The 57,671-nt window shown below is 72.8% G+C and carries 48 protein-coding genes (2 of these 48 running past the window's edge); 20 read left to right on the top strand and 28 right to left on the bottom strand.

Going from position 1 to position 57,671, the window contains the following annotated elements:
- Positions 1-1,224, bottom strand: the 5' portion of a protein-coding gene (locus KF840_20420) for a cation-translocating P-type ATPase (protein ID MBX3027269.1). 1,350 nt of this gene lie to the left of the window's left edge; the window shows 1,224 of its 2,574 coding nt (coding positions 1-1,224); its start codon is at positions 1,222-1,224; its stop codon lies beyond the left edge, outside the window.
- A gap of 327 nt (positions 1,225-1,551) precedes the next feature.
- Positions 1,552-3,378, bottom strand: coding sequence for an AMP-binding protein (locus tag KF840_20425; protein ID MBX3027270.1), 1,827 nt, complete (start codon positions 3,376-3,378; stop codon positions 1,552-1,554).
- A gap of 126 nt (positions 3,379-3,504) precedes the next feature.
- Here KF840_20425 and KF840_20430 point away from each other — a divergent pair, with 126 nt between their 5' ends.
- Positions 3,505-4,176 (top strand): prolyl oligopeptidase family serine peptidase, encoded by a 672-nt coding sequence (locus KF840_20430; GenBank protein ID MBX3027271.1) that lies wholly within the window; start codon positions 3,505-3,507, stop codon positions 4,174-4,176.
- A gap of 32 nt (positions 4,177-4,208) precedes the next feature.
- On the opposite strand, the gene KF840_20435 is transcribed toward KF840_20430, so the two are convergent.
- Complete coding sequence (locus KF840_20435) at positions 4,209-7,088, bottom strand: PQQ-binding-like beta-propeller repeat protein (protein ID MBX3027272.1); 2,880 nt, start codon at positions 7,086-7,088, stop codon at positions 4,209-4,211.
- Positions 7,089-7,187: 99 nt separating this feature from the next.
- Positions 7,188-9,203 carry an NAD(+) synthase gene (locus KF840_20440; protein MBX3027273.1) on the bottom strand — a complete coding sequence of 672 codons (2,016 nt, stop codon included), beginning with the start codon at positions 9,201-9,203 and terminating at the stop codon, positions 7,188-7,190.
- Between the two features lie 122 nt (positions 9,204-9,325).
- On the opposite strand from KF840_20440, the gene KF840_20445 reads away from it, so the two are divergent.
- From KF840_20445 to KF840_20455, 3 genes are all read left to right on the top strand, one after another.
- A complete protein-coding gene (locus KF840_20445; GenBank protein ID MBX3027274.1) occupies positions 9,326-9,532 on the top strand; it encodes a hypothetical protein in 207 nt (68 codons plus the stop codon).
- 81 nt (positions 9,533-9,613) lie between these two features.
- Complete coding sequence (locus KF840_20450) at positions 9,614-10,321, top strand: SIMPL domain-containing protein (protein ID MBX3027275.1); 708 nt, start codon at positions 9,614-9,616, stop codon at positions 10,319-10,321.
- Positions 10,322-10,349: 28 nt separating this feature from the next.
- A complete protein-coding gene (locus tag KF840_20455; GenBank protein ID MBX3027276.1) occupies positions 10,350-11,060 on the top strand; it encodes an OmpA family protein in 711 nt (236 codons plus the stop codon).
- 57 nt (positions 11,061-11,117) lie between these two features.
- On the opposite strand, the gene KF840_20460 is transcribed toward KF840_20455, so the two are convergent.
- The 11 genes from KF840_20460 to KF840_20510 form a co-directional block, all read right to left on the bottom strand.
- Positions 11,118-14,480, bottom strand: coding sequence for a hypothetical protein (locus tag KF840_20460; protein MBX3027277.1), 3,363 nt, complete (start codon positions 14,478-14,480; stop codon positions 11,118-11,120).
- Between the two features lie 115 nt (positions 14,481-14,595).
- Positions 14,596-15,387 (bottom strand): 1-acyl-sn-glycerol-3-phosphate acyltransferase, encoded by a 792-nt coding sequence (locus KF840_20465; protein MBX3027278.1) that lies wholly within the window; start codon positions 15,385-15,387, stop codon positions 14,596-14,598.
- A 171-nt stretch (positions 15,388-15,558) separates the two neighbouring features.
- Positions 15,559-16,623, bottom strand: a complete 1,065-nt coding sequence (argC, locus tag KF840_20470) for an N-acetyl-gamma-glutamyl-phosphate reductase (protein ID MBX3027279.1) — start codon at positions 16,621-16,623, stop codon at positions 15,559-15,561.
- Positions 16,624-16,740: 117 nt separating this feature from the next.
- Positions 16,741-17,574 (bottom strand): hypothetical protein, encoded by an 834-nt coding sequence (locus KF840_20475; GenBank protein ID MBX3027280.1) that lies wholly within the window; start codon positions 17,572-17,574, stop codon positions 16,741-16,743.
- A gap of 7 nt (positions 17,575-17,581) precedes the next feature.
- Positions 17,582-19,492 carry a M1 family metallopeptidase gene (locus KF840_20480; GenBank protein ID MBX3027281.1) on the bottom strand — a complete coding sequence of 637 codons (1,911 nt, stop codon included), beginning with the start codon at positions 19,490-19,492 and terminating at the stop codon, positions 17,582-17,584.
- A 76-nt stretch (positions 19,493-19,568) separates the two neighbouring features.
- Entirely contained in the window at positions 19,569-20,060 is a 492-nt protein-coding gene (locus KF840_20485; protein ID MBX3027282.1) for a cytochrome c, read from the bottom strand.
- Positions 20,061-20,119: 59 nt separating this feature from the next.
- On the bottom strand, positions 20,120-21,001 hold the full coding sequence (locus KF840_20490) for a cytochrome c (GenBank protein ID MBX3027283.1): 882 nt from the start codon (positions 20,999-21,001) through the stop codon (positions 20,120-20,122).
- Between the two features lie 40 nt (positions 21,002-21,041).
- Complete coding sequence (locus tag KF840_20495) at positions 21,042-22,085, bottom strand: YchF family ATPase (protein ID MBX3027284.1); 1,044 nt, start codon at positions 22,083-22,085, stop codon at positions 21,042-21,044.
- 13 nt (positions 22,086-22,098) lie between these two features.
- The gene (locus tag KF840_20500; GenBank protein ID MBX3027285.1) at positions 22,099-22,548 is read right to left on the bottom strand and encodes a hypothetical protein; all 450 of its coding nucleotides are present in this window, start codon (positions 22,546-22,548) and stop codon (positions 22,099-22,101) included.
- 101 nt (positions 22,549-22,649) lie between these two features.
- The gene (locus KF840_20505; protein MBX3027286.1) at positions 22,650-23,480 is read right to left on the bottom strand and encodes an SDR family NAD(P)-dependent oxidoreductase; all 831 of its coding nucleotides are present in this window, start codon (positions 23,478-23,480) and stop codon (positions 22,650-22,652) included.
- 128 nt (positions 23,481-23,608) lie between these two features.
- Entirely contained in the window at positions 23,609-24,025 is a 417-nt protein-coding gene (locus KF840_20510) for a hypothetical protein (protein MBX3027287.1), read from the bottom strand.
- A 195-nt stretch (positions 24,026-24,220) separates the two neighbouring features.
- On the opposite strand from KF840_20510, the gene KF840_20515 reads away from it, so the two are divergent.
- The 10 genes from KF840_20515 to KF840_20560 all read left to right on the top strand — a co-directional run bounded on the left by KF840_20515 (position 24,221) and on the right by KF840_20560 (position 33,676).
- Positions 24,221-24,961, top strand: a complete 741-nt coding sequence (locus KF840_20515) for a hypothetical protein (protein MBX3027288.1) — start codon at positions 24,221-24,223, stop codon at positions 24,959-24,961.
- Positions 24,962-25,087: 126 nt separating this feature from the next.
- A complete protein-coding gene (locus KF840_20520) occupies positions 25,088-25,849 on the top strand; it encodes a 3-hydroxyacyl-CoA dehydrogenase (GenBank protein MBX3027289.1) in 762 nt (253 codons plus the stop codon).
- Between the two features lie 50 nt (positions 25,850-25,899).
- Positions 25,900-26,412 carry an archaeosortase/exosortase family protein gene (locus tag KF840_20525; GenBank protein MBX3027290.1) on the top strand — a complete coding sequence of 171 codons (513 nt, stop codon included), beginning with the start codon at positions 25,900-25,902 and terminating at the stop codon, positions 26,410-26,412.
- Complete coding sequence (locus KF840_20530; protein ID MBX3027291.1) at positions 26,409-26,942, top strand: hypothetical protein; 534 nt, start codon at positions 26,409-26,411, stop codon at positions 26,940-26,942. The genes KF840_20525 and KF840_20530 overlap by 4 nt, the downstream gene beginning before the upstream one ends.
- Before the next feature lie 23 nt (positions 26,943-26,965).
- Complete coding sequence (locus KF840_20535) at positions 26,966-27,343, top strand: DUF309 domain-containing protein (protein ID MBX3027292.1); 378 nt, start codon at positions 26,966-26,968, stop codon at positions 27,341-27,343.
- A 36-nt stretch (positions 27,344-27,379) separates the two neighbouring features.
- Positions 27,380-30,952 (top strand): pyruvate:ferredoxin (flavodoxin) oxidoreductase, encoded by a 3,573-nt coding sequence (nifJ, locus tag KF840_20540; GenBank protein MBX3027293.1) that lies wholly within the window; start codon positions 27,380-27,382, stop codon positions 30,950-30,952.
- Entirely contained in the window at positions 30,945-31,970 is a 1,026-nt protein-coding gene (locus tag KF840_20545; GenBank protein MBX3027294.1) for a dihydroorotate dehydrogenase-like protein, read from the top strand. Before nifJ ends, KF840_20545 begins: the two co-directional genes overlap by 8 nt.
- A 49-nt stretch (positions 31,971-32,019) precedes the next feature.
- Positions 32,020-32,916 carry a GGDEF domain-containing protein gene (locus tag KF840_20550; protein MBX3027295.1) on the top strand — a complete coding sequence of 299 codons (897 nt, stop codon included), beginning with the start codon at positions 32,020-32,022 and terminating at the stop codon, positions 32,914-32,916.
- 128 nt (positions 32,917-33,044) lie between these two features.
- Positions 33,045-33,293, top strand: a complete 249-nt coding sequence (locus KF840_20555; GenBank protein ID MBX3027296.1) for a type II toxin-antitoxin system prevent-host-death family antitoxin — start codon at positions 33,045-33,047, stop codon at positions 33,291-33,293.
- The gene (locus tag KF840_20560) at positions 33,290-33,676 is read left to right on the top strand and encodes a type II toxin-antitoxin system VapC family toxin (protein MBX3027297.1); all 387 of its coding nucleotides are present in this window, start codon (positions 33,290-33,292) and stop codon (positions 33,674-33,676) included. Before KF840_20555 ends, KF840_20560 begins: the two co-directional genes overlap by 4 nt.
- Positions 33,677-33,802: 126 nt before the next feature.
- On the opposite strand, the gene KF840_20565 is transcribed toward KF840_20560, so the two are convergent.
- The 7 genes from KF840_20565 to purH all read right to left on the bottom strand — a co-directional run bounded on the left by KF840_20565 (position 33,803) and on the right by purH (position 43,521).
- Complete coding sequence (locus KF840_20565; GenBank protein ID MBX3027298.1) at positions 33,803-35,176, bottom strand: metallophosphoesterase; 1,374 nt, start codon at positions 35,174-35,176, stop codon at positions 33,803-33,805.
- Positions 35,173-37,152, bottom strand: coding sequence for an ABC transporter ATP-binding protein (locus KF840_20570; protein ID MBX3027299.1), 1,980 nt, complete (start codon positions 37,150-37,152; stop codon positions 35,173-35,175). Before KF840_20570 ends, KF840_20565 begins: the two co-directional genes overlap by 4 nt.
- Before the next feature lie 28 nt (positions 37,153-37,180).
- Positions 37,181-38,767, bottom strand: a complete 1,587-nt coding sequence (locus tag KF840_20575) for an FAD-dependent thymidylate synthase (GenBank protein MBX3027300.1) — start codon at positions 38,765-38,767, stop codon at positions 37,181-37,183.
- Positions 38,760-40,028 carry a DUF1015 domain-containing protein gene (locus KF840_20580; protein ID MBX3027301.1) on the bottom strand — a complete coding sequence of 423 codons (1,269 nt, stop codon included), beginning with the start codon at positions 40,026-40,028 and terminating at the stop codon, positions 38,760-38,762. Before KF840_20580 ends, KF840_20575 begins: the two co-directional genes overlap by 8 nt.
- A gap of 91 nt (positions 40,029-40,119) precedes the next feature.
- Positions 40,120-40,620 carry a 5-(carboxyamino)imidazole ribonucleotide mutase gene (gene purE, locus KF840_20585; protein MBX3027302.1) on the bottom strand — a complete coding sequence of 167 codons (501 nt, stop codon included), beginning with the start codon at positions 40,618-40,620 and terminating at the stop codon, positions 40,120-40,122.
- Positions 40,617-41,894, bottom strand: coding sequence for a phosphoribosylamine--glycine ligase (gene purD / locus KF840_20590; protein MBX3027303.1), 1,278 nt, complete (start codon positions 41,892-41,894; stop codon positions 40,617-40,619). Before purD ends, purE begins: the two co-directional genes overlap by 4 nt.
- A gap of 76 nt (positions 41,895-41,970) precedes the next feature.
- Positions 41,971-43,521 carry a bifunctional phosphoribosylaminoimidazolecarboxamide formyltransferase/IMP cyclohydrolase gene (gene purH / locus KF840_20595; protein MBX3027304.1) on the bottom strand — a complete coding sequence of 517 codons (1,551 nt, stop codon included), beginning with the start codon at positions 43,519-43,521 and terminating at the stop codon, positions 41,971-41,973.
- Between the two features lie 135 nt (positions 43,522-43,656).
- On the opposite strand from purH, the gene thiS reads away from it, so the two are divergent.
- The 3 genes from thiS to thiE all read left to right on the top strand — a co-directional run bounded on the left by thiS (position 43,657) and on the right by thiE (position 45,384).
- Positions 43,657-43,857, top strand: a complete 201-nt coding sequence (gene thiS, locus KF840_20600) for a sulfur carrier protein ThiS (GenBank protein MBX3027305.1) — start codon at positions 43,657-43,659, stop codon at positions 43,855-43,857.
- A 5-nt stretch (positions 43,858-43,862) separates the two neighbouring features.
- Positions 43,863-44,657, top strand: a complete 795-nt coding sequence (locus tag KF840_20605) for a thiazole synthase (protein MBX3027306.1) — start codon at positions 43,863-43,865, stop codon at positions 44,655-44,657.
- A gap of 82 nt (positions 44,658-44,739) precedes the next feature.
- Entirely contained in the window at positions 44,740-45,384 is a 645-nt protein-coding gene (thiE, locus tag KF840_20610) for a thiamine phosphate synthase (protein ID MBX3027307.1), read from the top strand.
- 29 nt (positions 45,385-45,413) lie between these two features.
- Here thiE and KF840_20615 read toward each other — a convergent pair whose 3' ends face one another.
- From KF840_20615 to KF840_20630, 4 genes are all read right to left on the bottom strand, one after another.
- Positions 45,414-47,735 carry a plasma-membrane proton-efflux P-type ATPase gene (locus KF840_20615; GenBank protein ID MBX3027308.1) on the bottom strand — a complete coding sequence of 774 codons (2,322 nt, stop codon included), beginning with the start codon at positions 47,733-47,735 and terminating at the stop codon, positions 45,414-45,416.
- A 36-nt stretch (positions 47,736-47,771) separates the two neighbouring features.
- A complete protein-coding gene (locus KF840_20620; GenBank protein ID MBX3027309.1) occupies positions 47,772-48,212 on the bottom strand; it encodes a hypothetical protein in 441 nt (146 codons plus the stop codon).
- A 212-nt stretch (positions 48,213-48,424) separates the two neighbouring features.
- The gene (locus KF840_20625) at positions 48,425-49,081 is read right to left on the bottom strand and encodes a response regulator transcription factor (protein MBX3027310.1); all 657 of its coding nucleotides are present in this window, start codon (positions 49,079-49,081) and stop codon (positions 48,425-48,427) included.
- On the bottom strand, positions 49,078-50,820 hold the full coding sequence (locus KF840_20630) for a PAS domain-containing protein (protein MBX3027311.1): 1,743 nt from the start codon (positions 50,818-50,820) through the stop codon (positions 49,078-49,080). The genes KF840_20625 and KF840_20630 overlap by 4 nt, the downstream gene beginning before the upstream one ends.
- Before the next feature lie 381 nt (positions 50,821-51,201).
- Between KF840_20630 and KF840_20635 the strand changes: the two genes are divergently transcribed.
- On the top strand, positions 51,202-53,778 hold the full coding sequence (locus KF840_20635; protein ID MBX3027312.1) for a PAS domain S-box protein: 2,577 nt from the start codon (positions 51,202-51,204) through the stop codon (positions 53,776-53,778).
- 122 nt (positions 53,779-53,900) lie between these two features.
- Here KF840_20635 and KF840_20640 read toward each other — a convergent pair whose 3' ends face one another.
- Both KF840_20640 and moaA read right to left on the bottom strand, forming a co-directional pair.
- Positions 53,901-54,944, bottom strand: coding sequence for an SGNH/GDSL hydrolase family protein (locus KF840_20640; protein ID MBX3027313.1), 1,044 nt, complete (start codon positions 54,942-54,944; stop codon positions 53,901-53,903).
- A 76-nt stretch (positions 54,945-55,020) separates the two neighbouring features.
- Positions 55,021-56,046, bottom strand: coding sequence for a GTP 3',8-cyclase MoaA (gene moaA, locus KF840_20645; protein MBX3027314.1), 1,026 nt, complete (start codon positions 56,044-56,046; stop codon positions 55,021-55,023).
- Positions 56,047-56,125: 79 nt separating this feature from the next.
- Here moaA and KF840_20650 point away from each other — a divergent pair, with 79 nt between their 5' ends.
- Both KF840_20650 and KF840_20655 read left to right on the top strand, forming a co-directional pair.
- On the top strand, positions 56,126-57,130 hold the full coding sequence (locus tag KF840_20650; protein ID MBX3027315.1) for a prolyl oligopeptidase family serine peptidase: 1,005 nt from the start codon (positions 56,126-56,128) through the stop codon (positions 57,128-57,130).
- A 47-nt stretch (positions 57,131-57,177) separates the two neighbouring features.
- On the top strand, positions 57,178-57,671 hold the 5' portion of the coding sequence (locus KF840_20655; protein MBX3027316.1) for a cytochrome P450. It continues 841 nt past the right edge of the window; the window shows 494 of its 1,335 coding nt (coding positions 1-494); its start codon is at positions 57,178-57,180; its stop codon lies off the right edge, out of view.

Below are 57,671 nucleotides of genomic sequence, written 5' to 3' on the forward strand. Positions count from 1 at the left end.
GCGCCAGACCTCCGAGAGCGCCAGCCGGTCGCGCGCGAGCGGATACTCGCGCAGCCGCTCCCAGTCGTCGTGGACGTGCTCGGTGCCGGCGAGGGCGCGGGCGGTGAGCTCGTCGCAGGCGCGCTCCATCGGGTCCACCGGGTCGCGCTGGCTGGCCAGGCGCAGCGCCTCGGCGAGGTCGTGGAAACGCTCGGGGAGCGTCACCGGCCCTTCGGCGGCGACTGCCAGGCGCTCGCCGCCGACGTCGAGCTGCGCCACCGCCATGCGGTTGCGGGTGATGGTGCCGGTCTTGTCGGCGCAGAGCACGGTCGCCGCCCCCAGCGCCTCGATCGCCAGGGAACGACGGGTCAGCACGTTGCGGCGCGACAGGCGCCACGCGCCGAGGGCGAGGAAGACGGTGAGGACGACCGGGAACTCCTCCGGCGTCATCGAAATCGCCAATGCGACGCCGGCGAGCAGTCCCTGCAGCCAACTGCCGACCAGACCGGCATAGAGCACCGCGACGAGCAGGCAGACGGCGACGCCGAACACGGCCGCGACCAGCACCACGCGGCGGATCTCGCGGTGCAGCGGCGTGTCCTCGCCCTCGACCGCCGACAGCGAGGCGCCGATGCGGCCGATGGCCGAGTCGCGGCCGGTGGCGCGCACCAGCAGGCGCCCGCGGCCGCGGGTCACCAGCGTCCCCGAATAGACGAACGGCGTGGCGTCGCCGCCCGGCGGCGCCATGGCGAACGCCGCCGGATCGGCGCGCTTGTCGACGCCCAGCGCCTCGCCGGTGAGGAGCGACTCGTCGACCGCGAGGTGCTCGGCCTCGAGCAGGACGCCGTCGGCCGGCACGCGATCGCCCTCGGCGAGCAGGGCGACGTCGCCCACCACGACCTCCCGGCCGGCGATCCGCGTCGGTTCGCCGTCGCGCAGCACCAGCGCCCGCGGGCTCGACAACTGGCGCAACGCCGCCAGCGCGCGTTCGGCCCGCCACTCCTGGTAGAGTTCGATGGCGATGATCAGCAGGATGCCGACCCCGAGCACCACCGCCTCGCCGACCGAGCCGAGCGCGAGGTAGATCGCCCCCGCCGCCAGCAGCAGCCCGACCATCGGCTCGCGCACCACCTCCAAGGCGAGGTGCAGCAGGCCGCGCGCCTCGTCGGCGGGCAACTGGTTCGGGCCGTCGGCGGCCAGTCGCCGCGCCGCCTCCGCGGCGGTCAGTCCGCTCCCGTCGTCCACGCCGGACCTCTAGCGAACCCCGCGCCGCCGCCACAGAGGCCCCGCGGACGAACGACACCCGCGGACTCGGCCGCGGGTAGTGTCCTAATCTGAGCCTTAGCCCTGATGTGACGAAGGACTTTCACCACGGAGGCACGGAGACACGGAGAGCACTGATCTCGAAGCCCGCTCAGCGTTCATCCCAAAGTTCATCAGAAATGGAGTGAGAAGAGGCCCCGCGCCTTCGCTATGGCACCGAGCCCTCCGTGTCTCCGTGCCTCCGTGGTGAAGGGTTTTTGTCGTATCGAGATTAGGACAGTACCCGGCCGCGGCGCGGGCAGCGGCGGCTCAGCGGTCCAGCAGCTCGAGCTTCTCGCGCTCCCTGAACTCGTCGCGCAGCGCCGCGTAGTCGGCGGCGGTGAACGGTCTGAACGCGGTATCGCCGCGCTGCCGCCAATAGACCGGCTCGTTCGCCGGCAGGCGGCTCAGGTCGAAGTGCGTCTTCTTGTAGTTGCGCACCAGCACCTTCTGCGTCTGCGTGAACTCGAAGTCGCCGACCACGCGGACGAAGTCGGGGAACCACTTGCGGTCCATGCTGGCGCCGTTCACCTGCGCCTCGCACCAGTCGAAGAAGCCCTTGGGATCGAAGCGGGCGCCGTCGCGCAGCTTGATCGTCGCCATCACCAGCTCGTCCGACACCGAGCACGGCACGCCGTAGGCGACGGCGAGCTGCACGTCCGGGTGCTCGGAGAGGATGCGGCCGACCTGACCGGCGGAGAAGTTCTCGCCGTCCTTGCGGATCCAGTCGTCGGTGCGGCCGTCGAAGAAGAGGAAGCGGCGGCCGTCGACGACCAGGATGTGGCCGAGGTCGCCCGAGTGGTAGACGCCGTCGCGGAACTTCTCGCTGTTGGCCTTGGGATTGTCGAAGTAGCCCTGGAAGAGACCGGTGTCGGCGGCGACGCGGCAGATCTCGCCGACGCACTGCTCGTAATTCAGCAGCTTGCCGTCGGCGCCGAGCTCGGCCGGCGGGCACTCCGCGCCGTCCGGACCGAGGATCTTCACCGCGGCGTCCAGCACCTCGCCGACGCTGCCGCGCGGATCGCCCTTGCGGCGGAAGGTGCTGATCGCCGCCTCGGTCGAGCCGTAGAGCTCGAACATGTCCTCGAGCCCCATCCACTCCATGAACCGATCGATGTCCGGCGGCGCGGCGCCGTTGCCGACCGCGTAGCGGAAGTGGTTCTTCGGGTTGTCGGTGATCTCCGCCTTGATGCGCGCCTCGTCGCCGCCGTACTGCTTCTCGATCGCCGCCAGGACGTAGTGCACCGGCTCGCCGACGTAGTTCCAGAAGGTGACGCCGTAGCGGAGGACGTCGGGCACGAACTGGCTGGCGCTGAAGCGCTCGCGCAGCGCCATGCCGCCACCCACCCAGAAGGCCGGCATGAAGCCGACGAACATGGCGTTGGAGTGGAACAGCGGCATGCAGGCGTAGCCGATGTCGTCGGCGCCGAGCCCGAGGTTGGCGCTGACGCCGAAGCCGGTGGCGCACAGTTTGGTGTGGTTGTTGTTGATCCCCTTCGGCAGGCCGGTGGTGCCCGACGTGTAGATCACCATCAGGTTGGTGTCGCTGGTCACCGTCACCGGCGGCGCCTCGAGCGACCGCCCGGCGGGCGCGACCTCGCGCTCGACGCAGGCGACGAGGTCGGCCGCGGGGTCGACGTCGCCGGCCCCGGTCTTGAGGATGAGCACGTTTTCCGGCGCGAGATGGGTGAGGTCGCGCCGGATGCGCTCGACCTCGGGCCAGAAGCGCTCGTCCACCACCAGCAGGCGGGCGCGCGACTGGTTCAGCACCCCGGTCAGCACCTCGCCGCGCAGCCCGGTGTTGACGCCGAACAGCGTCAGGCCGCCGAAGGCGCAGCCGCCGTACAGCGCCAGCAGCTCGAGGTGGTTCTCCAGCACCATCGCCACGTGGCCGGGCCGCCGCTCATCGATGGAGCCGAGGCGGCGCAGGAGGAAGTGCGCCATGCGCACCGACTCGTCGCGGAATTGCGCGTATGTCCAGCGCCGGTCGCCCTGCATGAGCACCGTCTTCTTCGACGCCTCCGGGTGGACGGCGCGCGCCTCGATCTGCTCGCCAACGGTAAAGCCTGCCTCGAATGCCAGCGGTGGTGCTGCCACTGTGGGGTGCCTCCTCGACCTGTGTGGGGAATACGAGGGTCGGCTTAGCAGCGGCGGCGGCGCGTGTGAAGCGCGACGCGCCGGCGCGCTTGCCCGCCGCCAGGGCGCCGCCTATGAGTCCGCACCATGCCCAGTCCGTGGATCGACGCCGAGTTTCACGCCGAGGTGACGCTCGCGCTCGGCTATCGCTACCGGCTGTCGCTGCCGGAGGGCGAGCCCGCGGCCGGCGGGCGCTGGCCGCTGCTGGTCTTCCTGCACGGCTCGGGCGAGCGCGGCGACGATCTCGACGTCGTGGCGCGCAACGGCCCGCCGAAGCTGATCGCCGAGGGCCGCCGCTTCCCCGCCATCGTCGCCAGCCCGCAGGCGCCCGAGCACGCGGCGTGGGACCCGCACGCCGTGCAGGCGCTGGTCGACGCGCTGCGCCGCCGCCATCCGGTCGACGACGATCGCGTCTATCTCACCGGTCTCAGCATGGGCGGCTACGCGGTGTGGGACACGCTCGCCGCCTACCCCGACACCTTCGCGGCCGCGGTGCCGATCTGCGGCGGCATCGGCGCCGCGATCGTCGCCGCCGAGCGCTTCGCGCACGTGCCGGTGTGGATCTTCCACGGCGCCGACGACCCGATCGTCCCGGTCGAGAACGCGCAGCGCATCCACGACGCGCTGCTGGCCGCCGGCGGCGCGCCGGCGATGACGATCTACCCAGGCGTCGGCCACGACTCCTGGGTGCGCGCCTACGACGATCCGGCCCTGTGGGCCTGGCTCTTCGCCCAGCGCCGCGCCGCCGCGCTCCGCTGAGGGCCTGCGGCCGCTCGCCGCGCGACGGGCGGCTACCCCGCCGCCCCGACGACGCACACCCCCGCGGCGCACTGGCCGTTCTGCTCGCCGACCCGGCAGTCGAGGCCCTCGGCGCCGGGTTCGCTGCGGCAGGTGCCGCCGCGGTCGCGGTAGTCGTAGGTGCACGGATTGCCGTCGTTGCAGGTGTTCGGCACGCATCCGGGCGAGCCCTGGATGCAGAAGGCCGACAGCGGCGTGTCGCGCCGGGCTTCGCGGTCGGCATCCGCGCCCTCGTTGAACGCGCCGGTGCCGGCGCCGACGAACATCTGGCCGCCGACGATGGTGGCGCCGGCGGCGACGCCGCTCGGCACCGGGGCGGCGAGCACGGACTTGAGCAGCGAGCCGCCCTGGCGATCGAACACGTTGATGTTGGGGCGCGGCGTGCCGCCGCACAGCGCCAGCCCGGGCACGCCCATGCACGGCGCGTACGACGTGTCGGCGCTCGAGTCCTGCCAGCGGACGCTGCCGTCGCTGAGGTTCAGCGCGTGCACCGACGGCTTCTGCGGCCGGCTGATGCTGAAGCCGAAGCCGGTGCTGAACACCGCGATGCCCTCGCCCACCGAGGCCGAGCCGATGATGCCGCCGATCGGCCCGCCGGGAACGACGTTGGTCGCCCAGTATGGCTCGACGACGCCGCTGATCTGGTTCACGCCGCCGCGGTCGAGCGCGTAGTAGGTGCCGTCCTTGCCGCCGACGCCGACCAGGTCGCGCACCGCGCCGCCGATCTCCGCCTCGAAGAGATTCGGCACGGCGCCGAAGTCGAGATCGTCGGGATCCACCTCGCGGGGCCGCCAGCTCCAGGCCAGGTCGCCGTCGAGGGTCAGCGCGATGATCGCCTCCTCGAGCGGCGGCGTCACCGGCGGCTGCGGCGTGTTGGGATCGTCGTCGACGTCGCAGTTGCTCGATACCGTGTAGAGCTGGCGCCGCCGCATGTCGACCGCCATCGACGACCAGATGTTGCCGCAGCCGATGCTGGTGCGGTCGAAGTCGCAGCCCGGCCGGCTCTCCAGGAATCCCTCCGGCAGGCCGAGCGCCTCGGCGCTGTGGAAGCCGTCGAAGCGGCGGATGTTGTCCTCGGCGAAGGGCCGGCAGGTGGCGGTGGTGACGACGTCGAACCACCAGGCGAGGCGGCCGTCGTCGGCGCGCAACGCGAAGATGGCGCCCTTGCCGGGAACGCCGTCATTGGTGTCCATGCCGAGCAGCACCAGGCCGTCGACCACCGCCGGCGTCGATTCGATCTGGTTGCGCTCCTCGCGCGTCGTGCAGGTGGTGCAGCCGGTGCCGGCGTCGAACTGCCAGAGCTCGGCGCCGGTGGTGGCGTCGAGGCAGTAGAGCGTCTCGCCGCCCGGGACGTAGACGCGCTGCTGGCCGTCGATCCAGGCCACCGTCGGCGAGCCGGCGTACGGATAGTAGGTGCCCGGCTGCGGCTTCATGAGATAGCGCCACGCCAGGCTGCCGTTCTCGGCGCGCAGCGCGTACACGTAGCGATCCCACGAGGGGACGATGACGATCTGCGTCCGGCCCTCGCCCGGCAGGTCCACCCAGGTGACCGCGGCCTGGGCGCTGATCATGCCGCCGGTCATGTAGCGCCACTTGTTGACCAACTGCGGCGCCGTGCCGGCATTGAGCGCCCGTTCGCGCGGATTGAAGTAGGTGCGGCGGATGCTGCCGCCGAGGGTGAGCCACTCGTCGGCGCGCGACGGCAGCACGGCCAGGCCGTCGGGGAAGCTGATGCCGCGTCGCATCAGCTCCGGCTCGGACGGCCGGCCGGCGTCGTCGAAGGTGACGCGGCGCAGCGTGCCGGCGCCGGCGACGTCCTCGTTCTGCTCGTTCAGCCCGAGGTCGGCGTAGTAGAGCGTGCCCTGCGAGTCGAAGGCCATGCCGGCCGGGTTGCCCCAATCGCCCGGCGGCAGCACCTCGCGGAGGAAGGTGCCGTCGGCGGCGTGCTCGCGGATGCCGGCGTCCCGCCCGGCGAGGCCGACCACCTGCGAGACGAAGAAGTGGCCATCGCGACCGCGCGCCACGCCGAGGGATGCGACCGCGTCGCTGTAGGCGATGAACGGCGTCTTCACTGGCACCACCGTGTCGCACTCGTCGGCGTTGGCGGGGAACGGCGCCGCATAGCGCTGCACCCGACCCGGCGGCCCCGCCTCGGCGACGTAGAGGTTGCCGTCGTCGTCGCTGGTCATCAGACCGGGCGTCCGCAGGCCGCCGTCGAGCGTGCAACTGGTGGTGTAGTCCGGGGGGAAGAACACGACGAGATGGCCGTCGGCGCCGCCCTGGGAGCCGATGGCGCTGCCGAACAGCCGCCCGTCGGCGTCGACCACGCAGCCGATCGGATCGGGGTTGGTGGTCTCGTTGTCGAACGCCGGAAGGGGAATCTTCTGCAGGAAGGTGCCGTCGGCCGAGAAGATCGCCCACCCCGGACGGACCGCCGGCTGGCCGGTGTCCTCGCCGCCGACGTAGCTGCCGGCGCCGCCCGGCAGCAGGCAGATCTGGCCGTTGATGTTGGCGTGGGTGTTGGGGACGGTCGTCGTCACCGCCCCGCTCGCCAGATCGTACTCGTCGAGCTGGTTGTTCTGCGGGCTGAACAGCACCTCGCCGGCGGGGCCGCCGCCGCAGCCGGACAGCGCCTTGGTGACTCCGCGCACCAGCTCGTTGATCCCCACCACGCCGTCGCGATTGTTGTCGATGGCGTCGCAGACCCCGATGGCGTCGCCGCCGAGGGCGATGGTGACCGCCCGCACCAGCTCGTCGATCGTGACGCGCCGATCGTCGTTGCAGTCGCCGACGCACGCGCTGCCCGCGCGCGGCAGGAGGACGGGCGCGACCAGCGCGCAGATGGCAATCCAGCGACGGACCCTCGAACGCATTGCGACCCCCGTGGCGAAGCGTGTTGCGCTGGACGCACTCTGCCCGCTCGGGCGAAGAGTTGCCAACCCTGGCGCCCGCGCGGGCGACGCCAGGCGGGACTAGTCGACCGGCACCGACTCCGCCTCCGCCAGCCAGAGCGCCGGCGAGGCGTCGGACGGCATGCGCCAGTCGCCGCGCGGCGAGAGGCTGCCGCCGGAGCCGACCTTGGGGCCGTCGGGCAGCGCCTCGCGCTTGAACTGGTTGGCGAAGAAGCGCTGCACGAAGACCAGCAGCCAGCGGCGGATGGTCGCCAGGTCGTAGCGCCCGTCGAAGGCATGCAGCGCCAGGCGCGCCAGGCGGCGCGGCCCGGCGCCGAAGCGGAGCACGTGGTAGAGGAAGAAGTCGTGCAGCTCGTAGGGACCGACGACGTCCTCCGACACCTGCACGATCTCGCCGTCGCGCGGCCGCAGCAGCTCGGGGCTGATCGGCGTCGCCAGCACGTCGCGCAGCACCGCCTGCACCGCGGCGTCGCCGGCGAAGATGACGTCGGCGGCCCAGGCGATCAGGTAGCTGATCAGCGACTTCGGCACGCCGGCGTTGACGCCGTAGTGCGACAGATGATCGCCGCCGTAGGTGCACCAGCCGAGCGCGATCTCCGAGAGATCGCCGGTGCCGAGATTGATGCCGCGCTGCTGCGAGGCGGTGGCGAACAGGAGCAGCGTGCGCAGCCAGGCCTGCACGTTCTCGAACGTCAGGTCCTCCCGCTCCGGCGGATGGCCGATGGCGGCGTAGACCGCCTCGCCGATGCCGGTGATCGGGATCTCCTGGAAGCTGGCGTGCAGCGCCCGCGCCAGGCGCTCGGCGTTGCCGCGGGTGCGGGCGGTGGTGCCGAAGCCCGGCATGGTGATCGCCAGCAGCCGGCCGCGCTCCAGGTGGAGCAGATCGAGGGCGTGCGCGGCGACCAGCAGCGCGTGCGTCGAATCCTGGCCGCCCGAGACGCCGATGACGATGCGGCGCGCCGCCGGCGGCAGCGCGTGCAGCCGGCGGGCGAGCGCGCTCGCCTGGATCAGGAAGACCTCGCGGCAGCGGACGTCGCGCTCCGCCGCGTCGGCGGGGACGAACGGCCGGGCGTCGACGCGGCGCTCGAAGCGCTCCCAGGTGGCGCGCGGGCGCGCGTCCGCCGCCGGCCCGCAGTCGACGATGCGCACGGCGCGCCCGTGATCGCGCGCGTTGGCGCCGAACGACGTCTGCCGCATGCGATCCTGGAGGAGCGCCTGCAGGTCGACGTCGACCTCGACGTGCGTGCCGCCGAGCATGAACCGGTGCGTCTCGGCGATCAGCCGCCCGCGCTCGGCCACCATGCCGTGGCCGTCCCACGCCAGGTCGGAGGTCGACTCGCCGAAGCCGGCGGCGGAGTACATTTGCACCGCGAGATTGCGGGCCGACGAGTTGCGCACCAGCTCCTGGCGATACTCCCACTTGCCGACGGTGATGTTCGAGGCCGAGAGATTGGCGAGCACGGTGGCGCCGGCCAGCGCCGCCAGCGTGCTCGGCGGCACCGGCACCCAGAGATCCTCGCAGACGTCGGTGTGCAGCACGAACCCCGGCAGGTGGGGCAGTCGGATGAGCACGTCGGTGCCGAACGGCACGTCGCCGCCGAGCAGCGACAACTCGCGCACCGCCGTCTCGGCGGCGGGCCGGAACCAGCGCAGCTCGTAGAACTCGCGGTAGCTCGGCGGGTACGATTTCGGCGCCACCGCCAGGACGCGGCCGCGGTAGAGGGTGACGGCGCAGTTGAAGAGCAGCCCCTCGATCGCCAGCGGCGCGCCGACCGTGAACAGCAGGTTCCAGTCGGCGCTGGCGTGGGCCAGCTCCGCGAGGGCGGCACGCACCCCGGCGAGCAGCGACTCCTGGAAGAACAGGTCGCCGCAGGTATAGGCGCTGAGGCCGAGCTCGGGGCAGAGCGCGTAATGGGCGCCGGCGCGGTGCACCGTCTCGAGCTGCTCGAGGTGCGCGGCGGCGTTGAAGGCGGGGTCGGCGACCCGCACCGGCGGCACGCAGACGGCGACCCGGGCGAAGCCGTGGGTGCGCACGTCGAGAAAGTCGCGATCGGGACTGCCGGGCGGCCGCGCCATCGCCGGGAGTCTACACGAATCGAAGGGAAATGCCCCTGCATCCCCTTCACAAAGGCCGGCAAAGCTAGTAGGCGCCTGGATTTCACCGTCTACGCCTCATGGGATCCGTCATCGAATTCGGCATGCCCCGCCGACGGCGGCGCGCCGCGGCGCGCCCCGCCGCCGGCCCGAGCGTCGTCCACTGCGGGCACTGCGGCGAACCGCACCCCATCGTCCGCCTGCAGGGTGGCGAGCAGCGCTGCGTGACCGCCTTCTTCGACGGCAGCCACTGGTTCTGCCGCAACCGCGGCTGCCGGCGCGCCTGGCTGGAACGCAGCGGCGAGATCTGAGGCGCGACGCGCCGTGGCGCCTCGTCCGCGGCTCCCCCCGCGCGCATTGCGGGCGCATCGCGCCTTCCGTATCTTCGTCGCATGACGCGACTGCCGATGCTGCTGGCCCTGGTTGCCCTGAGCACGCCCGTCCTCGCCGACGACGCGCCGCCGCCGCGGACCATCGCGGTGACCGGCGAGGGGCGGGTGAGCGCCGCGCCGGACCTGGCGGTGGTGTCGTTCGGGGTCGAGACCACCGCCCCCACCGCCGCCGCCGCGGTCGCCGACAACGCCAGGAAGAGCACGGCGCTGGTCGACGCGATCAAGCAGAAGATCGGCGCCCGCGACACGGTGGCGACGACGCAATACTCGCTGTCGCCGGTGTACGAACAGCGCGACCGCGCCAGCCAGGCGCCGCCGAAGATCACCGGCTACATCGCGAGCAATCTGGTGCGGGTCGAGCTGCACGATGTGAAGGCGGTCGGCGCGCTCATCGACGCCGCCACCAGCGCCGGCGCCAACCGCGCCAACGACCTCCAGTTCACGCTCGAGGAGCGCGCCGAGGCGCAGTCGCAGGCGCTGGCGCGCGCCGGCGCCGACGCCAAACGGCAGGCCGCGGCGGCCGCGGCGGCCCTCGGGGTCGCGCTCGGCCGCGTGCTCTCGGCGAGCACGGGCGGCGGCCCGATCATCATGCCGAAGACCTTCGCCCGCGCCGGCATGGTGGCGATGGCCGAGAGCGTGCCGCCGCCGGTCGAGGCCAGCGACGTCGACGTCACCGCCACCCTGCAGGTCACCTACGAGATCGAGTAGCGCCTTCGCGCCACGGGAGAGGACAGGAATGGCTTCGAGGATCCAGCGCGCTGCGGCAGTCAGCGCCAGCATCGCCCTGCTCGGCGGCTGCGCCGCCTGGGAACAGCAGAGTCGCACCACCAAGGGCGCCGTCTACGGCACGGCCGCCGGCGCCGCGGCGGGCTCGGCGATCGGCGCCATCGCCGGCGGCGGCTCGGGCGCCTGGAAGGGGGCGGCGATCGGCGCCGCGGTCGGCGCCGTCGGCGGCGGCCTGATGGGCAACTACATGGACAAGCAGGCCGAGGAGATGCAGAGGGTCGTCGACCAGAACGACCGCCTGCGCAAGGAGCAGGAGACCATCTACCTGTCGCTCGGCAGCGACGTCCTCTTCGATTCCGGCAAGGCGACCCTGCAGCCCGGCGCCCGCAGCAAGCTGCGCGAGCTGGCCGGCATCCTCGACCGCTATCCGCGCACCACCGTCGCCATCACCGGCAACACCGACAGCCGCGGTAGCGACGAGCTCAACGACCGCCTGTCGAAGGAGCGCGCCCAGGCGGTCGCCGACGAGCTGGTCGCCAACGGCGTCAACCCGGCGCGCATCGCCACCTTCGGCGCCGGCGCTTCCAATCCGGTCGCCTCCAACGCGACGCCGGAGGGCCGGCAGCAGAACCGCCGCGTCGACATCGTGGTGCGCCCCGACGAGAGCACGCAGGGCGGGCAGCCCGCCCCGGCGCCGAGCGGCGGCGCGGAGCCGAAGTAGCCGACGGCCTCGTGCTGACGGACGAGCCCGTCACCCGTCAGCACGAGGCCCGATTGCTCAGTCGCACCGCAGGGTCGATCCCAACGCGGCACAGGCCGGCGCGGGCGCGCCGCCGGGATTGAACGTCGCGCTGCCGCACTGGCCGGCGGCGCCCTGCGGCTGGCTGCCGAGGACCACCACCAGCTCGAGGTTCTCGCTGGCGACGCGGAAGTCGTTGCCCTTGCCGCGGACGGTGAACTGGAAGAGACCCGGCGTCCGGCTGCTGCGGTCCTTGAGCATGACCTTGCTGACGCCGCCGGCGAGCCCGCCGTCGCGATCGGAGAACTTCCAGGCGGAGCCGCCGCGCGCCCACCCCGGGGTCGAGGCGCCCGGCGGCACGAAGCGGGTCAGCAGCGGCTGACCGGTGCCGCGGTCGCGCACCTGCAGGCTGAAGCCGTTGACCGATGGATCGATTGCCGGCAGCAGCGACGGTAGCCGCAGCTCGCCCTTGAGGAAGAGCTTCTCGTCGCCGGCGGGCAGCGCGTTGCGGGCGATCTTCAGCTTCACGTTCGCGAGCGCCACGCCGCCGCTGCAGACGAGCTGCGGGCCCACGGTCGGCGTCGGCGTGGCCGTCGGCGCCACGGTCGTGGGCGTGGCGGTCGGCGCCAGCGCGGTGGGCGTGCCGGTGGCGGTCGACGCCGGCGTGCTGGTGATGGTCGCGGTCGCCGTGCCGGTCGGCGTGCCGGTCGCCGTGCGGGTGAACGTCATCGTCGCCGTCGGCGGCACCGCGGTGGGCGTGAAGGTCGGCGTCGCCGTGCCCTCCGGCAGACTCAGCGGATCGGCCGGATCGGAGCCGGCGTCGAGCTCGTCGCGGTCGAAGCGGTTGTCGAGGTCGCGGTCGATGCCGATGCGCTGCCCGGAGCCCGGCGGCACGCAGGTGTACACCTGCTCCTGGCCGGCGCTGCCGGCCAGCGCGCGCAGGGCCGTCTTGTCGATCAGTGGCTCGCTGACGCGGTCGCTGCGGAAGCTGTTGCCGCCGGCGTACACCCAGCCGCGCGCCTCGCCGCCGCTGACGCCCTTCACCACCAGATCGCAATCGCCGGCGTCGTCGCGGCCGATCAGGAGATCGATGCGGGCGATGACGGTCGAATCGGCGACGCTGCTCGGGGTCACCGACACCTGCTGCCCGACCGCCGGCTTCAGGCCGGTGTCGAAGGCGAGGATGAACGCCTCCAGGTTGCGCCGCTTGGTGTTGGCGTTGCTCCCGAAGGTGAAGACGCCCGCCTGGAGGAAGTTGAACACGGTCGGCACGCTGCCGTCGTGCAGGAAGCCGAAGCCGCGCACCTGATTGCCGGCGCTGCCGAACATGCCGACCTTCTGGTAGGCGTTGCGCAGGTGGGCGATCTTGAACTCCTGCGGCTCGCCTTCGAACGACGAGAAGCCGTCGGTGCCGAACGGCAGCGCGTGACAGAGCGCGCAGGTGAGCACGCCGGCGTCGACGACCTGATCGGTGAAGAAGCTCGCGCCGGCGCTCTCCGCGACCGTCGCGACGTCGGTCAGCGCCCGCACCGGATTCGGCGGATAGCGGACGCTGAGGATGAAGTCGGTGAACTCCTGCATCTCGCTCGCCGTCAGCTCGCTGTCGCGGCCGAGCAGGCCCACGAAGGCGGGATTGAACTCCTTGAAGGCGAGATCCTCGTTGAGCGGATCGCCGCCGTTGGTGCCGCCGGTGCGATCGCCGCGCCAGTGCATCGGACCGGCGTCGGCCATGCCGCGCAGGCTCTGCGTCGTCATCGGCCCCTTCATGGGATGGAACGGCCCGCCGCTGCCGATGCGGAAGGGATTGGGATTGGCGACGATGGCGCCGAAGGGATCGCCGAGATCCCACGCCAGGCTGTCGAAATCGCCGAAGATGTGACAACTGGCGCAGGCGCTGTCGCCGTGCCCCGAGGTGTCGTGGGCGTCGTAGAGGAAGCGCCGGCCGAGCTTCGCGGCCGGCGGCGACGGGTCGAAGCGCAGCGGCACGACGGCGGTCTGGGCGCGCGCCGCGTTGCTCGCGTCGCTCACCACCGAGATCGTGTGATCGATGCGGTTCATGACGTAGAGGCGGTCGCGGGCGGCGTCGAGCACGACACCGCTCGGCCCGTTCCCCACCGCCACCTGCTGTTCGCTGACCGTGCCGGCCTCGAGCGCGTTGGTGTCGATGGCGGCGACCTTGCCCGACCCGAAGGCGGCGACGAACAGGGTGAGGCCGTTGGGCGCGAACACCATGTCGGTCGGGAAGGCGAGGCTCTGGTCGCGCTCCGCCTGCGAGCCGGTGGCGACGGCGTAGTCGACGTGCGGGTTCAGGTGCCGCGCCGTCGGCGTGGTGCCGTTGATGATGGTGATGCGGCTCTCCGCGATGTGCCCCTGGACGCCGCCGGCGGCCAGCGGTTCGAAGCGGACGTGGTTCCGCGATTCGAGGTTGCTGACGTAGATCTTCCCGTTGTCGGGGCGCACCGCCATGTTGAAGAGAATCGTGCCGACGCCGACGACGGTGTTGTTGCTCGCCAGCAGCGCCGGCGGATTGGCGGTGGCGTTGATGATGAAGACGTCGCGGTCGGGGAGCGTGAACGGCACCCGCGCCGTCCAGTCGCGGCTGATCTCGTCCTCCCAGCGGCTGTTCGCGGGGTTGAACTTGACGATCAGGCCGGTGTCGGGCGGGTTCGCGGTCGCGCCCGGCGGCGGCGGCGGCAGGCCGCCGTTGTTGGTCACCACGCCCTCGCTGAGCGCGGTGGTGCGGTTGCCGGACTGGAAGGCGGCGGCGTAGACGCGGGTGCCGTCGGGCGACACCGCCAGCGCGCGCGGGGTGTCGCTGAGGCACTGGATGACGGACAGTGGCGTGCCACCGAGCGCCGCGCCGGGCGCGTTGGCGTCGAAGGCCCAGACCAGCGCCCGCGCCGTGCCGGCGGTGGTCAGGTTCGCCGGCACCGTGCCGGGCAGGTTCTGGCCGCGGCGCGCGGTGGTGACGAAGGCGCGGTTGAATCCCGCGCCGGCGAAGACGATGTCGCGCGGCTCGTCGCCGACCAGCAGGGTGCGGGTCACCCGGCTCCGGGTCACGTCGCCGGGATCGACCTCGACGATGCTGACGCTGTCCGAGAGATGGTTCACCACCCACGCCTCGACCCGGCCGCCGGCGTTCACCCGGCTCGCCACGGCGACCGGCTCCAGGCCCACCGCCACCTCGGCGGCGAGCGTCAGGCCACCCGCATCGACGTCGTAGATCTCCAGCCGGTTGTCGGGCGTGTTGACGGCGAACAGGCGGTTGCCGTCGGGCGACAGCGCCAGGGGCCGGACATGCCCGCTCTCGAAGTTCACGAACGAGCCCTGTGCCAATGCCGGCCAGGGCGCCAGCAACACCATGGCGACGGCAAGACGTCCCCCGAACGACAACACGCGCATGCCCCGTACCCCCGACGACCGTGCCTATCCCGCAGCCTCGGCCGAGACAACCCAAATGTTGCCAAGCGGCCGCCGGCGCGATCCGGACGGTCGCCGCGGGCGGCGTCCGAGGGCCTCAGCCGGCCAGGCCGCCGGCGATCGCGTCGCGCGTCAGATCGCGCAGCGAATCGACCGCGGCGCCGGCGATCGCCGGCGGGGGGTCGATCGGCGCGCAGAAGAGGACCTCGATGACGTTCCCCGGCCGCAGCCGCCACCACGGGTGCCGGGCCAGCGCCGCGAAGCTGCCGCGGATCGCCGCCGGCAGCACCGGCAGGCGGTTGCCGACCGCGAAGTGGAACGCCCCCTTCTTGAACGGCTGCAACTCGCCGCTGCGGGTGCGCGTGCCCTCGACGAAGAAGACCACCTGGCCGCGGATGCGGCGCAGCGCCGCCTCGGCGACGCTGCGCATCGCCTCGGCGTGGTTGGCGCGGTCGACGATCACCTGCCCCGCCGGCCGCAGCAGCCAGCCGAAGATCGGCCAGCGCGTCAGCTCGCGCTTGGCGACGAAGCGATACGGCGGCGGCAGGGCGCGGATGAGCGCGAAGATGTCGAACAGGCTGGCGTGGTTGGCGCACACCACGTAGGTGCGCGACCAGTCGATCGGCACCGCCTCGCGCACCCGCAGGCGGATGCCGGTGAGGGCCAGCAGGACGGTGGTCCAGAGGTCCCTGGCCACCCAGCTCGCCAGCGCCGCGTTGGCCTCGAGCATGCGATCGAGGATGTCGGCGCGCCCGGCGCGGGCGCGCAGCAGCCCGTACCAGTAGCGCGGGTAGATGGCGATCAGCAGCGCCGCGCCGACGACGCCGGTCCACAACGCGCAGAGCGCGATGCGCAGCGAATTCGAGGCGACGCGGATCGCGGAGCCCATCGCCTCAGGCGTGCGTCCGTGTGAGCGCCCGATGGCCAGGCGCGGCTGGCGCCGCGGGCGCGCGGCGCCGAACCCGACGGCGCATCCGTGCGATACGCCGGAGGCTCGGCAACGCGGCGATCGCGGACGTCCGGGCGCGCCAGGGCATCATGGCCTCTCCCGCGCGGACGCCTAGGGGTGCAGGCCGACGCCGCGCAGCCCGCTGTCCTCGGGCAGGCCGAGCATGCAGTTCATGTTCTGGATCGCCGAGGAGGCGGCGCCCTTGCCCAGGTTGTCGAGCGCGCCGAAGGCGACCACCCGGCGCCGCCGCTCGTCGACGTCGACGCCGATCTGCACGAAGTTCGATCCCGCCACCGAGGCGACGCTCGGGTAGGGGAGATACTGCCAGCTCGCCTTCGGATCCTTGGCGAAGGCGAGGGTGCGCACGAACGGCTCGTCGCGGTAGAAGTCCTCGTACAACGCCAGCACCTCGTCGCGGCTGACGGCGCGGGTGAGGAAGCCGTGGCAGCCGGCGAGGATGCCGCGCGTGAAGGGACAGTAGTAGGGCGTGAAGTGCACGGTGACCGGCGCGCCGGCGACGCCGCTCAGCTCCTGCTCGATCTCGTAGGTGTGGCGGTGGTCGACGACGTTGTACGCGAAGACGCCGTTGCCGATCTCGCTGTGGTGGGTGGGCGTCACCGGCTCGGCGCCGGCGCCCGAGGTGCCGGAGAGGCCGTCGACGACCACCCGCTCGCGGTCGATCAGCCCCGCCCGCACCAGCGGCGCCAGGGTGAGGATCGCCGTGTAGGCGAAGCAGCCGGGGTTGGCGACCAGCCGGGCGCCGCGGATCGCCGGCCGGTGCAGCTCGGTGGCGCCGTAGGGCGCCTCGCCGACCAGCTCCCAGCAGGTGTGCTCCGCCTTGTAGACGCGCTCGAAGGTGGCGCGGTCCTTGAGCCGGAAGTCCGAGCCGATGTCGACCACCTTGGCGCCGCGCGCCAGCCAGTCGGGCGCCTTCTGCATCGACTCGCGCGCCGGCGTGCAGAGGAAGACGACGTCGGCATCGCCCGCTTCCTCTTCGCGCACGAAGCGCAGATCGGTGCCGACCAGGTTGCGGTGGATCGCCTGCAGCGACCGGTCGCCGCGCGAGGTGACGAAGGCGATGCGCGCCCGCGGATGGCCGAGCAGCAGGCGCAGCAGCTCGCCTCCCGAGTAGCCCGATCCACCGACGATGCCGACCGCGACCGATTGCGTGCTCACGCCGTCTCCTTGTCCACGGCTCCCGCTTAGCGCGCATGCCCGCGCGGCGGAAGAGCCGGCGGCGCCGGCGTTTCCACGACCGCCCGCCCGGTCGCGCCCGCGCGCCGCCGGCGGCCGTTACGGCTGCAATCGCCGCTGGGCGGTGAAGAACCACACGCGCATGGCGGTGCGGGCGAGCAGGAACAGCTCGCCGAGCAGCAGGGTCGCGGTGAGGCCGATGGTCTCGTGCAGCGGCCACGCCAGGCTGCTCGCCTCCGACAGCGCCAGGATGCCGAGGGCGGTGAGCTGCAGCAGCAGCGCCAGGCGCAACGTCGCCTCGCCGTCGCGCAACACGAAGCGCAGCGCCCAGGCGTAGGCGCCGGACGCCGACGAACCGGCGACGGCGGCGCGCAGCCGCGCCTGATCGTGCACGGCGACCAGCACCAGCATGCCGAGCAGCCAGAGCGCCAGCGCCGCCGCCCCGATCGCCTCCCAGACATACGCGCCGGGATGCTCGCGGGTGCTGCGCAGCAGCCCCCAGGTCGGGCCGGCGACGGCGCCGCTCCACGACGCCGCCAGCAGCAGCGCCAGGCCGTAGAGGCGCGCCATCACCGGCGCCAGGGCGAGGCCGCGGGCCCACGGCTCGCCCTCGGCGTCGACGGCGGAGGCGACGATCACGCCGTCGAGCCACCACCACAGCGCCACGTGCGCCACCCCCAGCACCGCCGCGACGACGCCGAGCATGCGCAGCCCTTCGCCGTGGTGGTACCAGAGATCGACCAGCACGTCGGGGTCGAGGTGGTGCGCCAGCGTGCGCGTCGCCAGCGATCCCTCCAGCGCCGTCGCCAGCCAGGCCTGCGCCGCGAGCGCGAAGGCCAGGCCGAACGCGGCGCCGATCAGCCACAGCGCCAGCACCAGCGGCCACCGGCGCAGCATGGCGCGAAAGCCGCCGAGATAGGCGGACCAGGTCACCGGCGTCTCACAGGCCGCTCAGGGTCAGCAGCGCGCCCTGCAGCCACAGGCCCCAGCGACCGCCGAGCCGCCACGGGCCGCGGGTGCCCGGATCGCGCAGGCGCGAGTTGTTCAGGTGGTTGCGGTCGAGCGGCAGCTTGCCGTCGGGGTCGACCACCGCGTAGGTGGCCTGGCGGGTGCTGGTGACGTCGATGCGGTACCAGCGCCCCTGCCCGTCCCACGTCTCGCGCGTCTCGCCGCCGTCGTCGAAGACGACGCGGATGTCGACCGGCACGCGCAGCTCGCCGCGGCGCTCGATCACCACCTCGCTGCGATAGCGCGGCGGCTCGGCGGACGGCACGCCGCCGGGCGACGCGGCCGGCAGCGGCGGCGGCACCTCGCGCACCTCGATGCGGGCGACGGCGTAGTCGAGCGTGCCGGTGTCGTGCAGGAGCTGTTCGAGGACGCCGTCGGCCGCGCCGCCGGTGGCGGCGCTGAAGGCGGCGCGGAAGTCGCGCTCGCCGGGATGCGCGAAGCGGTACTGCCGGGCGTAGGCGCCGAGCGCGGCGAGCACCCGATCCTGACCGCCCAGCAGCCCGCCGAGGGTGCGCAGCACCAGGTTGGTCTTGGCGTAGGTGACGCCGGCGTAGGCCTGGCGATCGAGCATGCGGTAGGACGGGGTGGCGATCGGATCCCACGAGCCCGCGGCGAGGTAGCTGGCGCGGGCCAGCGGCACGGCGTCGACCCGCAGATCGCCGATGTCGACGTAGCTGCCGGGACCGTAGGTCTCGTCCATGATCAGCCCCTCGACGTAGGCGTTGACGCCCTCGTCGAGCCAGGCCTCGTTGACCTCGTCGCTGGCGAGCATGCCGTACCAGTACTGGTGTCCGGTCTCGTGCACGGCGATCGCCTCGGGCAGGCGGACGCCGCTCGGCATCCACCAGGTGGTGCCGACGGTGATCAGCATCGGGTACTCCATGCCCGCGGCGCCGAGCCCGCCGGGGCCGGGGTCGACCACCGTGAGCTGCGGGTACGGAAAGGCGCCGAACCATTCCTGCGAACGGGTGAGCGCGGCATCGACGGCGCCGAGGTAGCGCGGCGCCTGCGCCAGGTGGTGCGGCTGGACGAGGAGGCGCACCGGCACGCCGGCGAGGCGCTCCTCGACGACGCGGAACCGCGGGTCGGCGGCCCAGGCGAAGTCGTGCACCCGCTCGGCGTGGACCTCCAGGGTGCGCGTGCCGTCGCCGTTGTCGCGATCGGCGGTGGTGACGCCGGTGGCGCCGACCACCGCCTCGGCGGGCACCGTCAGGGTCGCGTCGTAGGTCGCGAAGTCGGCGAAGAACTCGCTCGCCGCGTGGTACTGGTGGGCGTGCCAGTCGCCGTCGGCGGCGCGCACCGCGAGCTTCGGATACCACTGGGCGACGAAGAAGAACGGCGCCGCGTGCCCGCTGCGCATGAAGAGCCGCGGCAGCGTGGCGACGAAGTCGCTCTCGAGCTCGATGGTGGCGCCCGGCGGCACCGGCGCCGGCAGGGCGACGCGCGCCAGCGTGCGGTCGTCGGCGTTGCCATCGTCCGGCTGCACGTAGGTCAGGTGGCCGAGCACGTCGTTGCCGTCGACCCGCAGGGTGGCGACGTCGATCCGCCCCCAGCCGTCGGGATGGCGCCGCCACCAGCGCTCCGCCTCGGCGCCCAGCTCGCGCATCAGGGTGGTGCGGTTGCCGGCGAAGGCGTTCAGGTAGAGGTGCAGGTACAGCTCGCTCGCCGGCGTGCGGCTGGGGTTGCGCCAGCGGGCGCGCAGCGAACCGCTGACGGTGCGGGCCTCGGCGTCGAGGCGGGCCTCCAGGCGGTAGGCCAGCGGTGGCGGTGGCGCCGGCGGCGCGGCGCCGGTGGCGCGCGACGCCGCCAGGGCAGCGGCGAGCACGACGGCGCGCGCGACCACCGGCCATTGCCGGGCGGTCGCGCGCGCGGAATCGGGAATCCGGGTCACCCGTCCGTCCGACGGACGGTCGGCACTCCTACTTCTTCTTCTCGTCCTTCGGCTTGCGGAACTGATCGTGGCAGCTCTTGCAGGTCGCGAACATCTTCTTGACCTTTCCCTTGAGGTCCTCGTCGTCCTCGGCGCCGGCCGCGGCGGAGACCTTCTGGGCCTGATCCTCGAGCTGCTTCGCCAGCTTCACGAACTCGTCCCAGTTCTCCCAGATCTTCGGCAGGGCGCGGGAATTGGGATCGGTACTGCCCTTCGGGAAGAGGTCCGGAATCCGGTGCGCGTCCATCGCGATGGTCGTGCCGGCGCGTTGAATGATCGAGGTGTCGAAGCCTTCGGAGCCGACGTTGAAGGCGTTGTTGATGTTCTCCGCCTGGTCGCCGATCTCTTCCATCAGCTCGTGCCGTTCGCGAATCGGCCCCGGCGGCAGCTTGTTGGTGATGTCGTCCGCTCGCACCTCTGCCGACCACGTCGCCAGCATTCCGGTGGCCAGGAAGGCCACCACCCTCGCCGTCCTACGCATCGATCCCTCCTTGTCGACGGTTGCCCGAGCCGGCGGCGCGGGCGCCGGCCCCACCGGCCTCAGTCCCTCACCTGATGCCGCACCGGCGGCACGCTTTTCATGTATTTCGCGAGCGAGCGCAACTCGAATTCGGGCGCGTGCGAGTAGCCGGGACCGCCGCCGTAGCCGTCGACCACCTCGCCCATCATCCCCTGGACATTGTCGGCGTTGGGCAGCATGCCGGTCTGCAGCACCTCGAGGAAGGCGCCCTCGCGCCACTTGCCGAGGCCGGTCTCGCTGTCGGAGGTGATGTTGGGCACCGGCTTGCCGTCCGGGCCGGCGTCGGTGCCCGCCAGGTACATGCCGTCGACGAAGGCGCCGAAGCGGGTGCGCGGCGTGTGGCAGTCGCCGCAGATCGACACGTGCTCGGCCAGGTAGCGGCCGCGCGCTGTGGGATCGGTCGGCGTCTCGGCCGGCGGCGTGATGCGCGGCGCGAACAGCCAGCGCCAGGCGCGATAGGCGAGGCGCGGCAGCGGCAGCGACACCTCGGCGTCGCGGTTCTGCCGCCGCACCGGCGGCAGCGTCCGCAGATAGGCGACCAGCGCCCGCGCGTCGGCGTCGGACATCCCGGCGTACTGGTAGTACGGCATCACCGGCGCCTCGACGCCCTTGCCGCGCGCATAGCCCTCGCGGATGGCGGCGATGATCTCCTCGTCCGTCCAGTCGCCGATCCCGGTCTCGCGGTCCGGGGTGATGTTGGTGCCGTAGAACGTGCCGAACGGCGTCGCGATCTCGCGCCCGCCGCCACCGACCGTGCCGTCGGCCACGTTGTGACAGCCGCACCCGGCGGCCAGCGCGAAGACGGCCTTGCCGCGCTCGACATCGCCGTCGGCGAGCGCCGGCAGCGCCAGCAGCAGCAGCGCGACGTTGCCCAGCACGGCGCGAACGCGCGCGGACCCCACCGCGTCGCGGAGCGCGCCGTGTCGCGGTGGTGGCGATGGGTCAGACATTGAATCGGAAGTGGATGATGTCGCCGTCGGCGACCACGTACTCCTTGCCCTCGAGGCGCAGCTTGCCGGCCTCGCGGCACTTCGCCTCGGAACCGAGGCGGACGAAGTCGTCGTAGGCGACCACCTCGGCGCGGATGAAGCCGCGCTCGATGTCGCTGTGGATCTTGCCGGCGGCGCGCACCGCGGTGGTGCCGCGGCGGATCGGCCAGGCGCGCACCTCGTCCTCGCCGCTGGTGAGGAAGCTGATGAGGTCGAGCAGCCCGTAGGCGGCCTGGATGAAGCGATCGCGCGCCGGTTCGGCGAGGCCGAGGTCGGCGAGGAAGCCGCCGCGGTCGGCGGCGTCCAGGCCGGCGATCTCCATCTCGATCTGGGCGCACATGGCGATGCCGCTCAGGCCGGCGGCCGCGAGCGCGGCGCGCACCGGTTCGGCGAGCGGCGCCGCGGCGTCGCCCTCGGCAACGTTCACCACCACCATGAGCGGCAGGCGCGACAGCAGCCCGAAACCCGACAGGGCGCGCTCCTCGGCGGCCGACAGCTCGACGCGGCGCAGCGGCGTCTCCTGTTCGAGCGCGGCCTTGCAGCGCTCGACCAGCTCGGCCTCCTGCTCCTTGCCCTTCTCCTTGCGCAGCCGCTCGGCGCGCTTCTCCAGGATGGCGAGGTCGGCGAGCACGAGCTCGCTCTGGAAGGCGCCGATGTCGCGCAGCGGATCCGGCGCGTCGGCCAGGGACGGATCGGCGAAGCCGCGCACCACCTGCACCAGGGCGTCGGCGTCGCGCATCTGCACCAGGGTCGCCTGGTCGAGCACGCCGCCGCGCTCGCCGCCCGGAAAGTCGACGAACACCACCTCGGCGTAGGTCGTCTTGCGCGGCGAGAAGATCTCCCGCAGGCGCTCGAGGCGGGCGTCCGGCACCTTGATGGTGCCGAGGTTGGGCTTGCCCGGGTCGCTGTACCCCCCGACCGCGGCGTGCAGACCGGTCAGGGCGTTGAAGACGGTGGTCTTCCCCGCGTGGGGGAAGCCGACGATGCCGACTTTCATCGCCGACGGAGGGTCAGTACACCCACTCGCCCTTGGTGTAGCGGAAGATCTCGGTCACCTCGGTCGCCTCGACGATGGTCGGCTTGGCGGCCAGCGCGGCATCCTGGGAGGAACCGGCCGACTCGTAGAGGTATTCCTTGTAGACGATCGTCGCGACCGGCGTCCCGTTCGAGGAGCGCTCCTTGAGGGTGCAGTCGTAGTCGGCGCTGTAGCCGACGTATTGGCCCTTCACGTTGCCGCCGCTGTTCTGCCATTTGACGCCGCGCTTGTTGTCGCGTTCGCGGGTCTCGAGGAACCCCATCCATTTCTTGCAGAACGCCTTGAGATCGTCGGCGATCTTCTCGTCGGACTCGGTCGGCGCACCCGACGCCGGCTTGGCGGCCGCCTTCTTCGCCCCGGCCGCGTGCGCGGCCGGCACGGCGACGACCAGCACCGCCGCAATCCCCAACACGACTCTCCGCATGTGAATCCTCCCGGCGCCGCCCGCCGCCGGGTGTGCGGCGCAGCGAAACAGCCGCGTCCTACAACGAATCCGCGAAGCGGTAAAGCAAGGTGGGCCGGCGTTCAGTGGTCGTTCGCGCTCCCCGAAGCCCCGCCGTGGGCGGGATGGCCGGGCGGGACGACGAACGGTCGGCTGGCGCGCGACGGCATGATGCCGTGGCGCTGGCGCAGCTCGACCATGCCGACGTTGTGGCCGGTGTAGTGCGGCGGCTGGCGCAGCATCCAGAGGATGCCCTCGGCCGGCACGGCGGTCGGCTCCCAGTCGCCGTGGTCGAGGTCCGGCAGGTTGGCGACGAACCCCTCCGAGGCGACGGGCACGTCGATGCGGAAGGTGTTGACCGCGACGCCGAAGGGCCGCAGTTGCTCGGCGCAGTCGACGCTCATGCGCTCCATCGCCGCCTTCGACATGCCATAGGCCATCAGACCGGAGACCGGGAAGAGCGCCGCCGCCGAGGAGACGTTGATGATCGCGCCCTCGCGCCGCGCCCGCATGCCGTCGGCGACGAGCTGCGTCGCCTGCAGCGCCGCCCGCAGGTTCACCGCCATGATGAGGTCCCAGCGCTTCATCGGCAGCGCCAGATCGCCGGGGAAGGTGACAGCGGCGTTGTTCACCAGGATGTCGATGCGGCCGAAGCGCGCCAGCGTCGCCGCCACCATGCGCTCCACCTGCTCGGGGTCGGCGAGGTTGGTCGGCACCGCCAGCCCGCGCCGGCCGGTCGCCGCGACGGCGCGCACCGTCTCGTCGATCGTCCCCGGCAGCGGCAGCGGCGCGCCGTCGGTGGCGCGCGCGGCGCAGGCGACATCGGCGCCGGCCGCGGCCAACGCGACCGCCACCGCCCGCCCGACGCCGCGGCTGGCTCCGGTCACCAACGCCACTTTTCCTGCGATCTCCATTGCGCCCCCGATCGGCTGCCGGCCGCGGCCGGCAGCGGCGCCCTGCTGTCGCACCTGGCGCCGGCGCCGCGCAAGCGCGCGGCGAGCGCGCCCGGTCGACCGGCGAAGGAAGCGGGACGGCGGAATCGTCAGGCGGCGGCGGGACGGCGCGGCAGGGGCGTCGCCCGCCGCGGCACGTCGCCGGCGAGGACGCGCCGCACCAGCGACGGCAGGCGATCGAGCGCCTCCTTGGCGATGACGCCGGCGATGCCCATCCGGTCGCCGATCTCGTCGACCTCCCGCCAGCGGCTCGAGAGCACGACCACCGGCGTGCGCGGCAGCGCGTCGTGCACGGCCGCGACGACATCGGGGAGACTCAGCATCGGAGAGAGTCCGTCGCACAGCACCAGATCCCAGGCGGACCGCGCCAGCGCTTCGCCGAGCTGCCGCGGCGTCTCGACGCGCACCGGATGCGGGTCGAGGCCGGCGCGCCGCAGCATGCGCATCGCGAGGAACGCGTCGTCGTCGTTGCGATCGATGATCAGCACGTCGAGCCTGTCCGCCATGGCATGCCCTCTGCCGTAGCGTGCACCCACGGCGGCGTCGCCGTCCATTGGGAACATCCCGCGGTGCGCTAAGGGTTTTTCCCTAGGCAGTACGCATGCGTCGCGGCTCCGAGCGGGCGTCCCGAGGGTCGTTTGCCTCACCTCGCGGGGTTGGGCAGTGTCGGGTGATCCGACCAGACCGGAGGTTCCGCCGTGATGTCGCCCGCCCGTCCCGCGCTGCTCGCGCTCGTATCCCTGTGGCTGCTCGCCGCGCCGGCCGCGGCGCGAATCGGCGGCATCGTCGGCTTCTCGGACATCGGCTGCACCGACTGCCACGACGCCCAGGGCGCGCCGACCCCGGGCATCGCCATCATCGGTCCCACGGCCGTCGAACCGGGGGCGCACGTGCCCTACCAGCTCGTGGTGACCAGCATGGGCCCGTCGCAGCTCGGCGCCGGCTTCAACTTCGCCGCCTCGGCCGGCGACGTGGCGGTCGGCGACGACCCGGGCGTGCGGCGGGCCGAGAATCGCGAGCAGGGTCGCTTCGAGCTCACCCATACCGGCCCACGCGAGAACGACGGCAACGGCCAGGCGACGTGGTCGTTCATCTGGATTGCTCCCGATACACCCGGCGACTACGCCCTGTTCGCCGCCGGCAACAGCGTCAACCTGAACAACGAGTCGACCGGCGACGCCTCCAACATCACCGTCCTCATGGTGCGGGTCGGCGCCGACCAGCCGACGCCGACGCCGACCGTCACCCCCCTCCCCGCCGCCTGCGCCGGCGACTGCAACGGCGACGGGACCGTCGCCATCAACGAGCTGATCAGCGGCGTCAACATCGCCCTCGGCTCGGCCGCGGTCGGCACCTGCGCGGCGGTCGACGCCAACGGCGACGGCAGCGTCGCCATCAACGAGCTCATCGCCGCCGTCAGCAAGGCCCTGAGCGGCTGCTGAGCGGCGCCGCCACGCCGGCCGCGCCGCCCCGGGCCGGCGCAGGCGCCCGCCCCGCGCGCCTGCCCCTCGGTGTTCATTCGCGGCCATTTGTGTTCTGTGTGGGCGAATTTTTCCCAGGAGGGGTCCATGAAGGTTGCAGGATCAGTGGCATTGGTGACCGGCGGCGCGTCCGGCCTCGGGCTGGCGACGGTGAAAGAGCTGCTCGCCGGCGGCGGCAAGGTGATGATCGTCGATCGACCGCAGTCGGACGGCGCGACGGTCGCGCGGGAGATCGGCGCCGCGTTCTCGCCCGCCGACGTGACCAGCGAGGGCGAGGTCCAGGCGGCGGTCGACGAGACCCTCAACCACTTCGGCGCCATCCACGTGAACGTCAACTGCGCCGGCACCGGGGCGGCGATGAAGACCACCGGCAAGGCAGGGCCGATGCCGCTCGAGATCTTCGCCAAGGTGATCGAGATCAACCTCATCGGCACGTTCAACGTGCTGCGCCTGTGCGCCACCGCGATGATGAAGAACACGCCGAACGAAGACGGCGAACGCGGCGTGATCATCAACACCGCCTCGGTCGCCGCCTACGACGGCCAGATCGGCCAGGCGGCCTACTCGGCATCGAAGGCCGGCGTCGTCGGCATGACCCTGCCGATCGCCCGCGACCTCGCCTCGATCGGCGTCCGCATCTGCACCATCGCGCCGGGCACGTTCGACACGCCGATGCTGGCGATGCTGCCCGATCCGGCGCGCAACGCGCTGGCGGCGCAGATCCCCTTCCCGTCGCGCCTCGGCAAGCCGCCGGAATTCGCCGCCCTCGCCCGTCACATCGTCGAGAACGCGATGCTGAACGGCGAGTCGATCCGCCTCGACGGCGCGCTGCGGATGCCGCCGAAGTAGTGGCCGACGCGCGGGAGGGCCGGCGCGCCGGCCCTCCCGCGCAGCCGCGCATGGCCCGTCCCACCGCCGACGACGCCCCGCACGGCGGCCTGACGCCGCCGCGGGCGTTCGCGCTCCGCTTCTTCCTCTTCCTGGCGGCGGCGAGCGTGCTCTCGTGGGCGGTGACCCTGCCGGAGCGGCTCGGGCCGGCGCAGCGCGGGCTGGCGACCGCCGCCGCCTGGCTGGCCGGGCTCACCGGCGGCCGCGCGTCCGTCAACGCCGACGAGATCTCGGTCGGCGCGCTGCTGGTGCACATCAACTTCGAGTGCACCGGCGTGTACGTGCTGCTGATCCTCTTCGTCTTCCTGCTCGCCTATCCGGCCAGATGGCGCCAACGCCTGCTCGGCGCCGCCATCGGCCTGGTCGCGCTGCAGATCCTCAACGTCCTGCGCATCGCCTTCCTGGTGCGCGTCGCCGAGCTGCGGCCGGGGCTCTTCGACTCCATGCACGAGTACGTCTGGCAGGGCCTCTTCCTGGTGCTCACCGTCGCCTATGCGATGACCTGGGTCGAGCATTCGCAATGATCGGCCGCGCCGGCTTCGTCGCCCGCTTCCTGCTGGTCTTCGCCGTGCTGGTCGCGCTCGGCTGGCTCACGGCGGCGCCGCGCGCCTACGCGACGGCGCTGCGCGTCGCCGCCGCGCTCGCCTGTCCGCTGCTCAACGGCTGGACGCTCGAGGACCGCACCGTCAGCGGCGGCCGGCAGGAGATCCATTTCCGCCGCGGCAACGACCAACTCCGACTCGCGCTCGGCCTCGACCAACTGGCGCTCGGCCTGCTGCCGCTGTTGGCGCTGCTCGGCGCCACGCCCGGTCTCGGCGTCCGCCGCGTCGCCACCAGCGCCGCCATCGGCGGCGCGGCGCTGTTCGCCCTCGACCTGCTGATCCTCGTCTCCTACCCGTGGCTGGTCGGCGCCCCCAGCGCCCTCACCGACATCCTCGGCACCTTCCTCGGCCTGCTCACCTTCGTCGGCGGGCCCGTCATCCTCTGGTTCGTCCTCACCTACGGCCACCTGCGCGACGTCTGGAAGCTCGACCGGCGTCGCGTTGCCCGGTGAGCCCGACGCGCTACGATCGCGCCATGGATCCCACCGAGCGCTCCGCGCTGCTCGACGCCGTCGACCGCTACAACCGCGGCGACTACCTCGTCGCCCAGGAGGCGCTCGAGTCGCTCTTCAACCGCCTGCCCGGCGACGATCAACCGCTGGTGCGCGCGCTGATGACGATGGCGACCGCCATGCACCTGCACTTCCGCCGCGGCGGCGGCCGCGGCGTCCTCAACCTGCTGCGCCAGGCGATGGTGACCCTCGACGAGATCGGCCCCGAGCGCGAGGGCGTCGCCACCGGCGAGCTCTTCGAAGCCGCGCAGGCCTACCTGCAGGAGCTCGAGGGCCGGCGGAAGCCGGGCGCCGGCTTCTTCGACCGCTGGCTGGCACCGAAGATCCGCTATCGCTACTAGGAAGCCGTCGTTCCCCTGCACGCGAAGGAACAGGTGATGCCGGACGCCGCCCGCTATCGAACCCTGGACGCGAACGAGGCGGTGGCCGACGTCGCCTACCGGCTGAGCGAAGTGGCGGCGATCTACCCCATCACCCCGGCCTCGGTGATGGGCGAGCACGTCGACGCCTGGGCGGCGGACGGGCGGCCGAACCTGTGGGGCGGCGTCCCCGAGGTGGTCGAGATGCAGTCCGAGGCCGGCGTCGCCGGCGCGGTGCACGGGGCGCTGCAGGCCGGCGCCCTGGCGACCACCTTCACCGCCTCGCAGGGCCTGCTGCTCATGCTCCCCGATCTCTTCCGGATCGCCGGCGAGCTGACGCCGTTCTGCATGCACGTCGCGGCGCGGGCGCTGGCGACGCACGCGCTGTCGATCTTCGGCGACCACTCCGACGTCATGGCCGCGCGCAGCACCGGCATGGCGCTGCTCTGCTCCGGCTCGGCGCAGGAGGCGCAGGACCTGGCGGCGATCGGGCACGCGGTCACCCTGCCGGCGCGGCTGCCGGTGCTGCACTTCTTCGACGGCTTCCGCACCTCGCACGAGATCACCAAGGTCGCGCCGTTGAGCGACGACGATCTGCGCGCGCTGCTCGACGAGGACGCGATCCAGGCCCACCGCGCCCGGGCGCTCGATCCCGACCGCCCGGTGATCCGCGGCACGGCGCAGAACGCGGACGCCTTCTTCCAATCGCGCGAGGCGAGCGAGCCCTTCTACGCCGCGTTCCCGGCCGCGCTCGAGCGGATGATGCACCGCTTCGCCGCCCGCACCGGCCGCGCCTACCGGCTCTTCGACTACGCCGGTCATCCCGACGCCGAGGCGGTCATCGTCATGATGGGCTCCGGCGCCGAGTGCGCGCACGAGACCGTCGAGCACCTGCAGCGGCGCGGCGAGCGCGTCGGCGTCGTCAAGGTGCGGCTCTTCCGCCCCTTCTCGGCCGCGCACCTGCTGCGCGCGCTGCCGGCCTCGGCGCGCGTCGTCACCGTGCTCGATCGCACCAAGGAGCCGGGCTCCTCGGGCGAGCCCCTGCTGCAGGAGGTGACCTCGGCGCTGGTGGAGGCGGCGGCCGACGGCCGACGCCCCGCCCTGCCCCGCCTGCTCGGCGGCCGCTACGGCCTGGCGTCGAAGGAGCTCACGCCGGCGATGCTGCAGGCGGTGTTCGACAACATGCGCGCCGCGGCGCCGCGGCCCCGCTTCACGATCGGCATCCGCGACGACGTCTCGGGCTCGTCGCTGCCGTTCGACGCCGGCCTCGACATCGAGCCCGACGACGTCTCGCGGGCGCTGTTCTTCGGCCTCGGCTCGGACGGCACGGTGTCGGCGAACAAGGCGAGCATCAAGATCATCGGCGAGGAGACGCCGCTCTTCGCCCAGGGCCACTTCGAGTACGACTCGCGCAAGTCGGGCGCGACCACCGTGTCGCACCTGCGCTTCGGGCCGCGGCCGATCCGCTCGACCTACCGCATCCAGCGCGCCCACTTCGTCGCCATCCACGACCCCGAGTTCCTCGAGCGCCGCGACGTGCTGGCCGCGGCACTGCCCGGCGCCACCGTGCTGCTGAACAGCTCGGCGGCGCGCGCGGCGGTGTGGGACTCGCTGCCGCGCGAGGCCCAGGAGCAGTTGATCGCGAAGGGCTGCCGGCTGTTCGTCATCGACGGCTACGGCGTCGCCGAGCGCGCCGGCCTCGGCCGGCGGGTCAACACCGTGATGCAGATCTGCTTCTTCGCCCTCGCCGGGGTGCTGCCGATCGACGCGGCGAAGGCGCACGTCCGCCGCGCCATCGAGGACACCTGGGGGCGGCGCGGCCCCGAGGTCGTGCGCCGCAACCTGGCGGCGCTCGACGCCGCGCTGGCGGCGCTGACCGAAGTGGAGCTGCCCGCGGCGCCGTCGCACGCCCGCCGCCGCCCGCCCGCGGTCCCGCCGCACGCCCCCGACTTCGTGCAGCGGGTGACCCGCCTGCTGATCGAGGGCCGCGGCGACGAGCTGCCGGTGAGCGCCTTCCCGCCCGACGGCACCTGGCCGACCGGCACCAGTCAGTTCGAGAAGCGCACCCTGGCGCTCGACATCCCGATCTGGCAGCCGGGCCTCTGCGTGCAGTGCAACTTCTGCTCGATGATCTGTCCGCACGCCGCCATCCAGACGCTGGTCTTCGACGAGGCCCAGCTCGCCGGCGCGCCGCCGGGCTTCCGTTCGCTGCCGGAGACGTTCGAGCCGGCGCTCGCCGGCCGGCGCTTCACGGTCCAGGTCGCGCCCGAGGACTGCACCGGCTGCGGCCTCTGCGTCGAGGTGTGCCCGGCCAAGGACAAGCGGCAGCCGCGCCGCAAGGCGCTGGTGCCGGGATCGCTCGCCGAACACCGCGACGAGGAGCGGGCCGCGTTCGCCTTCTTCCGCACCCTGCGCTCGGCGCCGCTCGACGATCTGCCGGTGACCCGCCGCACCGCCGCCTACCGCCCGCCCCTGTTCGAGTTCTCCGGCGCCTGCGCCGGCTGCGGCGAGACGCCGTACATCCGGCTGCTGACCCAGCTCTTCGGCGACCACCTGCTGATCGCCAACGCCACCGGCTGCTCGTCGATCTACGGCGGCAACCTGCCGACGACGCCCTACACGACCAACCGCGACGGCCGCGGCCCGGCGTGGGCGAGCTCGCTCTTCGAGGACAACGCCGAATTCGGCTTCGGCATGCGCCTGGCGCTCGACGTGCGCGCCGAGCGGGCGCGCCGGCTGGTGCAGGCGCTGGCGCCGCGGCTGCCGGCGGCGCTGGTCGCCGATCTGCTCGCCGCCGGCGCCGGCGACGCCTGGCTGGCCGCGCAGCGGGCGCGCGTCGCCGAGCTCGGCGCCCTCCTCGAACGCGACGGCTCGGCCGAGGCGCGCGCCCTCGCCGAGCTCGCCGCGGCGCTGGTGCCGCGCAGCGTCTGGATCGTCGGCGGCGACGGCTGGGCGTACGACATCGGCTACGGCGGGCTCGACCACGTCCTCGCCTCGCACCGCAACGTCAACGTCCTCGTCCTCGACACCGAGGTCTACTCGAATACCGGCGGCCAGCAGTCGAAGGCCACGCCGCTCGGCGCCGCGGCCAAGTTCGCGATCGCCGGCAAGGCGACGCGCAAGAAGGACCTCGGCCTGCTGGCGATGAGCTACGGCCACGTCTACGTCGCCTCGATCGCCATGCAGACCCACAGCGCGCAGGCGATCCAGGCATTCCTCGAGGCGGAGCAGCACCCCGGACCGTCGCTGCTCATCGCCCACAGCCCGTGCATCGCGCACGGCTACGACCTCGCCCACTCGCCGACGCAGCAGAAGCTCGCCATCCAGAGCGGCGCCTGGCCGCTGTATCGCTTCGACCCGCGGCGGGCGGCGCGCGGCGAGGCGCCGCTGGCGCTCGACTCCGCCCCGACCCGGGTCGACATCGGGACCTACATGGCCAACGAGCCGCGCTTCCGCATGGTCGAGCTGCGCTCGCCGGAGCGCTACGCCGCCCTCCTGGAAGCCGCGCGCCAGGCGGTGGCGGAGCGGCGCGCCCTCTACGAACAGCTCGCGCGGATCCACGTGCCGCCGCCGGAGACGCACGATGGCTGATCTCGCCACCCCCTGGCTCGGGCTGTCCCTCCGCAGCCCGCTGGTCGTCGCCGCCTGCCCGCTGTCGCGCGATCCGACCGCCATCGCCGCCGCCGTCGACGCCGGCGCCGGCGCCGTGGTCATGCATTCGCTCTTCGAGGAGCAGCTCATCGACGAGCAGATGGGGGCGCACCGGTTCGTCGATACGCGGCTCGACCTCGACGCCGAGGCGCGCAGCGTGCTGCCCACCGCGAGCATCGTCTCGATGGACGTCGAGCCCTACCTCGGCGAGCTCGAGCGCCTGCGCCGCGCCGTCGACGTGCCGGTGATCGCGTCGCTGAACGGCACCACCCCCGGGGGCTGGACGGCCTACGCCAGCCGCCTCGAGGCCGCCGGCGCCAGCGCCCTCGAGCTCAATCTCTACGACGTCGCGACCTCGCCCGACGAAACCGGCGCCGCCGTCGAACAGCGGCAACTCGAGGTGGTGACCGCGGTGGTCGCGACGGTGACCATCCCGGTGACCGTCAAGCTCAGCGTCTTCTACGCCTCGCTGCCCTCGTTCGTGCGCCGCCTCGAGACGGCGGGCGTGCGCGGCGTCGCCCTCTTCAACCGCTACTATCAACCCGACGTCGACCTCGACGAGCTGGACGTCGACCGCACCCTCGCCCTCTCCACGCCGGCCGAGCTGCCGCTGCGCCTGCACGCCCTGGCGCTGGTGTCGGCGACCGCGTCGCCGCGGCTGTCGCTCGCCTGCACCGGCGGCGTCCATTCCGGCCGCGACGCCGCCAAGGCGGTGCTCTGCGGCGCCCACGTCGTGCAGCTCGCCTCCGCCCTGCTGGCCCACGGCCCGCGGCACGTGGCGCTGATTCGGGACGAGCTCGCCGCCTGGCTCGACGAGAAGGGCTATCGCTCGACCGCCGAGGCGCGGGCCGTCCTCAATCTCAGCTCGGCCCCCGACCCGCACGCCTGGGAGCGGCTCAACTATGCGCGCATGCTCGAGGGCTACCGCAGCGGCGACAGTTGGCGCCGCCTGCCCTGAGTCTCGCCACCACCCCGCGCCGCCGGCGCCCCGCGTCCCCTGCCGACCGATGCGACTGACCGAGAACACGATCCATCCCCCGGGCCTCGCCACCCGGCCGACCGCCACGACCGGCGCCCTGATCGCCGCGGCGGTGATCGCCATGCTGGCGGCGATCTTCCTTCTCGACCGCTCGACGGGCGACGCGCCGGTCCAGCACCTCTACTATCTCCCGATCGCGCTGGCGGCGTTCGTCTTCGGACGGCGCGGCGGCGTCGCCGCCGCGCTGGCGGCGATCGCGCTCTATCACTTCGCCAACGGCTTCCTCTACGACCCGCGGCGCGGCGAAGCCGACATCCTGCAGGTGGCGCTGTTCATCGCCGTCGGCGTGGTGGTGGCGAAGCTGCGCGACGACGCCGAGCGCCTGCGCTACCTGGCCAGCACCGACGATCTCACCGGACTGCACAACCTCCGCTCCTTCGAGGCGCGGCTGGCGCAGGGGCTGCGCCGCGCCCATCAGCGCCGCGCGCCGCTGTCGCTGCTGGTGCTCGATCTCGATCGCCTCAAGTCGATCAACGACCGCCACGGCCATCTCGCCGGCGCCGAGGCGGTGCGCACCGTCGGCGCGATCCTCGCCGCCACCCTGCCGGCGGACGCCGTCGCCTGCCGCTACGGCGGCGACGAATTCGTCGTCGCGCTGCCGGATTGTCCACTCGCCCGCGCCGAGGCCATCGCGCGCGAGCTGGTCGACGCCGTCCACGCCCTCGCGCCGCGGCTCGCCGGGCACGCGCTCCCCGTCGGCACGCTGTCGATCAGCGTCGGGGTCGCCTGCCACGCGACGCCTGGCGAGCCGGCCGTCGCGTTGTCCTCCCCCGAAGCCAACGCCGGCGAGGCCCTCTTCCGCGCCGCCGACGACGCGCTCTACCGGGCCAAGGCCGCCGGCCGCAATCGCATCTGCGCCGCCTGACCCGTGTCGCCGCCCCCTCCGTGGGGGCTGCACTCCCGCGCGACACCTGCCGCGATGGGCTCCGCCCCGGGGTACCACGCTGAACGCGCCCCATTGCGGTGGACACAAAGATGACCAACAATGAGATCATGATCCGGGTCAACATTGCCGAAGTGAAAGCGAATCTCTCTGCTTACATCGAGCGCGTCGAGGCGGGGGAGACGATCGTATTGTGCCGACGGAACGTCCCTGTCGCCGAGATTCGCCCGGTGCCGAAGCCGCCGGAGAAACCGCGGCCGGTCGGCATCGATCGCGGCATGGTCGTGCCCTCCAGCTTCTTCGAGCCGCTTCCGGACGCGCTGCTGGATGCGTTCGAAGGACGCGAGGGATCGAAGTGAAGCTCCTCCTCGACACGTGCACCTTCCTGTGGCTCGCCGCCGATGACCCCCAACTGTCGGCGACGGCGCGCGACGCCTGCCGTGACCCGGCCAACGACGTCTATCTCAGCGCGCTGTCGGCGTGGGAGATCGCGATCAAACATCGCCTCGGCCGCCTGCCCCTGCCGGAGCCGCCGCCGCGCTACGTCGCCAGCCGGCGATCCTGGCTCGGCCTCGAGCCTCTCGACTTCGACGCGGCCGCGGCCACTCACGACGCGCTGCTGCCGCCCCTCCACCGGGATCCGTTCGACCGCGGGCTGGTCTCGCAGGCCATCCTGCTCGGCCTCCGCATCGTCACGCCGGACCCGACGATCGCCCGCTACCCGGCGCCCATCCTCTGGTAGGGCGGGCCATGACGGCGGGCGCTGGCGCGCCGCGCGCGCAGCGCCGCACATCCCTCCCGCGGCGGGCGGCCCCGTCATCCGGCGCCGCCCATCAGTCACGGCGGATGAACGACCGCCGGCCTCGATTCACGGCGCCGCCGGGGCGCAGGGCGCGGGGTGGCCGGAGGAAGCGCAGCGGGCGAGCGGCTGGTCGAAGCGGTCGTGAAAGGTTCCCGTCCAACCCTCGTCGCCGAGCTCCAGGTACAGGTAGCCATGGTCGTGCACCGTGGTCGCGGCGGCGATGGTCGGTCCGTCGCTGCCGACGCGCAGGTTCTCCACCTGCGTCGGCACCTGCGTGGGATCGTCCAGCTCGCCGCCGCCGGTGCCGACCACGAGCACCGGCGGGTGGCTCGTGTCGGCGAAGGCCAGCGACTGAAAGAGGTGTTCGTGGCCGGCGAGCACCAGCGAGACCGCCGCCGGCAGCCGATTCGCGGATGCCTGTTGCAGGGTGTGGTTCAGCACCACCTGGCTGCCGGCGACGTCGCGCAGCACGCTCCACGGCGACTTGTGGCTGACCAACCAGGTCCGCGTCGCCCGCCCGGCGGCGGCGAGCTGCGCCAGGCGCGCGAACTGGTCGCGGTAGGTGGCGATCTGGTCGCCGATCGAAAACTCGCCGCAGGCGTTGGCGCTGTCGATCACCAGCAGGCGCAGCGCCGCGCCGAGGTCGAGCGCGTACGGCGCGGTGAACGTCGGCTGCTCGACCGGGTTGGCGGCGCAGGCGCCCGGCGGCGAGCGGGGATCGAGGTAGCGGAACCAGCCCTTGCCGGCGCGGCTGCACAGCTCGTGGTTGCCGCGCACCATCACCCACGGCGCGGCGGCGAGCAGCGGCGCGGCCGGGGTGAAGAAGTCGTCCCGCCAGGTCGTCCAGGCGTCGCCACAATCGGGGAAGGCGCAGGTGTCCGGGTTGTACGTGCAGCAGGCGTCGTAGGCGACGCAGTTGGTGCCGCGGTAGTTGTAGTCGCCGACGTGGATCACCAGGTCCGGCTGCCGCGCCGCCGCCAGGCGGGCGATGTCGGCGAACGGCCAGTCGCGGACGCAGTCCTGGGCATCGCCGCCGAGGCAGCCGCTGTCGCCGAGCACGACGAGACGCCGCGGGTTGGGCGCCGGCAGGCGCAGCGCCGCCGGCCAGCCGGCGACGCGCGCCCAGCGCGCCGCGGCCGGCGGCTGCCATTCGCAGGTCAGATTCGGAAACGCCGGCGGCGCCGGCAACGCGCGCACCCGCATCGGCACGCCGCGCGGCGTCGGCCGCTGCTCCGGCGCGGCGACCACGGCGGCGCGCGGACAGGTGGCGGCGGTGGTGACGGCGCGCACCGCGGCCCCGTCCGGCGTCAACTCCACCCAGGCGGCGACCACGGTGGCGAGCGCGGCACCGCCGCTCTGGGCGGCGAGCGGCGCGGGCGCGGCAAGCAGCACCAACCACGCCGCGACGCTGGCGAGCCGGTGCGCGCGAGCGGCCGTCACTCGCCCTCCTCCTCGGTCGCCGCCGCGGCATCCTCGTCGGAATCCTGGTCGGCGTCGCCGTCGACCGCCCCGGGCGCCGCCGCGTCGCCCCTCCCCACCGCGCCCGTCGCCAGGTCGCTGGCCGCGAGCTGCGCGAACCAGCCGCCGCTCGCCAGCAGCACCGCCGGCGTCCCGTCCTCCACGACGCGTCCGGCGTCGAGGACGATGACGTGGTCGGCGTCCCTCACCATCGAGTAGCGGTGCGAGATGACCAGCGTCGTGCGCCCGCGGCGCAGGCGCGCCAGGCCGTCCTTGATCTCCAGCTCGGTCGCGTAGTCGAGGTTCGCCGTCGCCTCGTCGAGCACCAGAATCCGCGGCTCGGAGACGAAGGCGCGGGCGATCTGCAGGCGCTGCCGTTCGCCGGCCGAGAGGCCGACGCCGCCCTCGCCCACCTCGGTGTCCAGGCCCGCCGGCAGGCGGTCGAGCGTCCGCTGCAAACCAGCCGCCGCGGCCGCCGCGGCCACCGCGGCCGCGCTGGCCGCGGGCCGCTTGTAGCGGATGTTGTCCGCCAGCGTGCCGCGGAACACCGCGCCATCGGTGGACACGACGCTGATCGCCTGCCGCAGCGCCGCGGGATCGGTGCTGGACAGCGGCACGCCGTCGATCCGGATCTCGCCGCCGTTCAGCTCGTAGAGCCGCAGCAGGAGATCGACCAGCGTCGTCTTGCCGGCGCCCGACGGACCGACCAGCGCCGTCAGCTCGCCGGGCGCGGCGGTGAAGCTCACGCCGCGCAGCACCTCGCGGTCGGCCGTGTATCCGAAGCGCACGTCGCGGAGCTCGATTCGGCCCGGGCCTGGCGCCAGCGTCGCCCCGACCGGCTCGGTGTCGGTGCGGGCGAGCAGGCCGATCGCCCGGGCGAGCGACAGCGTGTGCTCCTGCAGGGTCTTGGCCAGCGAGGTCAGCGAGTCGATCGGGTCGTACAGGCGATCGAGATAGGTGACGAACATCACCACGTCGCCCGGCGTCAGTTGCCGTTCGAACACCCGCCAGCCGCCGTACGCCAGGACCATCGCCTGCCCGAGGCGCTGCAGGACCACCTGGACGAAGAGGTAGCGGTTCGCCAGCCGGTTGCGCTCCAGGTAGGTCTCGTAGGCGTCGCGCGCCACGCCCGAGAGTCGGTCGACCTCGCGCTCCTCGGCGCCGCTCAGCTTGACGGTCTTGATGGCGCTCACGGCGTCGCGGATCCGCGCCGCGACCTCCTCCCAGAGGCGGTAGTACGCCGGCAGGTTGCTCTCCAATCGCCTGGCGGAGCGCAGCGCGACGACGACGTACGCCGGCAGCGTCGCCAGCGCCACCAGGGTGAGCGACGGGCTCTGGGTGAACATGATCGCGAAGGTGCCGATGGTGCGGAACGCCTCGGGCAGGATCTCCTTCGCGAACGACGTCACCAGCGGCGCCACCTGGTCGGACTGATCGATCTGCTGCGCCACCGCGCCGCTGGCGCGACTGCCGAAAAAGCTCAGGCGCAGGCGCAGGACGTGGCGAAACGTCGAGCGGATGAAGTCCTCCTCGATGCGGTTGGCCGCCGTCTCGGCGACGTTGTCGGCCAGCACCTCGAACAGTTGCGCCGCCAGGGCGGTGAGGAAGAGCAGGATCACCGCCCAGAGCAGGGTCTGGAACATCTCCTCGGCGGTACGCGGCGCGACGTAGCCGGGGCGATGCGCCACGCGCTTCGCGTGCCCGTGCGCGGCGACCGGCAGCGGCGCCGCGCCGGCGGCGATGTCCTCGACGCCGTCCTCCTTCTCCGCCCGGTGCACGAACACGCCGGCGACGTCGTTCACCGCGACGCGATAGATCAGCGGCTCCACCAGCTCGGCGGCGGTGCTGAGCGCCGCGAACAGCCCGACCAGCGCCAGGCGCCCCCGGTACGGTCGGGCCAACCGCCCGATCGCGCGCCCGGTGGCGAACCATCGCCGCGCCGCCCCGCCGTCTGGCATCTCCTCGGCCACGGGTCGTGCCCGGCGGCTAGCTCCCCCGGCTCCGCCGTTCGGCCTCGAGGCGGCCGCTGCTGGCCGGAGAGTGGTCGACGAAGCGCATCGCCGCCGCGATGGCGCGGTGCCCGGCGCGCTCGGCGATCAGGCGGTGCATCGCCTGGGCGACGACGCGATAGGCGGGATGCCCTTGCGGCGTCGAGCGCAGCTCGATCAGGTGCATCGCCTCGCGGGCGTTGCACTCGAGATAGAAGCGGACCCGGTGCGCCATCGGCAGGACATAGGCGGCGACATCGGGCAGCCCGGCGGCGGCGATCGCCGCGTGCAGCTCCGCCGCCTCCGCCATCAGCGCCCGCCACGCCGGGGCGGCGCCGATCGCCTCGACGATCTCCGGCAGCACGTAGCCGAGCGCCGGCGTCAGGCGCTGCCACTCGAGCGTGCACAGGCGATGGCGCTGCAGGTCGCGGAAGGCGCCGTAGTCGGCGACGACGTCGAAGCGGTAGACGGCGCGCTCGAAGGCCCGCCCCGGTTTGTGGCGCCGGTTCCGGCGCTCGCCGACGTAGGCGCGCAGCAGCGCGGCGCGCTGCGCCTCGCTCAGGCTGCGCGCCGCCGCCAGGAGCTGCGCATCGGGCAGCGACGTCGCGGCATAGAGCGCCGCCGCCACCACCTTCACCTCGCCGTCGGGATCGAAATCGGTCAGCGTCACCATCTCCGCCGGCGCCGCCGCCGTCTCGCCCAGCAGCTCGCTGGCGAGCGCCGCGGTGGCCTCGCGGGTGTCACGCAGGTAGGCCGTCCACGCCCCGCCGCGATCCGGACGGTCGACGCGGCTGAGGAACGCCGGGATCACCTGCTCGAGCTCGCGCCGGATCGCCTCGGCGCAGGCCCGCGCCTCGGCGAGCGGATGGGCGCGCAGGTGGAGCAGCAGCGACTCGTACCCCTGGCCGCTGCCGAAGATGCCGACGTTGGAGCGGGTGGCCGCCGGCAGCAGGCCGCGCAGCGCGTCGAGCGCCTGGGCGCGCACGGTGGCGGCGTGCGCCGCGGCGCCGACGCCCTCGGGCCGCGGCAGGCGCTGCTCGCAGAGCGCGATCGCCGCCGGCAGCGCGCCGGCATAGGTCTCGAAGCAGCGGTCGAGCAGCGCCACGTAGCGGTCGCGCAGCGGCGAGCCGGCGAGCTCGTCCGGCACGACGTAGCGCCAGCGGCCGTCGGCGCGCTGGGTGTAGGGGATGTAGCGCGTCGACTGCTCGAGGTAGGCCATCAGGCGGCCCCATTCGAGCGCCTTGGTGAGCAGATTCGAGGCGCCCTCGACGGCGAGATGGGCGCCGCCGAGCTGCGCCACCGAGTCGTCGCCGTACTCGGCGAGCACGCGCTGGAAGAGCTGCTCGGAGCGTCGCACGCCGACCGCCGACTCGCCGAGGCCGCCGCCGGCGCGGTCGAGGAACTCGTCGAGGAAGAGGCGGCGCAGCGACTTCGGCGAACGCGAGTAGCGGGCGAACAGGGCCGCCTTCACCACCTCGGGCAGATTGCGCAGCGCGAACACCGGGCCGTCGAGGGTGGTGAAGTACGGCTCCAGCGCCCGTCGCTCGTCGGCGCTGAAACACTCGACGGCCGTCTCCTCAGGCATCGGGGTCGAGCAGGTGGAAGACCAGGCCGGTCTGCAGCTTGGGAAAGAAGTACGTCGACTTCTGCGGCATCACCTGGCCGGCCAGGCAGGCGTCCGCCACCTCGCTCATCCGCGGCCGGCGCAGCAGGAAGGCGGCGCTGACGCCGTCGCGCTCCACCGCCTGCAGCGCCTGACGGTCGTCGTGCGTGTAGAGCAGCTCGCCGTCCTGGCCGGCGCGCCCGCAGTCGATCCCCAGCACGTGCCCGAGCAGGAAGCCGTCGAGCACCGTCACGTCGAGGTGGCGGATGATCGGCTGGATGGCGGGCAGCGCGCGGTCGACGGCGGCGAGATCCCTGAGGCGCAGCACGCCCGTCCTGGTCGGCGTGCGCACGCCGATGCACCCCGGCTCGCGCGCCGCCGCCAGGCGGGCGAGCACGGTCGCGGCGTCGGCCGCCTCGAAGGTGAAGTGCGCCGCCGCCCGCTCCAGCGCCGCCTCGCCGAAGGCGCCGCGCCACAGGCGGTGGGTCGGCAGCACCACCAGGCCCGGATCGTCCATCGAGCAGAGGTACATCAGCATGAAGTTGTGCGGCGCGTCCGGGGCGGTGTCGCCGGCGGCGTGGCGCTGGTCGCGATAGGTGAGCGCGGTTTCGTAGCGATGGTGGCCGTCGGCGATGAACAGCTTGCTGTCGCGCAGCGCCGCGATGATCTGGTCGATGGCGGCGGCGTCGCGCACGCGCCAGACGCGATGCCGCTGGCCGCCCTCCTCGACGTCGATCCAGGGCGCGGTCGACGACGCCAGCGCCCGGGCCGGCGCGGCGGCGGCGGCGCGATTCGGATAGACGCCGAAGATCGGGCTCAGGTTGGCCCGGCAGGCCTGCATCAGCTTCAGGCGGTCCGCCTTGGCGCTGGCGAAGGTGCGCTCGTGCGGCAGGATGTTGCCGTTGCTGAACGGTTGCAGCCGCACCGCGGCGAGCAGGCCGCTGCGCTGGTGCCGGCTGCCGTCGGCGAGCGCGAAGTCCTGCACGTACCAGTAGAGCGCCGGCTCGCGGTCCTGCACCAGCACGCCGCGGGCGCGCCAGTCCTCGAGCGCCGCCGCCGATGCGGCATAGCGATCGGGCGCGGTGTTGAGGATCAGCCGCACCACGTTGAGCGGGCTACGGGCGTACAGTCGCTCGAGCTCGGCGGCGTCGATCACGTCGTAGGGCGGCGCGATCACGTCGGCCAGCGGCCCGGCGACGTTGGCATCGTAGTGCAGGGCGCGAAACGGTCGGAATTCGATCATTGGAACACCTTCGTTCACCGCCGAGACGCCGAGCCGCAGAGCGCTTCCCGTTCCATGGCGAGCGGCTCCGCGCCTCGGCGGTGGAATGTCTTCAGAGTTTGGCCTGCAGCTTGGCGTCCTTCTCCGCCACTTTCGCCGCCATGTCCTGCTTGAACCGATCCAGCTTGGCCGCCAGCTCGGCGTCGCCGACGGCGAGGATCTGGGCCGCCAGGATGCCGGCGTTCTCGGCGCCGCCGACGGCGACGGTGGCCACCGGCATGCCGCTCGGCATCTGCACCGTCGAGAGCAGCGCATCGAGGCCGCGCAGGCTGGTGGCGTCGAGCGGCACGCCGATCACCGGCCGCGTCGTGTGCGCGGCGACGACGCCGGCGAGGTGCGCGGCGGCCCCGGCGCCGGCGATGAACACCGCGATGCCGCGCCGCGGCGCGTCGCTGACGTATTCGGTCACCCGGGCCGGCGTCCGGTGCGCCGACATGACGTGCACCTCGCAGCCGATGCCGAACGCCCGCAGGCGGTCGACGGCGCCCTTCATCACCTCCCAGTCGCTGTCGCTGCCCATCAACACCGCCACGCGTGCCGCTGCTGTCGTCATCGTTCCCGCTCCATGGCGCGATGGCCGATGTCGCGCCGGCAATGCATTCCGTCCCACGTGATCTGATCGACGGCGCGATAGGCCGCCGCCGCCGCCGCGGTGACGTCGCGCCCCAGCGCCGTGACGCCGAGGACGCGGCCGCCGTTGGTCACCACCTCGCCATCGCGCCGCGCCGTGCCGGCGTGGAACACCATGCCGTCGCGCCAGTCGCGCAGCGCCTCGAGCCCGCGGATCGGCTTGCCGCGTTCGTAGTTGCCCGGATAGCCGCCGGCGGCGAGCACGACGCAGACCGCCGGCCGCGGATCCCAGTCCAGCGTCGTGCCGGCGAGCGCCCCGCGCGCGACGGCGTCCATCACCGCCGCCAGGTCGCCGGCGAAGCGCATGAGCAGCGCCTGGCACTCGGGGTCGCCGAAGCGGCAGTTGAACTCCAGCACCTTGGGCCCCTCGGCGGTGATCATCAGGCCGGCGTAGAGCACGCCGGTATACACGATCTTGCGCTCGGCGAGCGCCCGCACCACCGGTTCCATGATCTCGCGCATGATGCGGTCGTGCAGCGCCGGCGTCAGCACCGGCGCCGGCGAGTAGGCGCCCATGCCGCCGGTGTTCGGGCCGGCGTCGCCGTCGAAGGCGCGCTTGTGGTCCTGCGACGACGCCAGCGGCAGCACCGTGGCGCCGTCGGTGAGGGCCATGAAGGACACCTCCTCGCCCGCCAGGAGCTCCTCGATGACCAGGCGGTCGCCAGCCGCGCCGAAGGTGCGCCAGCGCATGATCTCGTCGATCGCCTTCTCGGCCTCGGCGGCCGTCTCGCAGAGCAGCACGCCCTTGCCCGCCGCCAGGCCGTCCGCCTTGACGACGATCGGCGCCCCGACCTCGTGCACGTAGCGCACCGCCTCGTCGGGATCGGTGAAGCTGGAGAAGAAGCCGGTCGGCACCTTGGCGCGCCGCATCAGCTCCTTGGCGAACGTCTTGCTGCCCTCGAGCTGCGCCGCCGCCCGCGTCGGCCCGAACCCGCGCACGCCGGCGTCGCGCAGCGCGTCGATGACGCCCAGGGTCAGCGGCAGCTCGGGCCCGGGGACGACGAGGTCGACCTGGTGCTCGCGCGCGAAGGCGACGATGCCCGGCAGATCGGTGACATCGATCGCCACCGGCTCGGCCAGCTCGTCGATGCCGGCATTGCCCGGCGCGCACCAGATGCGGTCCACCAACGGCGACTGCCGCAGCTTCCACACCAGCGCGTGCTCGCGCCCGCCGCCGCCGAGAACCAGAATCTTCATACCATCCCTGCACACGGAGAAACGGACAGCGGCGCCGGCTCCCTCCGCTGCCTCGCTGCGCCGCGCGACATCCCGTTCAATGCCTGAAGTGCCGCACGCCGGTGAAGACCATCGCCACGCCGAGCCGGTCGGCGGCGGCGATGACCTCGTCGTCGCGGACGCTGCCGCCCGGCTGCACGATCGCCGTCGCGCCGGCCGCCGCGGCCTCCTCGATGCCGTCGGGGAACGGGAAGAACGCGTCGCTGGCGAGCACCGAGCCCTGCAGCGAGATGCCGACCCGCCCGGCCTTGGCGCGCGCCGCGTGCACCGGGTCGACGCGCGAGGTCGCGCCACCCCCCAACGCCAACGTCCGGTCCTTCTGCACGAAGGCGATGGCGTTCGACTTCACGTGCTTCACCACCTTGAGGCCGAAGCGCAGCCCCGCCAGCTCGTCGGCGGTCGGGGCGCGGCGGGTCTTCACCGCCGCCGTCGCCACGTCCTCCATCGCGCGGTCGGTGTCCTGCACCAGCAGGCCGCCGACGACGCTGCGCGTCTCGCGCACCGACGCGTCCATCGCCCGCGGATTCCAGGTCATCAGGCGCCGGTTCTTCTTCTTCCTGAGGAATTCGAGCGCGTCGGGCGCGAACGACGGCGCGATCAGCACCTCGGTGAAGATCTCGTCGACGATCGCGCTGAGCTCGAGCGTCCACTCCTGGTTGGCGATCAGGATGCCGCCGAAGGGCGACTCGGGATCGGTGGCGTACGCCGCCTGGTACGCCGCCGCAACGGTGGCGCCGCTGGCGACGCCGCACGGCGTGTTGTGCTTGAGGATGGCGACGGTCGGCGGCGCGTCGAGGAACTCGCGCATCAGCCACAGCGCCGCGTTGGTGTCCATGATGTTGTTGTACGACAGCTCCTTGCCGTGGAGCTGCTGGACGACGGCGAAGAAGTCGCCGTACAGCGCCGCCTTCTGGTGCGGGTTCTCGCCGTAGCGCAGGTCCTGCGCCTTGCGCAGCGCGAGGTGGATGGTCTCGCCGAACGGCGCCTCCGGGGTCGCGTCGCGGGCGCCGAGCCAGTCGGCGATGGCGCCGTCGTAGCGCGCCGTGGTCTGGAAGGCGCGCCGCGCCAGGCGGGCGCGCGTCGCGTCCGAGAGCGCGCCGCCGGCGGCGCGCAACTCCTCGAGCACCGGCCCGTAGTCGGCGGGATCGGTGACGACCCCGACGTCGTGGTGGTTCTTCGCCGCCGAGCGGATCATCGACGGGCCGCCGATGTCGATGTTCTCGATCGCCTCCTCGAGCGTGCAGCCGGGCTTCGCGACCGTCGCTTCGAACGGATAGAGATTCACCACCACGAGGTCGATCGGGCGGATGCCGTTCTCGGCCATCTGCTGGCGGTGCGACGGGTCGTCGCGGCGCGCGAGCAGGCCGCCGTGGATCTTGGGGTGCAGCGTCTTCACCCGCCCGTCGAGGATCTCGGGCGAGCCGGTGAAGGCGCTCACCTGCACCACCGGGATGCCGGCGTCGGCCAGCGCCTTGGCGGTGCCGCCGGTGGAGAGAATCTCGACCCCGAGCGCGTGCAGGCCCTTGGCGAAATCGAGCAGGCCGGTCTTGTCGCTGACGCTCACCAGGGCCCGTTCGATCCTGCCCATGCTCGCCTCCTCATCCCCACGGGTGCTGCGAAACGCTGGTGGTGTGGTGGTGCTTCGATCGAAGATGTTGTGGTCGGACGCCTACCAAAGGCCCCCCATGTTGTAAAGAAACCGTCCGGCGACTACTCATCGCCCATGCGCGTCACGGTGAACGGCGACGCGCGCGAGCTGGCCGACGGCGCCACCGTCGAGCAGTTGGTGCGCGAGCTGGGCCTCGGCGCGCGCCGCATCGCGGTCGAGATCAACCTCGACGTCGTGCCGCGCGCCGAGCTGGCGCAGCGCCGGCTGCGCGACGGCGACGTGGTCGAGATCGTGCAATTCATCGGTGGAGGGTGAGCCCCATGACGGCGGCAGCGGACCTGTTCGAGCTGGGCGGCAAGACGTACCGCTCGCGCCTCATCGTCGGCACCGGGAAGTATCGGGACTTCGCCCAGACGCGCGCCGCGATCGACGCCGCCGGCGCCGAGATCGTCACCGTCGCCGTGCGGCGCGTGAACATCACCGATCCCACGCAGGAGAACCTGCTCGACGCGCTCGACCTCTCGCGCATCACCATCCTGCCCAACACCGCCGGCTGCTACACCGCCGCCGACGCCATCCGCACCGCCCGCCTGGCGCGCGAGGCGGGGGTCGGCTCGCTCGTGAAGGTCGAGGTGATCGGCGACGAGCGCACCCTCTTCCCCGACGTGCCGGCGACCATCGAGGCGGCGCGCGTGCTGGTGCAGGAGGGCTTCACGGTGCTGCCCTACATCACCGACGATCCGGTCGCCTGCAGACGCCTCGAGGAGATCGGCTGCGCCGCGGTGATGCCGCTGGCGGCGCCGATCGGCTCCGGGCTCGGCATCCGCAATCCGTACAACCTGCGCATCATCCTCGAGCAGAGCCGGGTGCCGGTGATCGTCGACGCCGGCGTCGGCACGGCGTCGGACGTCGCCCTGGCGATGGAGCTCGGCTGCCATGCCGTGCTCCTCAACACCGCCATCGCCGGCGCGCAGGACCCGATCCTGATGGCGGAGGCGATGCGCCTCGGCGTCGAGGCCGGGCGCAAGGCCTTCCTCGCCGGGCGCATCCCGCGCAAGCTGTACGCGACGGCGTCGAGCCCAGTGGACGGACTGATCCACGAAGAACGCCCATGAGCGCGGCGCGAGGCGGCGGCGGCGCGGCGACGCCGCCCCGTCGGGCGGCGTCGTGCACCTCGACGTTCCGCGCGCTCCCGCGATGAGCGATCCGCGCCGCTGGGGCCTGTATCTGGTCACCGATCGGATGCAGACCCGTGGCCGCCCGCTGCTCGACGTGGTGACGGCGGCGCTGCGCGGCTGCGTCGGGGCGGTGCAGGTGCGCGAGCGCGACCTCGCGACGCGGCCGCTGCTGGCGCTCGCCACCGCGCTGCGCGGCGCGACCCGCGCCGCCGGCGCGGCGCTGCTGATCAACGATCGCGTCGACGTCGCGCTCGCCTGCGACGCCGACGGCGTCCACCTGCCCGGGCACTCGTTCGCCGTCGCCGAGGCGCGGGCGCTGCTCGGGCCGCGGCGGCTGATCGGCGTCTCGACCCATCATCCCGACGAGATCGCCGCGGCGGCCGCCGCCGGCGCCGACTTCGCGGTGTTCGGCCCGATCTTCGCCACGCCGTCGAAGGCGGCCTTCGGGCCGCCGCTCGGGCTCGCCGCGCTCGCCGCCGCCCGCGGCGCCGCGCCCGCCCTGCCCCTGCTCGCCATCGGCGGGGTCGACGCCACCAACGCGGCCGCGGTCCGCGCCGCCGGCGCCGACGGCATCGCCGTCATCCGCGCACTGCTTGCCGCCGACGATCCGGCGGCCGCCGCCGCGGCATTGCGCGCGGCTGCCGATCCACGGCCGGCTCGCTGACGCGCGCGCCGCCGACGGCAGGCGCCTGATCAGCGCGCCCCGCTGCCGCGGCGGAGAATCGCGACTTTGAGCAGGTCGAGCAGCACCAGATAGACCAGGACCGTCGCCAAGAGGGCAGCGACGACTTCCAGCGGCAGGGGCGCCATGAGCACGCCGCGGATCGCCAGAAGGCTGACGATGACGATGTCGGCCACCGAGCTGATCACCATCCACCGGCTCGGACGCGACTGCCACAGGTGACCGCGCTCGCGGATGAGATAGACGGTGCCCTGACCGGTGAAGACCAGCGTCAGGAAGACCAGCGTGTGCAGGTGCGGCAGCGAGAGATGCAGCGCGTCGCGGCCGACGAAGAACACCGCCAGCGAGAGGAGCAGAATGAAGCTGGCGAGGATCAGCCCGTTCTCCATCAGGGGGCGGATGCGCCAGCGATCCGGGCGGCGCGAGAACGACACGTGATCGGTGGCGATCGACATCGTCACGAAGTCGTTGGTGAAGAGGAGCAGCAGCACGAGCAGCGGGGTGATGATGAAGGTCCCGGTCGCGATCACGCCGAGAGTCAGGAAGAAGGCGATCTCGACCGTCTTGATGATCTTGTTCAGGGTGTACGTCAGCATGCGCTGATAGATGCGACGGCTGGTCTCGATCGCCGCCAGCATGTCCGTGAGGCCGGGGGTGGTGAGCACGAGGCTGGCCGACGCCTTGGCGACGTCCGTGGCGTTGGCCACCGCGATGCCCACCTCGGACTGCGTCAGGGCTGGCGCGTCGTTGACGCCGTCTCCGGTCATGCCGACGATGTGGCCGGCCTCCTGCAGGGCGCGCACCAGATTGAACTTGTCCTCCGGGAGGACTTCGGCGAAGACGCCGTAGGCCGTCGCGCCGGCGCCGCCGCGGCGCAGATCCTGCGCCGAGCACGCGGGTCCGTCGATGCCCACCTGGGCGGCGACCGTTCGCGCCGTGGCCAGGCTGTCACCGGTGACGAGCAGGACGCGCACGCCCATGTCGGCGAGCCCCGCGATCAGCGCGCGGGAATCGCCGCGGGGGGGATCGTGCAGCGCCACCAGGCCAACCAACTGGAGCCGGTCCCGCGATCCCGTCGCGACGGCCAGCACACGGTAGCCCTCGGCCCCCAAGCGCTGCACGTCGCCCTCCACGTCCGGCGGGTCGGCGAGTCGCGCCAGGACCGCCCGCGGCGCGCCCTTGAGGGTATGCACCGCGTGGCCGTCCGACTCGATGACCGTCTCGGCGATCTTGGTCGCGGGGTCGAAGGGAACGACGGCTTGCCGGCGCCCCATCGCCGTGGCGACGCCGCGTTCCCGGGCCTGCGAGAGGATGGCGAGATCGATCGGGTCCTGCGTCGCCTCGTCGCTCGCCTGGGCCGCGAAACGGAGCACATCCAGCTCGCTGAACGGCGCCCGCGGCCGGACGGCCGCGACGCGCAGGCGGTTCTCGGTGATGGTGCCGGTCTTGTCGCTGCAGAGCACGTCCATCGCCGCCGCCTCCTCGATCGCCGAGAGGCGGGTCACCAGCACCCCGCGCCGCGCCAGCTCCACCCCGCCGAGCGCGGTCGCCAGCGTGAAGGTGGCGGGCAGCGCCACCGGAACCGAGGCGACGAGCAGGATCAGGGCGAACGGCAGCGTCTCCGAATACGGCAGTCCGGCGAAGACCGCATACCCGAGCAGGGCGGCGATGAGCACCACGTCCATGGCGACGAGATACGTCACGATGCTGACGATGAGGCTCTGGAGATGACTGGCCGTTCTGGCCGACTGCACCAGCTCCGCGGTGCGGCCGAAGAACGTGCGCTGGCCGGTGGCGGTCACCTCGCCGCTCGCCTCGCCGCGTTTGACCTGCGCGCCGGCATAGGCGGTCGCGCCGCCCCGCAGATCGACCGGCAGCGACTCGCCGGTCAGCGCCGACTGGTCGACCAACACCTGCCCGTCGACCAACCCGACGTCGGCGGGAACGATGTCGCCCATCCGCAGGTGGACGACGTCGCCTGGCACGATCGTCTCGGCCGGCACCAACGACCACTGACCGTCGCGCAGCGCCCGCACCTGCACGACCAGACGCTGCCGCAGCAGCGCCACCGCGCTGCGGGCGCGGCGTTCCTGAATGCCGCTCATCACGGCGTTGAACACCAGGAGGACGGCGACGATCGCCGCTTCCAGGCGCCTGCCGAGGGCGAGCTCGAGCGCGACGGTCGCTTCGAGCATCCAGGGCACGGGCCCCCAGAGCTTCGCCGCCAGTGAGAGCAGTAGATGGCGCCGCTGCTCGGGGACCGCGTTCGGCCCCACCGCGGCGAGCCGACGAGCCGCCTCGTCGCTGGTGAGCCCGCGCGGCTCCGCTACCACGTCACGGCTCCGCGACGCCGCGCCGGCCGCCGGCGTTCACGGCTCGGCGGTCGGGGGCGGCGGCGCCGCACCGGGAGTGAGCCGCCGGTGCGGCCGGCTGGCGAGCGCCGCCGCGCACGCGGGCGAAAGCTGATCCGCGTGCCCCAGCAGGCACTGGCCGATGCGGCCCTGCCCCGCCGCCACGTCCTTGCAGAGCCTGGCGATGTCGGCCTCACAGTCGCGCCGCAGCGCGCCACCCATCGACCGGCCGCCAGCGGCCGGCCCGCCGCCGCGCCCCATGCTGCTGATCGCGTCCTGGCAGGCCGGGGACAGCTCGGAGCCGTGCTGGCGCAGGCACTGCATCATCCTCCCGCCGCCCGGCCGGGCGCTGGCGCAGAAGCGCTGCAGGTCCGCGTCGCAGGCCGCCGGCGGACCCTGGGCAGCGGCGGCGGACATCCACCACAACGTCGTCACCACGATTGCGCCAGCGAGTCGCATGACCCCTCCGCTTCGACGATGATCCACTCATTCCATAGCCCGCCGCGGCGACAGCTCAAGTGCTGAGGCGCGGCAGGCGAAGGATTCCGTCCCCGACGGGCGAGGCGGATCCTCGAGCGGCGAGACGCCCGGCCCACCGTGGCGGCGGAGCCAGGCGCGGCGTATCGAAGCACTCGTCGCGACGTGGCCGACCCGGTTCGACGCGGGCGGCCCTACGGCTCGATGATGTGCTCGCGGATGGCGTAGCGCACCAGCTCGCTCAGCGAGCGCAGATTGAGCTTGCGCATGATGTTGTAGCGATGGGTCTCGCAGGTATTGACGCTGATCCCCAGTGCCGCGGCGATCTCCTTGTTCGTGCGGCCCTCCGCGAGGAGGAGCACGATCTCTCGCTCGCGCGCGGTCAAGCGGTCCCGCCGCGTGTTGCCGCTGCCGGCGTGGTCCGGGTTCAGGAACCCGTCCAGGACGAGGGAGGTGGCCGTCGCCGTCAGGTACGGCTGATGTCGGCTCAGGTTCGCGACCGCGTTGCCGAGGACCTCCGCGGCGTCCGTCTTCAGGACGAAGCCGCGCGCCCCCGCCGCCAGGGCTTCGCGCGCCAGTGCCTCCGAGTCGTGCATGGTGAGGATCAGGACCTCGGTGGCGGGCAGCATCCTGCGGATGAGTCGGGCCGCGTCCAACCCATTGAGCTCCGGCATCGCGATGTCGAGCACGACGACGTCCGGTCGCAGCGCCTTCGCTTTCGCGACCGCCTCGCGGCCGGTAGCGGCCTCGCCGCAGATGGTGCAGCTCGGCTGCGCCTCGAGCACCCGTCGCAGCCCCTCACGGACCACCCCGTGATCGTCGGCGATCAGAATCCGCGTCGTGCGCGTCATGCGCGCTCATCGCCGGCGGACGGCAGGACGGCGGTGATCCGCGTCCCGCGTTCGCTCGACGCAATCTCCAGTCGGCCGCCCAGGTGACGCAGGCGCTCGCGCATGCCGGCGATGCCGACGCCGACGCGGCCCTGCGCGGCGGGAGGCGCGTCGGAGGGCGCGCCCAAGCCGCGGCCCGCATCGCGAACCTCCAGTCGGACCTCCGCGGCCGTGCGCAGCAGGCGGATCGACACCGTCGGGCTGCCGGAGTGGCGGTGCGCGTTGCTCAGGGCCTCCTGCAGGACCCGGAACAGGGTGAGCTCGCTCGCGCGACTCGAGCGCCCGAGGTCGGATGCGATCTCCAGATCGGCGCGGAGGCCGCTCCGGCGCGCGAATCCGTCGACGTATTCGCGCACGGCACCCGCCAGACCGAGCTCGTCGAGCAGTGGCGGATGGAGCAGGTAGGTGACCGTGCGCAGCTCGTTGGAACACTGCTCGGCGAGCGCCCAACAGTCGGCGAGGATGTCCGGCGCGTCGCCGCCGAGCGCGGCGATGGGCGTCCCCAGGCGCTTCAATTTGAGCAGAAGCGCGGCGAGATTCTGCGCCGTCGTGTCGTGCAACTCGCGCGCGATTCGGCGCCGCTCCTCGTCTTGCGAGCGAAGCAACTGCGCGGAGAGGTGGCGCAGCGAGGCCTCCGCCCGCTTGAGCGCCGTCGTGTTGATTCCCAGTCCGATACAGGTGCCGTCGGACAGCCAGACATTCGCCCATGTCGTCTCGATCGGCTCCCCGTTCTTGGTGTGCGTGTGGAAGTCCTCCCACTCGCCGCTGCCGGCCATGGCAAAGGCCATCACCTCCCGGCGCACGTCGGGATCGGGGTACATCTCGCGAAGGATGTCGCGGCTGGTCGCTTCCTCCAACGACCACCCGAGCACGCGCTGCCACTCGCGGTTGACCCACCGCGTGCGGCCGCGATCGTCGATGAAGGCGATCATGACCGGAATGTGGTCGACGATGGTTTGCAGGATCTCGGCCTGACCCCGCTCGCGACCGGGCACAGGACGCGGCGCGGGCGGGCTCGCGGCCGCCGCCGTGCCCCCCGCGGCCCACCCGGCCCACGCGAACAGGGGCTGCGGCAGCAGTGACCGACGGCCGAGCCACCAGGCGGCCGAGAGCAGCGCGGCGGACGCGGCCACCGCGATCAGCAGGCGACGCCGAGCCCGGTCCACCTCCGCAAACACAAGGCGCCTCGGCATGCCGACCGTGGTCACGACGTCCTTCCGCCCCGCCGCGTTCGCGGCGGCCGCAAAGGCATAGACCGCAGGCGCCGGTCTCGAGCCGCCCTCGATGAGCCCATGGTCGCGGGTCCGCACCGCCTGCAACAGCGCCGCATCCGGCACCACGTCTCCCACCCGCCAATCCGGGGAGACGGGATCCCGCGCGACGATGATGCCGCCGGCGTCGGTGACGGTCAGGGTGGACCCGGGAATCCTGTTTCGCGCACGATGCAGGAAGCGCGCCTGCCCACCCACGGGGGCGGGACCGCCGGCCTCCGGCGGCACAGACATGCCTTGGCGCAGCTCCTCCTCGCCTCCGGCGATCGCGCGCGCGAGCTGCATCAGGCGTTGCTCGCGCACCCGAACCTCGCGCTGCCGATCGGCCCCCGCCGCCCAGACGATGAGAGCCCCAGCCGCAACGACCACCGGCAGGACCCGAGCCAGCAAACGTGCCCGCGATGGGAAGCGCGACGACCAGACCAGCATATCGAAGACTCGTTTTGTATCAGGTAGTTGACCGGGATCTACCCACCCCTGCGGCAGCGGGCAATATGCGGTTCGCTCACGCCTCCCCAGGCAGCTCGTGCCCCGATTGGAAGCCGCGCGGCATCGCCGCTCGCTGCCCGATTGATCCCGTCCCGACGGCCGATCGGCCCCTTCACCTAGGTACTCGTGGGGATCGATTATACGGCACTTTCCCTAGCGCCGGATTCGTCATGAGCGTGCGATGTAGCGCAGCAGGCTCTTTCGAAATGGGCGCAGAAATGGCAGCCATCGAACCCGACCAGATGGGCACGTGTCGCGTCACCTCGACGCCCCCTCTTCGCGCGCACCGTGCGAACGGGTTGGTGGCGTAGAGCACGCGCGATGAACGCGCCCTCTCGGCAGGAACCGTCCGTCCCTTCCCTGCTGAGCGTCCCGCCGACCGAAGGTCCGCTGGTTCCCACGACCCGATTCGTCCATGCCGCTGCCGCGCTCGGCATGGTCGCCAGTGCCGCGCTGCTGGCCGAGTGGCTGTTGCGGAACCCGAATGGTCCTGGGCCGGCGGGCCTGACGAATCCGGCGGCGGATACCGCCCTGGCCGTGGGCGTCGCCGGCCTGTCGCTGTGGCTTCTGTGCCGCGACCCGCCCGCGCTCGTCGGCCGGATCGCCGCGGGGATGGTCGCGATCCTGGGGATGGTGACCCTGGCCAGATATCTGATCGCGCACGACATCGCGCTCGACTGGCTGCTCCACCGCGCATGGCTCGTCGCGCCCGATACGATCGACGACCGGATGGCCCTGGAGACGGCGTTGGCTTCCGCGCTACTGGGGCTCGGCCTGTTGCTGCTCGACCGGCCACGGGGCGGTGTGTTCGGACAGATCGCTTCGGTGTTCGCGCTCCTCGTGGCGCTGCTCGGCGTCGTCAGCGGCATCCTGCACGCCGAAACGCTGCGACGCCTCGGGCAATCGCCGGCGGTCACCCTGACCGCCGCCGCGACCGTCTTCCTGATGGCCGCCGGAGCGCTCGCCGCTCGGCCGTACGGCCCCGTCATCGCCCCCCTGCTGCGGGACAACGCCGCGGGAAGTCTGGCGCGCCGGCTGCTCGTCTCCGCGGTGACGGTGCCGATCCTGCTGGGCTGGATCCACATGGCGGCGGAGCGGGCGGGCGTCTTCGGCGCCGAGTACGGGCTCGCCCTGCTCGTCACCTCCAGTGTGGTCACGTTCGTGGCGCTGATCCGGTGGACGACCGCACTGGCGCAGGGGTCGGAAGCGCAGCGCTCGCGAGCGGAAGCGGCGTTGCGCGAGAGCGAGAGTCGTTTCCGCGGCATGTTCGAGCAGGCGGCCATCGGGTTCGCGCTGAAGGGGCTGGATGGACGGTGGCTGCGGGTGAACCCGAAGCTCTGCAAGATCCTGGGCTATTCTCGTGAGGAGCTGCTGGCCCGGAGGTTTCGGGATCACGCCCATCCCGACGACATCCACACCGACCTGGACCTCGTCGGCCCGGTCCTCTCCGGCGCGATGCGGACGTACGCGCTGGAGCGCCGTCTGATGCGCAAGGACGGGCGCACGGTGTGGGTGAGACTGACGGTTTCGGCGGCGCGGGACGACGCCGACGCGCCCCGCTACCTCATCGTCGCGATCGAGGACATCAGCGAGCGCAGGCACGCGGCCGAGCAGTTGCGCCAGCACGCGCTCCGTCTGGAGACGCTCTGCGCCATCGACCGGGCGATCCTCGAGCAAGCGGCGCCGGACGAGGTGGCGCGGGCACAGGTCGTCCACATCGCCGCGCTGGTGCCCTGCGACCTGGCGCAGATCATTCTGTGCGATGCGCACACCGGGCGGCGCCTGACCCATGCGACGGGATCCGACGCCGTCGACGTCTCCGAGCTCACCGCCGAGGAGGTGTCATCGATCGAGGCCTTGGCGCCGCACCCCGCCCTGGCGGTCGAGGACCTGAACGACCGCGCTGACCATCCGCCGTTCCTGCAGCACCTCCGGCGCGCCGGCATGCGCAGCGCCTCGGTCGACCGGCTGGGCGCGGGCGAGCACCTCCTCGGCATCATGACGGTCTGCGCCGCGGCGCCGGCGGCATTCACGGCGGAACATCGAACGGTGCTGCGCGAGGTCGCGAACCAACTGTCCATCGCGATCGAGCAGGCCCATCTCCGAACCGAGCTGCAGCAGCACGCCGCGGACCTGGAACAGCGGGTGGCGGAACGCACGGCGCAGTTGCAGGCCGTCAACCAGGAGCTGGAATCGTTCAGCTACTCCGTGTCGCACGACCTGCGCGCCCCTTTGCGCCGCATCGACGGCTTCAGCCAGGCGCTGCTGGAGGACGCGCCGGCGGCGCTGGACGAGCCGATGCGCCACTATCTCGAGCGGATCCGGTCCGGCACCAAAGAGATGACGGAACTGATCGAGGCCCTCCTCGGCCTGGCGCAGGTGACCCGCAGCGAGATGCGCCGGGAGCCCGTCGACCTGGGTGCGGTGGCGCGGGACGTCATCGAAGAGCTTCGACGCGCCCACCCCGATCGCCAGGTCGACGTCGTCTGCACGCCGTCGCTCCTCGTGCAGGGCGATGCGCGGCTGCTGCGCGTGCTGTTGAGCAATCTGATTGGCAATGCCTGGAAGTACACCGGCAGGCGCGAGCGCGCGCACATCGAGCTCGGCGTCCTCGAACGCCAGGGGACGCGCGTCATCTTCGTTCGCGACGACGGCGCCGGGTTCGACATGCAGGACGCCGGCAAGCTCTTCGGAGCATTCCAACGCCTGCACAGCGCGGCCGAGTTCGACGGCACGGGCATCGGCCTCGCCACCGCGCAGCGCATCGTGCGCCGCCACGGTGGAACCATCTGGGCCGAAGGGGCGCCGGAACAGGGCGCCACCGTGTACTTCACGCTCGACGACGAGCTCGGCCGCCCGCGGGCGCCGCGTTCGGCCGGTCGCGCTCGCATGCGATGACACGGCGGCACCGCGAGCCCCGGATCACGGAGCAGCCGCGGGCCGGCGCCGGCGCGCGCCGTGCCTCGCCGACCACGGCGCTCGTCCGCGCCCGGGAAGCCGGCGACGCGGTCGACGGTCGGTCAGTTCGCTGGTGACTCGAGCGCGCCGGCGGCGAGCAGGGCGCGGGCGACCAGCGCGTGGCCGGCCGGCGTCCAATGCTCGTCGCCGGGGAACAGCACCGGCTCGCGCGCTCCCGACAGCACCGGCGTCAGGTCGACCCAGGCGGCTCCTCCGTCCAGCGCCGCCCGCTCCGCCACGGCGTGCGCCGCCCGCACGACCGGCGGCAGCGCGCCCGGCGCCGTCAGCTCGAGGCGGTGCGGCGCGTAGAGGATGACGAGGCGGGCGCCGTGGCCGTGGACCGCGTCGGCGATGGCGGCGAGCAGGCGCGCGGTCAGCTCGGCGCCCGGGATCTGCCGGTCGTCGAGGGGCGCGGCGCCCTGCGCCGTCGGGCGCAGCGGCGCCGCCGGGGCGTTGCCGCCGCCGAGGGCGCGGGCGGTGAAGTCGAGCAACAGAAAGGCGCGGCTGTGGTCCTTCAGCCACTGGTGCAGCGGGCCGGTGAGCGGCCGCAGCGGGGTCGCCGGCGGCAGCAGGCGATCGCCATCGAGGCGGAAGAGCGGGCGGCGGCCGCTCTTGCCCTCGACGTTGTCGGCGAGGTCGTTGAAGAAGAACTGCAGCACGACCACGTCGTAACGCCGCGCCGCCAGCTCCTGCCGCAGCAGCAGATACTCCTGGCCGGTGCCGAAGCCGTTGACGCCGCGGTTGGCGATCGCCGCCCGCGGCAGGGCCCGCTGCAGGTGGTCGGTGTAGACGGCGCCCTGCGGCACGCCCCACCCCCAGGTGAACGAGTCGCCGAGCACCAGCACGCGCCGCGCCGGATCGGCGGGCGGGGGCGGGTCCGGCAGGCGCCAGCCGGCGGCGTCGTGCGCGATCTCGACGTCGAACTGGGGCCGCCGGAAGCGCAGGCGGACGTCGGGACGCCCGCGCCAGCCGAGCTGCGGATCGGAGGCGTGGAAACTGTAGAGGGGATTGGCGACCTCGGGCACGCCGCCCTGCAGGCGCAGCGCCAGCTCGACCGCGGCCAGGGCCACCGCCGTGCCGACGAGGACCAGCGCGAGGCGCCGCATCCGTCCCTCCGCCGGCGGGCTCAGCGCGACGCCGCGGCGTCCCGCCGCGGCGCGTCCGCGCGTCGGCGCCGCGCGCTCATCCGCCCCGGGTGTGCATCTCGAGGTGTGGATCGCGCTGCAGCTCGGCGGCGGGGACCAGCGCGGCGCGGTCGCGCTCGGCGAGCCGGCGCTCGGCGCCGCGGTCGTCGCGCCGGCCCCAGACGGCGGCGATGCGCGCGATGAGGTCCTGCCGCGAGGCGCCGCCGCGCAGCGCGGCGCGCAGATCGGTGCCGATGCGGGCGTAGAGGCAGAGGTACCACATCCCGTCGGCGGTGAGCCGCGCCCGGTCGCAGGTGCGGCAGAACGGCGTCGTCGTCGAGGCGATGACGCCGAACACGGTGCCGTCCGGCAGGCGATAGCGATCCGCCGGCGCCGAGCTCTCCTCGCGCAGCGGCTCGATCGCCCCGTAGCGGCGCGCCAGGTCGGCGAGGATGGCGGCGCGCGACAGGACCTTGTCCGGCGACCAGTGGGTCGCGCCGCCGACGTCCATGTACTCGATGAAGCGCACCTCGGCGGCGAACGGACGGGCGAGCTCGATCAGGTCGGCGAGCTCGTCGTCGTTGACGCCGCGCATGGCGACGGTGTCGATCTTGAGCGGCCGGAAGCCGGCGGCGGCGGCGGCGCGGATCCCCTCCAGCACCTGCGGCAGGCTGTCGCGTCGGGTGAGGGCGCGGAAGCGGTCCGCGCGCAGGGTGTCGAGACTGACGGTGATGCGGTGCAGTCCCGCGGCGCGCAGCGCCGTCGCCTGTTCGGCGAGCAGGATGCCGTTGGTGGTCAGCGCCAGGTCGCGCACCGCCGGCTTGTCGGCCAGCAGGCGGACCAGGGTCGCCAGGTCGTGGCGCAGCAGGGGCTCGCCGCCGGTGAGGCGGACGCGGTCGACGCCGCAGGCGGTGAAGCAGTCGACCAGGGTCGCGATCTCCTCGAAGTCGAGGATGTCGGCGCGCGGCAGCCAGCCGTAGTGCTCCTCCGGCATGCAGTAGGCGCAGCGCAGGTTGCAGCGGTCGGTGACCGAGACGCGCAGGCTGCGCAGCGGCCGGCCGAAGCTGTCGGCGACGGAGGGCATGCCGGGGGAGTATGCCGGGTCGCCAGGCGGGGCGGAAGCGGGTCGCGCCGGGCTGGCTCGTCGGGGCGCGACGCGTGCTATGCATCGCCCCGTGATCACCATCGCCTCCGTCCGCAGCGAGGTCCTGCGCGGCAACGCCATGGGCGACCCGGCCGAGCGCCGCGTCCCCATCTACCTGCCGCCCGACTACGCGACGGGCGACGCCCGCTACCCGGTGGTCTACTTCCTCGCCGGCTTCGCCGGCGGCGGCACCTACCTGCTGTCGGAGTCGCTGTGGGGCGAGACGCTGCCGCAGCGCATCGACCGCCTGGTGCGCGACGGCGCGGTGCGGCCGATGATCGTCGTCCTCGCCGACTGCCTCACCCGGCTCGGCGGCAGCCAGTACATCAACTCCGCCGCCACCGGCCGCTACGAGGATCACCTGATCCACGAGCTGGTGCCGTTCGTCGACGCGACCTTTCGCACCGTCGCGGCGCGCGAACGGCGCGCCGTGATGGGCAAGAGCTCGGGCGGCTACGGCGCCACCGTGCTGGCGATGCGGCACCCGGACACGTTCGCCGCCGCCGTCGACCACTCCGGGGACAAGTACTTCGAGCTCTGCTACAAGGCCGACATCCCCGCGGCGGTGGCGGCGCTCGCGCGCTACGAGCATTCGCCGGCGCGCTTCCTGGCCGGCTTCCCGCAGCCGCCCAACGAACGCGGCCGCCACTGGTTCACGCTGGTGAACATGCTGGCGATGGCCGCGTGCTACGCGCCGAACCCGGACAGCGAGATCGGCTTCGACCTGCCGTTCGATCCGCGCACCGGCGCGCTGCGCGACGACGTCTGGGCGCGCTGGCTCGCGCACGACCCGATCACCCTCGCCGCCGCCCACGCCGACGCGCTGCGCCGGCTGCGGCTCTACTACCTCGACTGCGGCCGCTGGGACGAACACCACCTCCAGCTCGGCAACCGCATCTACAGCGATCGCCTCGCCGCGCTCGGCGTGCCGCACGTCTACGAGGAGTTCGACGGCGGCCACCTGAACGTCGCCCACCGCTACGAGGGCTCGCTGCAGCGGCTGAGCGCGCTGTTCGAGACGTGATCCGCGGCTTGTCTTCGCGAACCGGCGCCTGCTAACCGGCGGGCGTCATGGGCGTGCAGGCGCCGAGCCAGCCGCGGCCGGCGGGCGACATCCCCGCCCTGGCCACCATCCCGTGGCTGGGCCAGCCGTGGGCATTTCTCTCCCACCCCGGCGAGTACCTGCTGCGCGGCTATCGCCAGCACGGACCGGTGTTCCGCACCCGCCTCTTCGGCATGAACCTGGTCGCGCTGCTCGGCCCCGAGGCCAACCGCCAACTGCTGGCGACGCACCGCGAGCACTTCTCGCACGCGCTCGGCTACGCCATGGTGCGCAAGGTGCTCGGCGACGGCCTGCTCTTCCAGGACGGCGCGGTGCACGCGCGCAACCGGACGCTGATGATGCCGGCCTTCCACCAGCGCGCCGTCCAGACCTACTTCGAGACCATGCACGCCACCGCGGCGGCGCACCTCGAGCGCTGGACGCGCAGCGGACCGGCGTCGATGTACGAACGCTTCCGCCAGCTCACCTTCGAGATCATGGCCCGCCTGGTGCTCGGCCTCGA

The organism is bacterium, from assembly GCA_019637795.1.
Lineage (GTDB): Bacteria > Desulfobacterota > Binatia > HRBIN30 > CADEER01 > JAHBUY01.

Excerpts from the sequence above, each read along its gene's own strand:
- KF840_20430 (MBX3027271.1), top strand. The coding sequence starts at position 3,505 with ATGCCCAGTCCGTGGATCGACGCCGAGTTTCACGCCGAGGTGACGCTC.
- KF840_20435 (MBX3027272.1), bottom strand. The coding sequence starts at position 7,088 with ATGCGTTCGAGGGTCCGTCGCTGGATTGCCATCTGCGCGCTGGTCGCG.
- KF840_20440 (MBX3027273.1), bottom strand. The coding sequence starts at position 9,203 with ATGGCGCGGCCGCCCGGCAGTCCCGATCGCGACTTTCTCGACGTGCGC.
- KF840_20445 (MBX3027274.1), top strand. The coding sequence starts at position 9,326 with ATGCCCCGCCGACGGCGGCGCGCCGCGGCGCGCCCCGCCGCCGGCCCG.
- KF840_20450 (MBX3027275.1), top strand. The coding sequence starts at position 9,614 with ATGACGCGACTGCCGATGCTGCTGGCCCTGGTTGCCCTGAGCACGCCC.
- KF840_20455 (MBX3027276.1), top strand. The coding sequence starts at position 10,350 with ATGGCTTCGAGGATCCAGCGCGCTGCGGCAGTCAGCGCCAGCATCGCC.
- KF840_20460 (MBX3027277.1), bottom strand. The coding sequence starts at position 14,480 with ATGCGCGTGTTGTCGTTCGGGGGACGTCTTGCCGTCGCCATGGTGTTG.
- KF840_20465 (MBX3027278.1), bottom strand. The coding sequence starts at position 15,387 with ATGGGCTCCGCGATCCGCGTCGCCTCGAATTCGCTGCGCATCGCGCTC.
- KF840_20485 (MBX3027282.1), bottom strand. The coding sequence starts at position 20,060 with ATGCGTAGGACGGCGAGGGTGGTGGCCTTCCTGGCCACCGGAATGCTG.
- KF840_20495 (MBX3027284.1), bottom strand. The coding sequence starts at position 22,085 with ATGAAAGTCGGCATCGTCGGCTTCCCCCACGCGGGGAAGACCACCGTC.
- KF840_20500 (MBX3027285.1), bottom strand. The coding sequence starts at position 22,548 with ATGCGGAGAGTCGTGTTGGGGATTGCGGCGGTGCTGGTCGTCGCCGTG.
- KF840_20505 (MBX3027286.1), bottom strand. The coding sequence starts at position 23,480 with ATGGAGATCGCAGGAAAAGTGGCGTTGGTGACCGGAGCCAGCCGCGGC.
- KF840_20510 (MBX3027287.1), bottom strand. The coding sequence starts at position 24,025 with ATGGCGGACAGGCTCGACGTGCTGATCATCGATCGCAACGACGACGAC.
- KF840_20515 (MBX3027288.1), top strand. The coding sequence starts at position 24,221 with ATGTCGCCCGCCCGTCCCGCGCTGCTCGCGCTCGTATCCCTGTGGCTG.
- KF840_20520 (MBX3027289.1), top strand. The coding sequence starts at position 25,088 with ATGAAGGTTGCAGGATCAGTGGCATTGGTGACCGGCGGCGCGTCCGGC.
- KF840_20525 (MBX3027290.1), top strand. The coding sequence starts at position 25,900 with ATGGCCCGTCCCACCGCCGACGACGCCCCGCACGGCGGCCTGACGCCG.
- KF840_20530 (MBX3027291.1), top strand. The coding sequence starts at position 26,409 with ATGATCGGCCGCGCCGGCTTCGTCGCCCGCTTCCTGCTGGTCTTCGCC.
- KF840_20535 (MBX3027292.1), top strand. The coding sequence starts at position 26,966 with ATGGATCCCACCGAGCGCTCCGCGCTGCTCGACGCCGTCGACCGCTAC.
- nifJ (MBX3027293.1), top strand. The coding sequence starts at position 27,380 with ATGCCGGACGCCGCCCGCTATCGAACCCTGGACGCGAACGAGGCGGTG.
- KF840_20545 (MBX3027294.1), top strand. The coding sequence starts at position 30,945 with ATGGCTGATCTCGCCACCCCCTGGCTCGGGCTGTCCCTCCGCAGCCCG.
- KF840_20550 (MBX3027295.1), top strand. The coding sequence starts at position 32,020 with ATGCGACTGACCGAGAACACGATCCATCCCCCGGGCCTCGCCACCCGG.
- KF840_20555 (MBX3027296.1), top strand. The coding sequence starts at position 33,045 with ATGATCCGGGTCAACATTGCCGAAGTGAAAGCGAATCTCTCTGCTTAC.
- KF840_20570 (MBX3027299.1), bottom strand. The coding sequence starts at position 37,152 with ATGCCAGACGGCGGGGCGGCGCGGCGATGGTTCGCCACCGGGCGCGCG.
- KF840_20575 (MBX3027300.1), bottom strand. The coding sequence starts at position 38,767 with ATGCCTGAGGAGACGGCCGTCGAGTGTTTCAGCGCCGACGAGCGACGG.
- KF840_20580 (MBX3027301.1), bottom strand. The coding sequence starts at position 40,028 with ATGATCGAATTCCGACCGTTTCGCGCCCTGCACTACGATGCCAACGTC.
- purE (MBX3027302.1), bottom strand. The coding sequence starts at position 40,620 with ATGACGACAGCAGCGGCACGCGTGGCGGTGTTGATGGGCAGCGACAGC.
- purD (MBX3027303.1), bottom strand. The coding sequence starts at position 41,894 with ATGAAGATTCTGGTTCTCGGCGGCGGCGGGCGCGAGCACGCGCTGGTG.
- purH (MBX3027304.1), bottom strand. The coding sequence starts at position 43,521 with ATGGGCAGGATCGAACGGGCCCTGGTGAGCGTCAGCGACAAGACCGGC.
- thiS (MBX3027305.1), top strand. The coding sequence starts at position 43,657 with ATGCGCGTCACGGTGAACGGCGACGCGCGCGAGCTGGCCGACGGCGCC.
- KF840_20605 (MBX3027306.1), top strand. The coding sequence starts at position 43,863 with ATGACGGCGGCAGCGGACCTGTTCGAGCTGGGCGGCAAGACGTACCGC.
- thiE (MBX3027307.1), top strand. The coding sequence starts at position 44,740 with ATGAGCGATCCGCGCCGCTGGGGCCTGTATCTGGTCACCGATCGGATG.
- KF840_20620 (MBX3027309.1), bottom strand. The coding sequence starts at position 48,212 with ATGCGACTCGCTGGCGCAATCGTGGTGACGACGTTGTGGTGGATGTCC.
- KF840_20625 (MBX3027310.1), bottom strand. The coding sequence starts at position 49,081 with ATGACGCGCACGACGCGGATTCTGATCGCCGACGATCACGGGGTGGTC.
- KF840_20630 (MBX3027311.1), bottom strand. The coding sequence starts at position 50,820 with ATGCTGGTCTGGTCGTCGCGCTTCCCATCGCGGGCACGTTTGCTGGCT.
- KF840_20635 (MBX3027312.1), top strand. The coding sequence starts at position 51,202 with ATGAACGCGCCCTCTCGGCAGGAACCGTCCGTCCCTTCCCTGCTGAGC.
- KF840_20640 (MBX3027313.1), bottom strand. The coding sequence starts at position 54,944 with ATGCGGCGCCTCGCGCTGGTCCTCGTCGGCACGGCGGTGGCCCTGGCC.
- moaA (MBX3027314.1), bottom strand. The coding sequence starts at position 56,046 with ATGCCCTCCGTCGCCGACAGCTTCGGCCGGCCGCTGCGCAGCCTGCGC.
- KF840_20650 (MBX3027315.1), top strand. The coding sequence starts at position 56,126 with ATGCATCGCCCCGTGATCACCATCGCCTCCGTCCGCAGCGAGGTCCTG.